This is a genomic window from Myroides sp. C15-4, assembly GCF_050522745.1.
GTDB lineage: Bacteria > Bacteroidota > Bacteroidia > Flavobacteriales > Flavobacteriaceae > Flavobacterium.
Map to the genome: position 1 here is coordinate 1 of NZ_JBMVQX010000016.1, position 57671 is coordinate 57671.

At 37.4% G+C, this 57671-nt stretch carries 50 protein-coding genes (1 of these 50 running past the window's edge); 35 read left to right on the forward strand and 15 right to left on the reverse strand.

The features are described from left to right. The 3 genes from ACPDHL_RS08780 to ACPDHL_RS08790 all read right to left on the reverse strand — a co-directional run. Positions 1–469: MauE/DoxX family redox-associated membrane protein (locus tag ACPDHL_RS08780; protein ID WP_430532396.1), on the reverse strand; the 469-nt coding region annotated here is incomplete at its 3' end. Then, on the reverse strand, positions 456–1400 hold the full coding sequence (locus ACPDHL_RS08785) for a hypothetical protein (RefSeq protein WP_430532397.1): 945 nt from the start codon (positions 1398–1400) through the stop codon (positions 456–458). The genes ACPDHL_RS08780 and ACPDHL_RS08785, both read right to left, overlap by 14 nt. Before the next feature lie 133 nt (positions 1401–1533). Then, complete coding sequence (locus tag ACPDHL_RS08790) at positions 1534–1725, reverse strand: hypothetical protein (protein WP_430532398.1); 192 nt, start codon at positions 1723–1725, stop codon at positions 1534–1536. Between the two features lie 324 nt (positions 1726–2049). On the opposite strand from ACPDHL_RS08790, the gene ACPDHL_RS08795 reads away from it, so the two are divergent. The 3 genes from ACPDHL_RS08795 to ACPDHL_RS08805 are packed head-to-tail and all read left to right on the forward strand — an operon-like array spanning position 2050 to position 5743. Beyond that, positions 2050–3813, forward strand: a complete 1764-nt coding sequence (locus ACPDHL_RS08795) for a 1-deoxy-D-xylulose-5-phosphate synthase (RefSeq protein ID WP_430532399.1) — start codon at positions 2050–2052, stop codon at positions 3811–3813. Further along, on the forward strand, positions 3810–5027 hold the full coding sequence (locus ACPDHL_RS08800; protein ID WP_430532400.1) for a DUF3078 domain-containing protein: 1218 nt from the start codon (positions 3810–3812) through the stop codon (positions 5025–5027). The genes ACPDHL_RS08795 and ACPDHL_RS08800 overlap by 4 nt, the downstream gene beginning before the upstream one ends. Positions 5028–5044: 17 nt before the next feature. Next, the gene (locus tag ACPDHL_RS08805) at positions 5045–5743 is read left to right on the forward strand and encodes a porin family protein (protein WP_430532401.1); all 699 of its coding nucleotides are present in this window, start codon (positions 5045–5047) and stop codon (positions 5741–5743) included. Between the two features lie 25 nt (positions 5744–5768). On the opposite strand, the gene ACPDHL_RS08810 is transcribed toward ACPDHL_RS08805, so the two are convergent. The 6 genes from ACPDHL_RS08810 to ACPDHL_RS08835 form a co-directional block, all read right to left on the reverse strand. Then, on the reverse strand, positions 5769–6380 hold the full coding sequence (locus ACPDHL_RS08810; protein WP_430532402.1) for a hypothetical protein: 612 nt from the start codon (positions 6378–6380) through the stop codon (positions 5769–5771). 45 nt (positions 6381–6425) lie between these two features. Next, complete coding sequence (gene rpoN / locus ACPDHL_RS08815) at positions 6426–7880, reverse strand: RNA polymerase factor sigma-54 (protein WP_430532403.1); 1455 nt, start codon at positions 7878–7880, stop codon at positions 6426–6428. A gap of 112 nt (positions 7881–7992) precedes the next feature. Beyond that, entirely contained in the window at positions 7993–9426 is a 1434-nt protein-coding gene (gene asnS, locus ACPDHL_RS08820) for an asparagine--tRNA ligase (protein WP_430532404.1), read from the reverse strand. A 233-nt stretch (positions 9427–9659) separates the two neighbouring features. Beyond that, the gene (gene frr, locus ACPDHL_RS08825; protein ID WP_430532405.1) at positions 9660–10223 is read right to left on the reverse strand and encodes a ribosome recycling factor; all 564 of its coding nucleotides are present in this window, start codon (positions 10221–10223) and stop codon (positions 9660–9662) included. An 8-nt stretch (positions 10224–10231) separates the two neighbouring features. Further along, on the reverse strand, positions 10232–10951 hold the full coding sequence (gene pyrH / locus ACPDHL_RS08830) for a UMP kinase (protein ID WP_182625529.1): 720 nt from the start codon (positions 10949–10951) through the stop codon (positions 10232–10234). A 46-nt stretch (positions 10952–10997) separates the two neighbouring features. Beyond that, positions 10998–11792: a patatin-like phospholipase family protein gene (locus tag ACPDHL_RS08835; protein WP_430532406.1), complete on the reverse strand. Its 795-nt coding sequence runs from the start codon at positions 11790–11792 to the stop codon at positions 10998–11000. A gap of 70 nt (positions 11793–11862) precedes the next feature. Here ACPDHL_RS08835 and ACPDHL_RS08840 point away from each other — a divergent pair, with 70 nt between their 5' ends. Continuing rightward, the gene (locus ACPDHL_RS08840; RefSeq protein WP_430532407.1) at positions 11863–12465 is read left to right on the forward strand and encodes a thioredoxin family protein; all 603 of its coding nucleotides are present in this window, start codon (positions 11863–11865) and stop codon (positions 12463–12465) included. A gap of 16 nt (positions 12466–12481) precedes the next feature. Here ACPDHL_RS08840 and ACPDHL_RS08845 read toward each other — a convergent pair whose 3' ends face one another. Further along, positions 12482–13117: a YiiX/YebB-like N1pC/P60 family cysteine hydrolase gene (locus ACPDHL_RS08845; protein WP_430532408.1), complete on the reverse strand. Its 636-nt coding sequence runs from the start codon at positions 13115–13117 to the stop codon at positions 12482–12484. A 189-nt stretch (positions 13118–13306) separates the two neighbouring features. Here ACPDHL_RS08845 and ACPDHL_RS08850 point away from each other — a divergent pair, with 189 nt between their 5' ends. Both ACPDHL_RS08850 and ACPDHL_RS08855 read left to right on the forward strand, forming a co-directional pair. Further along, positions 13307–14812, forward strand: a complete 1506-nt coding sequence (locus ACPDHL_RS08850; RefSeq protein WP_430532409.1) for an aldehyde dehydrogenase family protein — start codon at positions 13307–13309, stop codon at positions 14810–14812. A gap of 12 nt (positions 14813–14824) precedes the next feature. Further along, entirely contained in the window at positions 14825–15205 is a 381-nt protein-coding gene (locus ACPDHL_RS08855; protein ID WP_430532410.1) for a DUF779 domain-containing protein, read from the forward strand. A 763-nt stretch (positions 15206–15968) separates the two neighbouring features. On the opposite strand, the gene truB is transcribed toward ACPDHL_RS08855, so the two are convergent. The 4 genes from truB to ACPDHL_RS08875 are packed head-to-tail and all read right to left on the reverse strand — an operon-like array spanning position 15969 to position 18657. Beyond that, positions 15969–16703: a tRNA pseudouridine(55) synthase TruB gene (truB, locus tag ACPDHL_RS08860; protein ID WP_430532411.1), complete on the reverse strand. Its 735-nt coding sequence runs from the start codon at positions 16701–16703 to the stop codon at positions 15969–15971. A gap of 2 nt (positions 16704–16705) precedes the next feature. After that, positions 16706–17515, reverse strand: a complete 810-nt coding sequence (locus ACPDHL_RS08865) for an undecaprenyl-diphosphate phosphatase (protein ID WP_430532412.1) — start codon at positions 17513–17515, stop codon at positions 16706–16708. Between the two features lie 12 nt (positions 17516–17527). Continuing rightward, on the reverse strand, positions 17528–17773 hold the full coding sequence (locus ACPDHL_RS08870) for a DUF3098 domain-containing protein (RefSeq protein WP_430532413.1): 246 nt from the start codon (positions 17771–17773) through the stop codon (positions 17528–17530). Positions 17774–17775: 2 nt separating this feature from the next. Further along, complete coding sequence (locus ACPDHL_RS08875) at positions 17776–18657, reverse strand: cell division protein FtsX (protein WP_430532414.1); 882 nt, start codon at positions 18655–18657, stop codon at positions 17776–17778. 258 nt (positions 18658–18915) lie between these two features. Between ACPDHL_RS08875 and ACPDHL_RS08880 the strand changes: the two genes are divergently transcribed. From ACPDHL_RS08880 to leuS, 3 genes are all read left to right on the forward strand, one after another. Next, on the forward strand, positions 18916–19773 hold the full coding sequence (locus tag ACPDHL_RS08880; RefSeq protein ID WP_430532415.1) for a LytTR family transcriptional regulator DNA-binding domain-containing protein: 858 nt from the start codon (positions 18916–18918) through the stop codon (positions 19771–19773). A gap of 153 nt (positions 19774–19926) precedes the next feature. Continuing rightward, positions 19927–21342, forward strand: coding sequence for a S41 family peptidase (locus tag ACPDHL_RS08885; RefSeq protein ID WP_430532416.1), 1416 nt, complete (start codon positions 19927–19929; stop codon positions 21340–21342). 130 nt (positions 21343–21472) lie between these two features. Further along, positions 21473–24286, forward strand: coding sequence for a leucine--tRNA ligase (leuS, locus tag ACPDHL_RS08890; RefSeq protein WP_430532417.1), 2814 nt, complete (start codon positions 21473–21475; stop codon positions 24284–24286). Positions 24287–24351: 65 nt separating this feature from the next. Here leuS and ACPDHL_RS08895 read toward each other — a convergent pair whose 3' ends face one another. Continuing rightward, entirely contained in the window at positions 24352–24687 is a 336-nt protein-coding gene (locus ACPDHL_RS08895; protein ID WP_430532418.1) for an SPOR domain-containing protein, read from the reverse strand. Between the two features lie 264 nt (positions 24688–24951). On the opposite strand from ACPDHL_RS08895, the gene ACPDHL_RS08900 reads away from it, so the two are divergent. The 26 genes from ACPDHL_RS08900 to ACPDHL_RS09025 form a co-directional block, all read left to right on the forward strand. Then, entirely contained in the window at positions 24952–26232 is a 1281-nt protein-coding gene (locus tag ACPDHL_RS08900; protein WP_430532419.1) for a c-type cytochrome, read from the forward strand. Between the two features lie 37 nt (positions 26233–26269). Then, positions 26270–29320: a TAT-variant-translocated molybdopterin oxidoreductase gene (locus tag ACPDHL_RS08905; RefSeq protein WP_430532420.1), complete on the forward strand. Its 3051-nt coding sequence runs from the start codon at positions 26270–26272 to the stop codon at positions 29318–29320. 40 nt (positions 29321–29360) lie between these two features. After that, positions 29361–30770: an NrfD/PsrC family molybdoenzyme membrane anchor subunit gene (gene nrfD / locus ACPDHL_RS08910; protein WP_182625544.1), complete on the forward strand. Its 1410-nt coding sequence runs from the start codon at positions 29361–29363 to the stop codon at positions 30768–30770. Positions 30771–30776: 6 nt separating this feature from the next. Beyond that, complete coding sequence (locus ACPDHL_RS08915) at positions 30777–31298, forward strand: DUF3341 domain-containing protein (protein WP_182646878.1); 522 nt, start codon at positions 30777–30779, stop codon at positions 31296–31298. 7 nt (positions 31299–31305) lie between these two features. Beyond that, the gene (locus ACPDHL_RS08920) at positions 31306–31854 is read left to right on the forward strand and encodes a c-type cytochrome (protein WP_182625545.1); all 549 of its coding nucleotides are present in this window, start codon (positions 31306–31308) and stop codon (positions 31852–31854) included. Between the two features lie 31 nt (positions 31855–31885). Further along, positions 31886–33190, forward strand: coding sequence for a quinol:cytochrome C oxidoreductase (locus tag ACPDHL_RS08925; protein ID WP_430532421.1), 1305 nt, complete (start codon positions 31886–31888; stop codon positions 33188–33190). 17 nt (positions 33191–33207) lie between these two features. Continuing rightward, entirely contained in the window at positions 33208–34380 is a 1173-nt protein-coding gene (locus tag ACPDHL_RS08930; protein ID WP_430532422.1) for a cytochrome c oxidase subunit II, read from the forward strand. Between the two features lie 27 nt (positions 34381–34407). Next, positions 34408–36204, forward strand: a complete 1797-nt coding sequence (locus ACPDHL_RS08935) for a cytochrome c oxidase subunit I (RefSeq protein ID WP_430532423.1) — start codon at positions 34408–34410, stop codon at positions 36202–36204. 84 nt (positions 36205–36288) lie between these two features. Next, positions 36289–37311 (forward strand): Holliday junction branch migration DNA helicase RuvB, encoded by a 1023-nt coding sequence (gene ruvB, locus ACPDHL_RS08940; RefSeq protein ID WP_430532424.1) that lies wholly within the window; start codon positions 36289–36291, stop codon positions 37309–37311. Positions 37312–37317: 6 nt separating this feature from the next. Then, positions 37318–38241, forward strand: coding sequence for a tRNA epoxyqueuosine(34) reductase QueG (queG, locus tag ACPDHL_RS08945; RefSeq protein ID WP_430532425.1), 924 nt, complete (start codon positions 37318–37320; stop codon positions 38239–38241). A 63-nt stretch (positions 38242–38304) separates the two neighbouring features. Further along, positions 38305–40584 carry an NADP-dependent malic enzyme gene (locus tag ACPDHL_RS08950; RefSeq protein WP_430532426.1) on the forward strand — a complete coding sequence of 760 codons (2280 nt, stop codon included), beginning with the start codon at positions 38305–38307 and terminating at the stop codon, positions 40582–40584. A 92-nt stretch (positions 40585–40676) separates the two neighbouring features. Continuing rightward, positions 40677–41258, forward strand: a complete 582-nt coding sequence (gene ruvA / locus ACPDHL_RS08955) for a Holliday junction branch migration protein RuvA (protein ID WP_430532427.1) — start codon at positions 40677–40679, stop codon at positions 41256–41258. Positions 41259–41261: 3 nt separating this feature from the next. Continuing rightward, entirely contained in the window at positions 41262–48626 is a 7365-nt protein-coding gene (gene sprA, locus ACPDHL_RS08960) for a cell surface protein SprA (protein ID WP_430532428.1), read from the forward strand. Between the two features lie 57 nt (positions 48627–48683). Next, positions 48684–49064, forward strand: coding sequence for a glycine cleavage system protein GcvH (gene gcvH, locus ACPDHL_RS08965; protein ID WP_430532429.1), 381 nt, complete (start codon positions 48684–48686; stop codon positions 49062–49064). Beyond that, the gene (locus tag ACPDHL_RS08970) at positions 49054–49440 is read left to right on the forward strand and encodes a VanZ family protein (protein ID WP_430532430.1); all 387 of its coding nucleotides are present in this window, start codon (positions 49054–49056) and stop codon (positions 49438–49440) included. Before gcvH ends, ACPDHL_RS08970 begins: the two co-directional genes overlap by 11 nt. A 46-nt stretch (positions 49441–49486) precedes the next feature. Further along, a complete protein-coding gene (gene deoC, locus ACPDHL_RS08975) occupies positions 49487–50233 on the forward strand; it encodes a 2-deoxyribose-5-phosphate aldolase (RefSeq protein ID WP_430532431.1) in 747 nt (248 codons plus the stop codon). Positions 50234–50337: 104 nt separating this feature from the next. Beyond that, positions 50338–51240 (forward strand): heme o synthase, encoded by a 903-nt coding sequence (gene cyoE / locus ACPDHL_RS08980; RefSeq protein ID WP_430532448.1) that lies wholly within the window; start codon positions 50338–50340, stop codon positions 51238–51240. A gap of 16 nt (positions 51241–51256) precedes the next feature. Beyond that, on the forward strand, positions 51257–51841 hold the full coding sequence (locus tag ACPDHL_RS08985; RefSeq protein WP_430532432.1) for a cytochrome c oxidase subunit 3: 585 nt from the start codon (positions 51257–51259) through the stop codon (positions 51839–51841). A gap of 44 nt (positions 51842–51885) precedes the next feature. Beyond that, positions 51886–52860 (forward strand): cytochrome c oxidase subunit 3, encoded by a 975-nt coding sequence (locus tag ACPDHL_RS08990; protein ID WP_430532433.1) that lies wholly within the window; start codon positions 51886–51888, stop codon positions 52858–52860. 21 nt (positions 52861–52881) lie between these two features. Beyond that, the gene (locus tag ACPDHL_RS08995; protein WP_430532434.1) at positions 52882–53241 is read left to right on the forward strand and encodes a cytochrome C oxidase subunit IV family protein; all 360 of its coding nucleotides are present in this window, start codon (positions 52882–52884) and stop codon (positions 53239–53241) included. Between the two features lie 112 nt (positions 53242–53353). After that, positions 53354–53974 carry a hypothetical protein gene (locus tag ACPDHL_RS09000; protein ID WP_430532449.1) on the forward strand — a complete coding sequence of 207 codons (621 nt, stop codon included), beginning with the start codon at positions 53354–53356 and terminating at the stop codon, positions 53972–53974. A gap of 2 nt (positions 53975–53976) precedes the next feature. Continuing rightward, positions 53977–54600, forward strand: coding sequence for an SCO family protein (locus ACPDHL_RS09005; RefSeq protein ID WP_430532435.1), 624 nt, complete (start codon positions 53977–53979; stop codon positions 54598–54600). A 3-nt stretch (positions 54601–54603) separates the two neighbouring features. Then, positions 54604–55149, forward strand: coding sequence for a DUF420 domain-containing protein (locus tag ACPDHL_RS09010; RefSeq protein WP_430532436.1), 546 nt, complete (start codon positions 54604–54606; stop codon positions 55147–55149). Between the two features lie 5 nt (positions 55150–55154). Further along, positions 55155–55379 (forward strand): hypothetical protein, encoded by a 225-nt coding sequence (locus tag ACPDHL_RS09015; protein WP_430532437.1) that lies wholly within the window; start codon positions 55155–55157, stop codon positions 55377–55379. A gap of 101 nt (positions 55380–55480) precedes the next feature. Further along, the gene (locus tag ACPDHL_RS09020) at positions 55481–56914 is read left to right on the forward strand and encodes a TolC family protein (RefSeq protein ID WP_430532438.1); all 1434 of its coding nucleotides are present in this window, start codon (positions 55481–55483) and stop codon (positions 56912–56914) included. Between the two features lie 3 nt (positions 56915–56917). Further along, positions 56918–57671 carry the 5' portion of an efflux RND transporter periplasmic adaptor subunit gene (locus ACPDHL_RS09025; protein WP_430532439.1) on the forward strand. The gene runs 497 nt beyond the window's last position, so the window shows 754 of its 1251 coding nt (coding positions 1–754); the start codon lies at positions 56918–56920; the stop codon falls past the right edge of the window.

Consider the following 57671-nt stretch of genomic DNA (forward strand, 5'->3'; position numbering starts at 1 on the left):
TTTTTGTATTATTGTATAACTTTTTAAAGTGGCACCATTTGACCGAAATAGGTGGCACGGTCTGACCGAAATACCCATATATAATTATAGAAATTAAGTTTAACACTATAAATGCAATATTTACAAAGACATGTGTTTGATAATCCATTTCATTAAAAATACCACCACATGAACACCCCTCAAAGAATGAAAAATTATTGAGAGCGATTAGATAAAAAGTAAATGACAAAAGTAATAATAATGAGAAATATAATCCCTTCAAAGCTAACTTATTAACTACGAGTAAAATAATCACTATAATTTCAATGGCAGGAAGTATATATTTAACAATTGGAGCATAATCCGTTAATAAAGAAGATTTTCTTAAATTTTCTTCAAGAAAACCTAAATCCATAAGCTTATGAATTAAAGTATAAAAATATAAAATAACCAATCCATACCTAATAGAATTAAAACTAATTTTTCTCATATAGGTATAAAGTCTTATTCGTTAATAGATATATTTTATTTTCCAGTATTTTAATTTCTTTTGGTGTTTCTCCAGTTAAAAATTTAAACTTATAGCTTTTTACATATTTATCTGTACCCAAATCATAAATATCTATATAATAGTCGCCCTCTTCTAAAAGACCTGTATTATTAGTTAAAACATACAGATGATTTTTATATAGATCGGCATGTATATTAGGATATATATTGTTAGGGTTAATAACAGGGCCTCTACCTGAAATCTCATTGAATTTGAATTCTGGATTTACAATATTTAAATTCATACTTCGAATAAATGTGAAATTACTATCGAATATTAATACTACATTTTGTGCATAAGAGGTAATTGTTATGTAATTTTCATCAGAACTAACAATTCCGTCGAGTAATATTGCAGCGTAACTTAATTGATTAGAATAGTTAAAGGGAATAGGTTTTGTAATTCTATCTTGTAAATTACTTTTAAAATACTGAGGATTAATAGTTGAATCCCACGTTGTAGTAAATACTCCTTCTTTTCTAAAATTTATTCTTTGTATAGCATGATTAGTCGAGTATTTTTCGATAATTTTATTTTTCGAAATTATAAATATATTCTTTGAATCTAAGATATTTACAAAATATAAAACATCATCTCCATTCTGTTTAAAGAATTGATAATCAGCTAATGAAATATTTTTATCTACTATTTCTTTTAAATTTATTAGGCTTTTAAATTTGTTATGCTTCATGTCAAGTTTAAAAATTACACCTCTATTATCTCCTTCCCAACTTGTCACAAAAATATCGTCATTGTAAATTTTTAAAAGCGAGTAAGTATTATCTAATTGTGTTTTACTACTAATTGTAGGAGTGTTTTCAAAAGATCGTTCACCAATAAACTTTATTTTTTGTTTTTCTTTGGTTGACATTAATAGCAATAAAAGTATAAATGATAAAGAACAAAATAATAGAAGTAAAATGTTAAGTATTTTTTTTTTCATGAGTATGAGAATAGTAAGGAGGCTTTAGTAAGCCTCCTTCTTTAATTGATTAATTTAATGATCAAGAATGTTTCTGACTAACTGCGACACAACAAGTACGTGCTCCACCCTGACATGTTGGAGCATTAGAATCCATAGTGCTAGTGTCATTATCATCGTTACAAGCTTCTAAACGATTATGATTTAAAGCATCACTGAAGCTAAATAAACCAATGGATAAAAACAGCCCTGTAAGTAAAATTATTTTTCTCATATTAATGATTGTTTTGGTTAATGAAGTCTAATTTATGATGTTTTTTTTAGTGATAAAAGCAGTGTTCTTTGTATTGTTTTAATTAATCGTTAGTTGGTTTGAAGGTTTAATGAAAAAATGAACTGCATAAAAAATTTTAGCAAATTGTTCGCTTATTATTAGTCTATGTTGGACTTCCTAATTTAGCTTGAGTATTATGCTGCTTTTGTTTTTTTATCCGTGGACTTATGGATAGAAAAAATTAAGCTTTGATTATAGGGAAACATCTAATACTAAAAACAAAGTTGTAATTTTGTTCTTCACCAAAGAAGAGTAGTAAGGCTTATGTTACTAGAACAAATCAAAGATCCTTCCGATATCAGACAGCTAAGTTTGCCACAATTGGAAGAATTGGCGGCTCAAATCCGACGATTTATCATTGATATAGTTGCAACTAAGGAAGGTCATTTAGGAGCGAGCTTGGGCGTTGTCGAATTGACAATTGCCTTGCATTATGTTTTTGATACCCCGAATGATTTACTAGTTTGGGATGTTGGACACCAAGCCTACGGGCATAAGTTGCTAACAGGGCGCCAGGATGTGTTTCATACCAATCGACAAAAAGGGGGAATTAGCGGTTTTCCCAATAGAGAGGAAAGTGAATACGACGTTTTTGGCGTTGGGCATTCTTCTACTTCTATTTCTGCTGTTTTAGGAATGGCTATTGCCTCTAAGCTAAAAGGACAACCGAATAAACAACATATAGCTGTGATTGGCGATGCTTCTATCGCCGCCGGAATGGCTTTTGAAGGATTGAATCACGCAGGAGTTAGCGATGCTAATATGTTAGTGGTTTTAAATGATAATGCCATTGGAATCGATCCCAGTGTTGGGGCGTTAAAAGATTATTTAACGGCTGTAAAAGAAGGAAAAAATCACAAGCGAAACAACATGATTAAATCCTTGCATTTTGATTATCGCGGTCCGATAGATGGACACGATTTAAAACAATTGATCAAGGAGTTAACCAAATTGAAAAAGCACAAAGGGCCTAAGTTTTTACACGTCATTACCACGAAAGGTAAGGGATTGAAACAAGCGGAAGAGAATCAGGTGAAATATCATGCGCCAGGTAAGTTTGACAGTGCAACAGGTGAATTGATTTCCAAAGAAGAAAGTGCTTATCCTGCAAAATACCAAGATGTCTTTGGACATACTTTGGTTGAATTAGCCGAACAAAATCCCTTGATTGTTGGGATTACACCTGCCATGCCTACGGGGAGTTCAATGAAGTATATGATGGAAGCTTTTCCTGAGCGTGCTTTGGATGTAGGCATTGCCGAACAACATGCTGTTACTTTAGCGGCAGGTATGGCTACCCAAGGGTTAATCCCTTATTGCGCCATTTATTCTACATTTTTACAACGCGCTTATGATCAGTTAATTCACGATGTCGCTCTACAAAAGTTACCCGTAGTTTTTTGTTTGGATCGCGCGGGATTAGTTGGAGAGGATGGAGCAACGCATCAAGGTGTATTTGATTTGGCCTACCTCAATTGCATTCCCAATATGGTGATTGCAGCTCCATTGGATGAAATTGAATTGCGAAATCTATTATATACTGTTCAAATGGGGATTGACATGCCTTGGGCTATTCGCTATCCTAGAGGAAAGGGAGTGAAGCAAACCGATTGGCGTGTGGATTTTGAAAAAGTTAACGTATCAATAACTAAAAACTTAAGAAAAGGCGATAAATTTGCGATAATTTCCACTGGAGTTATTGGGAATAACGTTATAGCAGCTTTTGAGCAATGTGAAACGGATGCTTGGACACACGAACATTTTCTGTTCGTTAAGCCATTGAATGAGCAGCGATTACATGAGATTTGCAGCACGCATGAGCATATTGTTACCATTGAAGATGGCGCTGTAAAAGGAGGTTTTGGAAGTAGTATAGCACAATTTGTATCACAGCATTACCCTAAACGCTCTGTAGAAAACTTAGGGGTTCCCGATGTTTTTATTGAGCATGGTACCGTAAGGGAACAACAGCAAATTTGTGGTATAGATATAGATTCAATTGTAAAATTAATTAGAGATAAGTTTTGAATAATTTAGGAAAGATTGCTTTTTTTTCTTTAGTAATAGGTTTTCATGGAGGAACAAGTTGGGCACAAGAAGGATCAACTGCTGTGGCAACTCCACAACCTAAACCCGAAACACCTGTTGTTCAGGATACGGTAAAAGTACAAGAAAACCCATTCAACCCATTGATGAATTTTTTGCCGCGTAAAAATTATGCGGAAGAAGATTTATTAATGAGTTATATGAACCTTGGAAGTAGAGAGGATTTGGCTTTTTTTAAACCCGAAGTTTTCGTTGAACGAAGTAAACCAAAGTACAGCGCGATAAAAACAAAATTTAATCCGCAAATTGAGCTATCCGCTATCCCTGTGAACAATGAGATTATTGGATACTGGGAGAAGAAAAATAAAGTGGGGTTGGATTTTAACCAAATTGCTTTTGTCAATTGGAGTGCTGGGGGAGATAATTCTATTTCAGGTCTGTTGAAAGGAGATTTTAGTAGAAAGTACATCAAAGGTCGTATGATTTGGGATAATACGTTAAACGTGCGCTATGGGGTAAATAAACAGTCTGATCGAGAGTTGCGTAAAACCGATGATGTCTTAGAACTCAATTCAACCTTTGGGTATAAATCATCTGCTGCTTCGGATTGGTACTATGTGTCAAAGTTGAATTTTAAAACCCAGTTTACCGATGGATTTAATTATCCCAATACGGATGATCCTGTATCAAAATGGTTAGCACCTGCTTACCTATATGTCGGGGTCGGGGGTGAATATATGGATTCCAAAACTGGGATAAAGTACTATATTTCACCACTTACGTATAAGGCGACCTTTGTCAATGATCAAACGTTGGCAGATCAAGGTGCTTTTGGTGTAGATCCCGCTATTAAAGATGAGAATGGTACTATACTTAGACATGGTAAACGCTCCAAGGCAGAGGTAGGTCTGTTGGTGAGTACCGAATGGAAAAAAGAAATTTTCACCAATATATTTATTGATACAAAATTGACGTTATATAGTGATTATATCGATCAATTTGGTAATATTGATGTGATGTGGGATTTGAAGCTGGATCTGAAAGTAAACGACTTTGTTCGCGCCAATGTTGGGATAAATTTGATTTACGATGACAATGTGAAAAATAAAGTTGAACGCGGAGGAGTCCAAGTGATTGAAGGGCCAAAAGTTCAATTTAAACAAACGTTAGGAGTAGGCTTAGTCTATTCGTTTTAATTTAATAAATTAGCGCTATGAAGCATATCTATTTTCTTTGTTTTTTCTGTTTATGCAGTTCTTTTTCTTTTGCACAAGAAGAAGTATTGGATGAATTAACACGTAAACAAGATAGCATAGCGGCTTTAGATTTTAAATACAGAGAAGATCAGTTTTACTTTGGAATTTCTCATACACTAATGCAAGCTAAACCCGCTGATTTTAAGGGGAATTCAGTTTCTTTGGGGATAGATATTGGTTTTCTACGTGATTTTCCCATTAATAAAAGTAGAACCATTGCCCTTGCGCCTGGTTTTGGTTTTTCCTATCAAAATTTGCGCAATAATTTTGGGCTAACAGAAGAAGGAGACTATACGTTATTATCACCGTATAAAAGAAATAGCCTTTCCCTTCATATGTTGGATTTTCCACTGGAGTTAAGATGGCGAAATTCAACCCCAGCAAGTCATAAGTTTTGGCGTGCTTATTTAGGAATTAAAGCGAGTTATGTTATGGGGAGTCGATTGAAAACATCAACAGATGAATATTCGACAACACTACGTGGCGATGCTAACATTAACAAATGGCTGTTTGGAATGTACGTAGGTGCTGGATTTAATACGTGGAATTTCTACGCCTATTACGGGTTGAATCCAATTTATAAAGAAGCTCCAATTAAAGGAGATAGCGAGAAGTTGCGCTTGTTTAAAGTTGGCGTAATATTTTATATTTTATAAACGAAGAGCTGTAAAAGCTCTTTTTTTATGGAGTTAAGAGTACCCAACAAACAAGTTGAGGGACAGCGCCAATAAGTCCTCCTAAAAGAACCTCATAGGAGGTATGAGCTCGTAAATACAAACGAGCGCTTGCTGTTAATCCTGTGATCAGGATGCAGACGATTAGAAGAATTAAGGCGGGTGTTTTTTGGTGAATGAGCAAGAGCGTAAAAAACGTTAAGCCAGCTGTCAACAAGGCTGTGTGTACGCTGTATTTCTGTCTGAATATAGCGCCTAATAGTAAAAGAGAATAAGTGACAATTAGCCCCCAAAAATAATGTTTTAATTCATACGCACTGTTGTTGTATAAAACAAGCGATTTAAGCGTATATAGTAGAGCGATATTAATAGCGAATGGGAAAATCCGCTCTCTAGTATCACTGACCATGACACTTGACTTTAGGATACGTAAGGAACGCATCAAATAGTAAATGGAAATGGGAATAAAGAAAGTGACGATAGCAACTTGACTGAGAATAATGGATAGTTCTATTGGAGTAAAGTAGTAATACTCAATAAGAAAATACAACCCAACCGTCTGTAAAGGCAATAAAATGGGATGAAAAAGATAGGAAACAAGTTGAGCTAATTTTTTCATAATTGCCGACCTATTTTTTAAAGGTATCGTCTGTCTTTCAGTTTATTAAATTCTCTTTCTCATACGAGCAACGGGAATATCTAGTTGTTCGCGGTATTTGGCAATCGTTCGCCTTGCAATACGATATCCTTTTTCTTTAAGTATTTCGACTATTTTATCATCTGGATAAGGTCTTTTCTTGTCTTCTTCTAAGATGATGGTCTCCAATATTTTTTTGATTTCAATCGTTGATACTTCTTCTCCTTGGTCGTTCATCATGGCTTCTGAAAAGAAATTCTTGATCAATTTCGTTCCATAAGGTGTTTCCACGTATTTGCTGTTGGCAACACGAGAAATGGTAGAAATATCCAGTCCAACTAAATCGGCAATATCTTTAAGAATCATCGGTTTAAGTTTGGTTTCATCCCCTGTTAAGAAGTATTCCTCTTGGTAGTGTACAATAGCGCTCATCGTTACATATAGCGTTTCTTGACGCTGTTTGATGGCATCGATGAACCATTTAGCCCCATCTAACTTTTGTTTAATAAACTGTACGGCATCTTTTTGAGAAGCACTAGCTTGCGTAGAGTCTTTATACGTTTGCAACATCTCTTGGTAATCGCGAGAGATGTGTAGTTCAGGTGCATTTCGGTTGTTTAAGGTCAATTCGATTTCGCCATCGACGATTTTGATCGTAAAATCGGGAATTACTTGTTCAATAAAGCGATTCGATCCAGTAAAAGCTCCTCCAGGTTTGGGGTTGAGTTTTTCAATTTCGTCAATCGCTTTTCGCAATTGATCTTTGGTAATATTGTAGCGTGATAATAGCTTGTCATAATGCTTTTTCGTAAAGGCATCGAATTGATTTTCAATGATGTCTTTGGCTACGGTAATGGCATCAGTAGGTGTTTTGTGTTTGAGTTGAAGCAACAAACATTCTTGTAGGCTACGTGCACCTACGCCAATGGGTTCTAGTTCGTGTACAAGAGCCAAAATTTGTTCTACTGTTTCTACATCAGTATAAACACCTTGGGTGAAAGCGAGATCATCGACAATATCCTGAACCTCCCTGCGGAGATACCCCATTTCGTCTACACTTCCTACTAAAAACTCCGCAATAGTGCGTGCTTCCTCAGAAAGAATAAAGGTGTTTAATTGATTGATAAGGTTTTGGTGAAAAGACTCTGTAGCGATAATTGGCGCTTCATAATCATCGTCATCCGAACTGTAATTGTTGGCTTGTAATTTATAATCGGGAATTTCATCATCACTTAAATAGTCATCAATATTGATGTCTTCTGCGTCGATGCGCTCGCTATCAAAGTCGTCAAACTCATTGTCCACGCTATCAAAATCGTCAGTAGATTCTTCTTTGCCTGTTTCTAAAGCAGGATTTTCAATGAGCTCTTCTTTTAGCCTTTGTTCGAAGGCTAAAGTAGGCAATTGAATGAGCTTCATCAACTGGATTTGCTGAGGAGATAGTTTTTGGGATAATTTAAGTTGTAAACTTTGTTTTAGCATGCTAAATAAAATTAACGAAATAGAAAATGTTTACTTTTAATCGATGTTCTTCCTAATTTACAGAAAAATACGATAAAAAGTAAACATTTATAGGGTTTCTTTTTATGAATAATTAAAACGCTGCATTTTGAGGAGTTCTAGGGAATGGAATTACATCTCTGATGTTCGTCATTCCTGTTACGAATAGTACTAGACGCTCAAATCCAAGTCCAAATCCACTGTGTGGAGCTGTACCGAATTTACGCGTATCAAGGTACCACCATAGTTCTTCCTTATCGATGCCCATTTTTTCGATTTTGTCCAATAAAACGTCATAGCGTTCTTCTCTTTCAGAACCACCGACAATTTCTCCAATACCAGGGAATAAGATATCCATGGCGCGAACGGTTTTTCCATCTTCATTCATACGCATGTAAAATGCTTTGATATCTGCTGGATAATCAAATAAAATTACGGGGCATTTGAAGTGTTTTTCCACTAAATAACGCTCGTGCTCACTTTGCAAATCAGCACCCCATTCTTCAATAATATAATTGAATTTCTTATTTTTATTTGGTTTAGAAGCTTTTAAAATATCAATAGCTTCAGTATAGCTTACGCGTTTAAAATTGTTTTCTGTGATAAAACGAAGTTTTTCAAGTAAAGCCATTTCGCTGCGTTCTGCTTGTGGTTTACTCTTTTCTTCTTCTAGCAAACGACTTTCTAAGAAAGCTAAATCATCGTGACATTTTTCTAGCGTATAGTTGATTACATATTTGATGAAATCTTCTGCTAGATCCATGTTATCCGCCAATTTATTGAAGGCAACCTCAGGCTCAATCATCCAGAATTCAGCTAAGTGACGTGATGTATTTGAGTTCTCTGCACGGAAAGTCGGTCCAAAGGTGTAAACCGAACCTAAAGCCATAGCATAGGTTTCTGCTTCTAACTGTCCAGAAACAGTTAGGTTTGTTGCTTTTCCAAAGAAATCCTCTGAGAAATCAACGGTTCCGTCTTCTGTTTTAGGAAGTTTATTTAGATTGAAATTTGTTACTTTAAACATTTCTCCAGCCCCTTCTGCATCCGAACCTGTGATGATTGGCGCATTGAAGTAGAAGAAACCATTGTCTTGGAAATATTTGTGTACAGCGTACGATAGCGTACTTCTTACACGCATAATAGCACCAAAAATATTTGTTCTAATTCGCAAGTGCGCATTTTCACGTAAAAACTCTAAAGAGTGTTTTTTCGGTTGAATTGGATATTCCTCTGGATTCGATTCACCATAAACTTTTAAGTTTTCAACTTGGATTTCTACATTTTGTCCAGCTCCTCTACTTTCAACTAAGGTACCTCTTACAGAAATAGCTGCTCCTGTGTGAATCTTTTTAAGTAATTCAGCAGGAAACTTATCTAAGTCAACAACACATTGGATGTTATTGATTGTCGATCCGTCATTTAAAGCAATAAATTGGTTATTTCTAAATGTTTTTACCCAGCCTTTTGCTTTTACTTCATGCAAAAGTGCCTTTCCGGTAAGCAGATCGATAATTTTGGTGTGTTTCATTTTTGAATATATTTTTGTTACCTGGTAAATCAAATCGACGAATTGAAATACGAACAAATGTACTAAAAAAACAATAGATATTGGTGTAAATAAACGGGTTATTAATCAAACATTCCGTATAAAAACCTGCTTTTTACCTAGAATTGAATTTAGGTGTATTTGAAAAGTATAGGAGGTTGTTCAAAATGTTTGAAGAGTAAATAAAATAAAAAACCCGCTACTGCGGGCTTTCCTTATACTTTAAGAATTTCTTCTTCTTTTCTTACTAAGATTTCATCAATCTTTTTCACAAAAGCATCTGTTAACTTTTGTACTTGCTCTTCAGCTTCTTTACAAACGTCTTCAGAAACGCCGTTTTTTTCTTCTTTTTTGATATCGTTATTGGCGTCTTTACGCGCATTTCGAATACCAATTTTAGCGTCCTCTGTTTCTACTTTAGCTTGTTTCACTAACTCTTTACGTCTTTCTTCTGTCAACGCTGGGATATTAATGATAATGTTCTCTCCATTATTCATCGGATTCAACCCTAGATTGGCAATCATAATTGCTTTTTCAATGGGCTGTAACATGCTTTTTTCCCAAGGTGTAACAGTTAACGTACGCGCATCTGGAACGTTTACACTCGCTACTTGTGATAGGGGAGTTTGAGAACCGTAGTAATCCACAAAAACACTACCAAGCATTTGCGGTGATGCTTTTCCTGCACGAATATTTAATAACGATTTTTCTAAGTGAGCAATAGAACCGTCCATTGCCTCTTTTGCACTCGCAATAATTAAATCTATTTCTTCTGTCATAACGTTTATTAATTAAGGTTTACGGAAACAGTAGTTCCTACTGTATCATCTCCTTTGCAAACTTTTAGTAAATTATTTTCTTTGTTCATATCGAATACCACAATAGGTAATTCGTTTTCTCTACTCAAAGTAAATGCAGTGGTATCCATCACATTCAATCCTTTGGTAAGTACGTCGCTAAAGGTGATTTTTTCAAATTTAACAGCCGTGGGATCTTTTTCTGGATCTGCATTGTAAACTCCATCAACACGTGTTCCTTTTAAGATAACATCGGCATTGATTTCAACTCCGCGCAATACTGCAGCAGTATCTGTTGTGAAGTACGGGTTTCCAGTTCCTGCACCAAAAATAACAATACGCCCTTTTTCTAAGTGACGAACGGCTCTACGCTTGATGTAGGGTTCAGCAACTGCTTCGATTTTTAAAGCTGTCTGTAGACGAGTAAGCATACCTGCATCTTCCAATGCGCCTTGCAATGCCATCCCGTTGATGATTGTCGCAAGCATTCCCATATAATCGCCTTGAACGCGATCCATCCCAACACTTGCACCAGCTACTCCTCTAAAAATATTACCACCACCAATAACAATAGCTATTTCAACACCCAAATCATGTACTTTTTTTACTTCAGCTGCGTACTCAGCTAATCTCTTAGGGTCAATTCCATATTGATTCTCTCCCATTAAAGCTTCTCCACTTAATTTAAGCAGAATTCTTTTATATTTCATGGATATGATATTTTTAAAGTTTTGCAAATATAAAGATTATATACTACTATAAAATAGCTTTTGCGAATTTATCCTGATGATTTTTAAAGGTTCTTGCTGCCGCTTGGTATCCCAAGTCAAATATTTCATCCATTCGCTGCTTATTGCGCTCAAAGGTTGAATATTGTGAAATATGGTGGGATTCAATTAACCAATCACACAAAGCTGATTGGGATCGATTGTGATTAGCCGCCATCAAATCATAGGCGCGAATGGCAACCGAACGCAACGAATTCAGGTTTTTCTTTTCGAGTTGTTCGATCGGACAGACGTTGCTGCCAATTAATACATCACAGTCTTTGCGGATTAGGTCTGTAGCGAAGTTATTGAGAATTCCACCATCGCTGAACAGTTGATCGTTAATAATGTGTGGTGAAAATATAGCTGGAAACGCACTAGAGGCCAAGATGGCATCGATTACTCGCGTATTGGCATCAAAGACGTGTATTTCTCCTTTGGCAATGTCCGTTGAATTAATTAATACTTTGATCGGCAAGTCATCCAGGGTGCGATTTTCGAAAATAGAAAATAAATACTTTTCAAACGCATTTGAATCGATAAGTCCAGCCTTCTTAAACGTAAAAAAATGCCAATTTAAAATATTGACAGATTTAAAAAAATCCAAGATTTCATGAGGAGTTAAACCAAAGGCATATAAACAAGAAACAATAGAACCAGCACTTGTTCCTGCTAAGATTTTAGGATGAATGTCTTGTTCGAGTAAAAATGAAAGAACACCAGCATGAGCAATCCCTTTATAGCCTCCTCCGGACAAAGCCAAACCTATTTTAGGTGTTATCATAAATGAAAGTATTGAAAGATTTGTGATTAAAAGATTAACTTTGAATTCGAACTAATAAAATTACACAAAAATGAACAAAATAGACCTAAAAGAATTGAATAATAGTTTTACGTATGCAACGTTCCGTGCTTATGTGACAGAAGCATTGCAAAATAATCCAGAAAAATTACAGCTATCAGCAGATTATTTGCCTTATGCAGAATTAAATGAGGCGCGTTTACATCGCTTGGATAAAACGTTAAGTGTAGCATCAGAAGTAGCGTTAGTTTTGGAGAACTTAAATAAAGATTACATCTGGTTAGTTATTTCTGAAAGTTGGTGTGGGGATGCGGCTCAATCGGTGCCTATGTTGAATAAAATGGCAGCCATTACGGATAAGATAGACCTGCGCATTGTATTTCGCGATCAAAATTTAGATTTAATGGATCAATATTTGACTAATGGAGGAAGAGCTATTCCGAAGTTGCTCATCGTGGAGAAAGAAACCTTGAATGTTGTAGGCGATTGGGGACCACGTCCTGCTGATGCAGTTCAACTGGTGAATGACTACAAAGCGGAACATGGTAAGTTTGATGAAGATGGAATAATCGCACTAAATAAATGGTACACAAAAAATAAAGGTCAACAAGTACAACAGGAAGTTGCTGCCTTGATGACCGCTATTGATCAATAATAAAATTAACCCCTTACTATTGTACGATAGGTCCTACAATCGTGAGGTTTTTGGATAAAGACATCCCTGCAGGATTGCATCCCAATGCGCCTTCAGGGATAATTTGATCTAATTTCTCAAAGTATTCCACCCAAACAGGGAAAGCTTCTCCTGTATATTTCGAACGGTATGTCATCGGATAGAGGTGAAAAAATTCCTTGTTTTTATTGGCTGATTTAAAGGCGTCGTATAGTAATTCTGAACAATAGTACTTGCCATTGGCATAGAGATAATTGTCGTCATAGGGAACTCCTAGTTGTTTTAATGCAAAGGTTTTTGCAGCGGGAATTAATTTCTCGAATCGCGGTAAAAGTCGTCCCAAATACATGGTTTCAGGAGTTTTGGTTAAAAACTGATCCAGAGGAGTTAGACAAACTTCGGGCCAAGTGGCTTCGATCACTTGTAGGGATCCTTCGTGTTCAACGACCATTCCGATGTGATTAAAATTTAATCCGTTATATCCATAGGTTACTTCGTTAATCGCGTCGCATAAAGGTCCACATTTCAGGTTTTGAAAGATTAAATCTCCTTCTTTAAAGGTCGTTTTTTGGGCATAGCTCTGTGCATAATTCAGCGTACAAAGCAGTCCAAATAAAGCGATAATTTTTTTCATATTCATTTGTCGTTTGGACAAAAATAGAACTATCTCCCTAGATAAACAATGGAAAAAATAAAAGGTTTGAGTCATTGGAAAACAGTCTTTTTTTGGGTGTTAAAGTTTGTATAATGCTATTGAATGGAATGTTTTTAAATTATAAATAGTTGTATATTAGGAGGATTAACCATAAAAAACACGAATACTATGTCACAACAATTTCCATTTCCAGCATTTAAAGAAAAATATGGAAACTATATTGGCGGTACATTTGTAGCGCCTGTCAAAGGGAGATATCTCAACTCCATTACCCCAATTAACGGAACGGTATTTACGCAAGCTGCACACTCTACAGAAGAGGATTTGATCTTGGCCATTGATGCCGCAGACAAAGCCTTTGAAACGTGGAGCAAGACTTCTGCAACGGAACGCAGTAATATCTTGTTTCGCATTGCTGATCGCATGGAGCAAAATCTGGAGTATATCGCAAAAGTGGAAACCATTGACAATGGAAAAGCGTTACGCGAAACACTAAATGCCGATATTCCTTTGGCAATTGATCACTTCCGTTATTTTGCAGGTGTGATCCGTGCAGAAGAGGGGTCTGTAGTAGAGCTAGACGAGCATACGGTATCGATGATTGTTCACGAACCACTGGGTGTTGTCGCTCAAATTATTCCATGGAACTTCCCTATTTTAATGGCCGTATGGAAACTAGCACCTGCTTTGGCAGCTGGAAACTGTGTGGTACTGAAACCTGCAGAAAATACGCCAATCTCTATTCTGATCTTACTGGAACTAATCGGTGATTTATTGCCTGCAGGAGTAGTCAATGTAGTCAATGGATCAGGGGCTGAATTAGGACAAAAATTAGTAACCAATCCCAAAATTAGTAAAGCAGCTTTTACGGGATCCACGGCAACAGGACGTTTGGTTATGCAATATGCAACAGAAAATATCATTCCTGTAACCTTAGAGTTGGGTGGAAAATCGCCTAACGTATTCTTTGAGTCAATCATGGATCACGATGATGATTACCTAGATAAAGCCATTGAGGGCGCAGTATTGTTTGCCTTTAACCAAGGAGAGGTTTGTACATGTCCATCGCGTTTGTTGATTCAAGAAAGTATTTACGACAAGTTCATCGCTCGTGTGATCGAACGTGTAAAAGCGATTAAAGTCGGGAATCCACTAGATCCAACGACTATGATGGGAGCACAAGCGTCGAAAATGCAGTATGACAAGATTAGTTCATACCTTAAACTTGGAAAAGAAGAGGGTGCAGAGGTACTAGTTGGTGGAGATGTAAATCACTTAGGTGGGGACTTGGAGAATGGATATTATATCCAACCAACCTTGCTAAAAGGGCACAATAAGATGCGCGTGTTCCAAGAGGAAATTTTTGGACCTGTATTGGCTGTAACGACCTTTAAAGATGAAAAAGAAGCAATTGAAATTGCCAATGATACGCTTTATGGATTAGGAGCAGGTGTGTGGACGCGTGATGCGCATCAGCTATACCAAATTCCACGCGCGATTAAAGCGGGACGTGTTTGGGTCAATAATTACCACAATTATCCTGCTGGAGCACCATTTGGAGGTTATAAACAATCGGGTATTGGACGTGAAAATCACAAAATGATGCTGGGACATTACCGTCAAACAAAAAATATGTTGATTTCCTACAACAAGAAAAAAATGGGATTCTTCTAAAATATAAACAGGATGTCGAAAATAAGCCGCATTGACGTAACAGACAAAGCAAAAGCTTTGATTGAAGAATTACAAGCAGAACACGGAGATCTGATGTTTTATCAATCCGGAGGATGCTGTGAAGGTACACAACCGATGTGTTTTGTTAAGGGAGGCTTTTACTTAAGACGTCGCGATGTAAAAATAGGAGAGGTTTGCGGTTTTGACTTTTGGGTAGATCGCGATTTATTTGAGTACTGGAAACACGCTCATTTTACTTTAGATGTAGCAGATGGATTCGGAACAGGCGGTTTCTCTCTGGAAATTCCCAAACAAAAAACGTTTCAAATACAGTATCGTATGTTTACACCTGAAGAGCTGCCAAAGCTTGAGGAGGTAATTTTAAATGAATAAATGCTTTAACACGATGAATGTGAAGAGGCTACACGAAAGTGTAGCCTCTTGTTTTTTGTTTACAGTTAATCGTTTACGCTTCACAGTTGAACCAATTATTTTTTAATGATAAAATCGTCTATTCAGTGAATTCACTCTTCTCTCATTTATCTCACTGATTTTATATTGGTTTTGGTGTTCGATGAATCTACGCTACGATTTCCTGATCGCGCGGATTTGCAATCAGTGCCATCGGACAAAGAGTTTTGTTTCTTGCAGTACAACGGAAAAGGAATGGGTTTTGTTCGGGTCTTGTTCGAGTCATGTTCGAGTCAGCTTCGGTAAATGGGGGTTAAACCCCCGTAAATACGAAGGTTTGTCGAAGAAGACCCGAACAAGAGTAAAAGCAAACCAAATAAAAGACTGCATAACAGTTATTTGTATTGTTTGTTGATGGAAAAACAAACCCATTTGTGCTATTGCTTTCCAAATAGTGGAAAAACACAGAAGATATTCAGGTTAATTTCGTCTGATGTTGGTTTGTCGTGTATTCGTGCAGCTTGTGAATAGCAAAGAACGATTCTAAAAGAATAGTAACCAGTAAACCAGGTAAATTAGGGCAGATATTAAAAGAGGAATTTTAGGTGGCCTAAGTGGGAAGGTAGGTGCAGTAGGTGCAAATCCGCCTCATCGGAGTTTTATACAATACATAAGAGGGTGTCCTTTTGGGACACCCTCCTTGTTATTTTAGTTTACCTCAATGATTTTTTAGTCGTATAAACATCTATTGAGGGAGTTGTTCCTTCTCCTTTTTCCCATCTCCACTTTCTATTACACGGTCTTCAAATTCCTCTATACTCAATGCGTTTTTCACGTCATATTCCCCTATTTTAGTACGACGCAAGGCTGTTAGATGCCCTCCACTGTTCAATTTTTCTCCAAAGTCAAATGCAATAGATCGGATATAGGTACCCTTTGAACAAGCGATTCTAAAGTCGATCTCAGGTAATTCCACACGCGTCAGTTCAAAGTCAGAAATACTAATTGGACGGCTACTAATTTCTACTTCTTCTCCTTTGCGAGCGTGTTCGTACAATCGCTTGCCATCTTTTTTAAGGGCGGAGAAAATAGGGGGGCGTTGTAGGGTTGTACCCAGAAAACTCCCGCGGGTTTGTTCGATCATCTCCTCCGTAATATGCGCGGTTGGAAAGGTTTGATTGATTTCAGTTTCCAAATCATAGGATGGCGTAGTGGCACCCAGCTGAAAAGTACCAGTATATTCTTTTTCTTGTCCTTGTAAGTCAGTAATAGTTTTGGTGGCTTTTCCCGTACAGATTAACAATAATCCAGTAGCCAGTGGATCTAGGGTTCCAGCATGACCGACTTTGATTTTTTTTAGCCCGTATTCTTTTTTCAGTAACCATTTAATTTTGTTTACTGCTTGAAAGGATGACCAATGTAAAGGCTTGTCAATGAGTAATACTTGACCTTCTTGAAATGCTTCTGCTGAAAATTGCATGTTTAATTTTTTATGTATCCGAAGTAAACAAGTAGGAGAACTCCTGCAATGATGCGGTAGTAACCCCAGGGTTTAAATCCGTATTTTTTGATAATTCCAATGAAAAATTTAATAGCAACGATGGAAACGATAAACGCCAAAACGTTGCCTAAAAGGAATAACTTTAAGTTGTCGCTGTTTTCGAAAAGTAATTCATACCCCATTTTTCCAGATTCATATTTTTTTAAGACGATCGAATAAACGGTTACGGCAGCCATAGTTGGTACTGCTAAAAAGAAGGAGAATTCAGCGGCTACTTGACGCGATAAGCCCTGTTGCATTCCACCGATGATAGAGGCTGCGGAACGGCTTGTGCCAGGCATCATAGCTAAACACTGCCAAAATCCAATACTTACAGCTTGTTTAACTGTAATATCTTCTTCGCGTGTTGTTTTTGGGTTTTTAAAGAATTTGTCAATAAAAATTAATACAACACCTCCTACAATTAACATGATAGCGATATAGATGGTTTCTCCTAATACGGCATCAATCTTTTCGTCAAATAGTTTACCTAAAACCAAAGCGGGAATAACGGCAAAAACTAATTTTTTATAGAATGAAATACGGCTGAAATCGAAAAACTTACGCCAGTAAAGTACAACAACGGCTAAAATAGCACCAAATTGAATTGCAGTTTGAAAAAGTTTTACAAAATCATCTTCCTGAATGCCGTAGTACGAGCTCAAAAAAACCATGTGAGCGGTTGATGAAACAGGTAAATATTCAGTAAGTCCTTCTACAATAGCTAGAAGGATGGCTTGTATTAAATCCATAAAATTAATTTGTTATGATTGTTTTTTGTCTTTTTTGATAATGGAATATACGGCTACACCAATACCGATAAAAAATACAGCAGGTGCTAAGTGAATTCTTCTAAAGCTATAGATAGCTTCATTGAATTGTGTTGGATCATCATTCGAAGCCCCTCCCATAAGGATGAAACTCAAGGCTATAATAGCGAAACTCGCTAATAGCAACGTGTAGTTTTGTTTGGAAAACAAAAATTCAGAAGGGTTGTTGTCTTTTTTCATATTTAATAGAGTTCGTCTGATTTAAGGTTTAAGAATCGCTGCGTAGCGAAAAATGTACTAATTGTAGTGATAATAATTCCCGCCAAAATCAGACCCGATCCAACAATAACTAAAGGCATATAGTTTGTCGTAGGAGAAAGTTCTAAATCAGGGAATTTTTTATCGAGATAGAAAGTTAAGGCCACTAGAGCAATAACAGCTAAAATCGAGCCAATGAGACCTAAACGCATGCTATGCCAAATAAATGGACGGCGAATAAAGCGCTTTGTGGCACCAACCATCTGCATGGTTTTAATGGTAAAGCGGCTAGAAAAAATCAATAATCGCAGGGAACTGTTGATTAATAACATTGAAATAACCGTCAGTATACCTGCAATAATCAATACCCAATTCGTAATGCGTTTGATGTTGTCGTTGACTAGTTCTACGAGTTGTTTATCATAGGCTATTTCGTTAATATTCGGAGTTTTTAGTAATTCGGCCTCGATTTTCGTTAAGCTATCCGTGACTACATACTCTCCATTGATGTAAATGTCATACGAGTTTTGAAGAGGATTGTAACCTAAGAATTCAAGAAAATCCTCACCTAAATCTTCTTTTTGTGTTTCGGCGGCTTCTTCTTTAGAAACAAATTTGAATGACTTCACGTAAGGAGCTTCCCCTAATTTTTTTGAAAATTGGTCAAACTCTTTTTGTGTAGCATTGTCAGTAAAAAAAAGGTTAATCGGAATATTTTCGCGGAAATTATTCGAAATTCTCTCTGAATTAATGACAAATAAGCTCAAGGCCCCCAATAAAGAGAGAACCAAAAAAATACTTAGTATCACAGAAAAATAAGACGAAATTAGTTTTCGCTTTTGGTATTTTTCATACGTAGACGTCATAGTGCAATTTTTAAAGCTGTAAAATTATAAAACTAAAGTGTTTTTAAAAGATAATAACGATTAAACTTTTCTAATTGTTATAAATATAGTTTATTTCTTTGTATTTTGTATGGGATTGGGTAAAGAATACGTTGATGTTTTTGCTACTATTGTCTTTTATGTCTACTACATGCGCAATGGATGTGCTTTTTGAGCCCGTACTGTCAATGTTAATCAAAAAACGAATCTGGAGTAGAGGGAATTACAGAATAAAAAAATATGGAATACGCTAAAAAAAGTAAATTTATTAAACACACACTGCTTTCTTCTTTGTTTTTAGGAGGGATGTGTTACTTTTTTATTGCCGTTTTTCAACCTTTTGGCACTTATACCTATACCCATAGCAATAAATATTTACTCTTGTTACCCTATGGTTTTTTTGTCTTTTTTAGTTTTTTGTGTACGGCTGTGATTATTGGTCAATATTCAGCCAATTGGAGCTGGAAACTAGAGGTGAAAAAAGGACTTGTACTGCTTTTTTTTTGTTCTATCTTGAGCTATTTGTACAATATGCTTGTTATTAGCCATCATGCTCTTTCGTTCAAAGGGTGGTTGGAAATGTTGGTGTATACCTTGCTAATTGGTCTGCCTATTTGTGTTCTACACAGCTTGCTTTATTATGTGTGGTATCGTGAGTACTCAATGCTAAATCAGGAACCCTACAATCGCAATGTAGAGGCATGGCGAGCAAAAGAAGTAGAAGAGAAGGAAATAGAGGAAATGAAGGATGGAGTTGTATCAATCAAAACCGATATTTTACAAGAGACATTTACTTTAAAGGAGAGTGATTTTATCTATGCTCAATCTGAGGGGAATTATTGCACGGTTTGCTATTTGGTCGAAGGACAACTACACCAACAATTGATGCGCTTGCCATTAAAAAAACTAAAGGAACAACTGAGCTGCGTTTCAATTCAATACTGTCATCGTTCCTATTTGATTAATACCATATATCTTCAAGAGGTAAAGGGAAATGCGCAAGGAGGAAAGGCTCGTCTTATTTACATCGAACAACCACTTCCTGTTTCTAGAACGTACATCCAAGAATTAAAAGCAAACAGAACGTTTGTAAGCTAGTTTTTTTCGGTATTTAGCAATATTTGCTTTTTTTGAAAGAAGATTGCATTTGTGTTTGCTGTTTATCCCAAAGGGTTGTTGTTCATCCCATTTTTTTATTTGTTGCTGTTTTATTCTGCAGTTTTGTGGGAATATGTATTTAAAAACACACCGATGAAAAAAATGGTAGTACTGGCGTTTAGTTGCCTATTTAGTTTATTTAGTTGTCAGCTGAGAGCGGAAGACCAAGATCGTGAACTCAGTGGGGATTGGAAGATGACGCTGACGCATCCAGATCTTGGCGTAGTAGATCTTATTTTGACTTTTGATGCAACAGCAGATGCATTTAACGCTTATACGCGAAAAGGAGCAGATAAAATTATTGTTGGCGGTTGGACTTCTTTTTTAGGTCGCACGTTTACTTCCTCATTCAGAGACGGAAAATTAATCACCCTTGATGAGGGAAAACTTATACAAAAGGATGGTAAGAAAGAACTTAGTGGTATTTTTCGTTCTCCGATCGGCAATTATTACTTTAAGGGGGAGTTGATTGGAGAAACGTTGCAAGCGGAGTTAAAAACAAAAGATCAGTACCTCAAAGGAACAATGGTTGGAACCAAGCTCAACCAATCTTTGCCCTTGGTAAATTACGTGGATTTATTTGAGGAGGTTGTTGTGTTATCGGAACAAAATATCTACAACAAAGCAAGGATTGAGAGTAAGGAATGGAAAGGATTTAAAAAGAAAATGACCCAAGTGTTGCCTCAAATACACGACGATCTCGAATTGGTATTTGCCTTTTACTATTACGCTCAAAAATTGCCTTTTTCTCACTACGCTTTGTTGCGATTGAATGAAAGTGGAAATAATGCATCAGGAGGAGCAGTAGAGGAAGAAAGAAAAGAAGTTGAATTAACAGTACTAGAAGATGGGATAGGTTTGCTTTCCATTCGCGATTTTGGTGGTACAGCGGAAGCGATGCAACGTGTTTTCGTTGAGATTAAACAGCAGCATATTAAACATTTAATAGTCGATTTACGCAATAACCCTGGAGGCGGGATAGAGGCAGGGTTGACTTTTGTTAATCAAGTGGCTACAAATTCTTATTATGGGGGGATTTTTCTCACGCGAAAGTGGTTTGATCAGCAGCAAAAACTTCCAACTGAAGCACAGCAATCTAGTTTTATTTCTTTTACTGATGCAAATGCAACGGCTTTGTTGAGCCATATTCACCGTTACCCCGGTATTGCGTTGTCTGTTCAACCCGCAAAAGAAGCGCGATATGACGGACAGCTGTATTTGTTAGTTAACAGGCGTACTGCGAGTACCTGTGAGCCTATTGTTTATGGTTTGCAATTAGAAGGACGTGCCGTGGTAGTTGGAGAACAAACCGCAGGAGCTATGTTGAATAGTGAACGCTTTGCTGTGGCTCATGGGTTTACGTTACTCTTGCCTACTGCTGATTATTACACTGCAGATGCAAAGCGATTGGATCAGGTCGGTGTGCGGCCAACGGTGGCTGTTTCAAATGAAGAAGTCTTAGATTATGTGGTCAATCAATTGATTAAAAAAAGAGTAAACCCGAAGTAGCTGTCGTTTTGTTGTTAGGAAGTGTATGAAAGTTTTCACTTTCTTATAAATATAGTTTATTTTTGCGTCAAGATGGCGTTTTTTTCGAGCTCCTCGAAGAAGAACAGGTGTAATAAATGATATTTGTACTATGAAATACAATCCAAGCGAAATTGAAGCAAAATGGCAAAAGTTTTGGAAAGACAATCAAACTTTTAAAACCTCAAATCAATCAGATAAACCCAAGTATTATGTACTGGACATGTTCCCTTATCCTTCTGGGGCAGGACTGCATGTTGGACATCCTCTAGGGTATATTGCCTCGGATATTTTTGCAAGATATAAAAGACACAAAGGATTTAATGTATTACATCCTCAAGGATATGACAGTTTTGGACTACCTGCAGAGCAGTATGCCATTCAAACAGGTCAACATCCTGCAATTACAACAGAAGTAAATATTGCGCGTTATAGAGAGCAGTTGGATCAAATTGGATTCTCTTTCGACTGGTCTCGTGAGATTCGCACTTCAAATGCGGATTACTACAAACACACGCAGTGGATTTTTATTCAGCTGTTTAATTCATGGTATAATAAGGAGTCAGACAAAGCAGAGTCTATCGATACCCTGGTTGCATTATTTGAGCAAAAGGGGAATGCAATGGTTCAAGCTGTTTGCGATGATGCGATTGCGGAGTTCACTGCACAAGAATGGGCTTCTTTCTCTCAAGAGGAAAAAGAACGTGTTTTATTGCAATACCGTTTGACGTATTTGGCAGAAACAGAAGTGAACTGGTGTCCGGCTTTGGGGACCGTATTGGCAAATGACGAAATCAAAGACGGTTTGTCAGAGCGTGGTGGTCATCCTGTTGTGCGTAAAAAAATGAAACAATGGAGTATGCGTATTTCTGCTTATGCAGAACGCTTACTTGAAGGATTAAATACAATTGACTGGACAGAAAGTTTAAAAGAAAGTCAACGCAACTGGATTGGAAAATCGGTGGGTGCTGCTGTAGTATTCCATGTGAAGGATTCGAATGAAACGATTGAAGTGTTTACGACACGTCCTGATACTATTTTTGGTGTAAGTTTTATGACTTTAGCACCAGAACACGATTTAGTACGAAAAATTACAACACCAGAGAAAAGTGGTGCAGTTGAAGCTTATATCGATGCAACGTCTAAACGAAGTGAGCGCGACCGTATGGCTGATGTGAAAAAGATCTCAGGTGTATTTACGGGAGCCTATGCAGAACACCCTTTCACCAAAGAACCAATTGAAATTTGGATTGGAGATTATGTATTGGCTGGGTATGGAACAGGAGCTGTAATGGCTGTTCCTGCTGGAGATACGCGTGATTATGCTTTTGCAAAACACTTTGGTATTGAAATCAAAAATATTTTCAATCAAGATATCAGCGAAGAAGCTTTCGCGGAAAAAGAAGGATTTGTTTTAGAAAATTCTGATTTCTTGAATGGGTTAGGATATAAAGAGGCTTCGGCTAAAGCGATTGAAGCGATTGAAGCTTTGGGACAAGGAAAGGGAAAAACAAATTATCGCTTGCGCGATGCTGTTTTCTCTCGTCAACGTTATTGGGGCGAACCATTTCCAGTATACTATGTGAATGGATTACCTAAGATGATTGATAAGGCGTATTTACCTATTGTGTTGCCAGAAGTTGAAAAATACTTGCCAACAGAAGATGGACAACCTCCTTTAGGAAATGCACATACCTGGGCTTGGGATACTGTAAATAATAAAATCGTATCCAATGAGCTAGTTGATGAAAAGACAGTATTCGCATTAGAATTAAATACAATGCCTGGATGGGCGGGATCTTCATGGTACTGGATGCGTTATATGGATCCTACAAATGAAGAATTTATTGCGTCAGAAAAAGCGCTGGATTATTGGCAAAATGTAGATTTATATATAGGAGGAAGTGAGCACGCAACAGGTCACTTGCTATACAGCCGTTTCTGGAATAAATTTTTAAAGGATATTGGTGTTGCCCCGACAGAAGAACCTTTCGCAAAATTGATCAATCAAGGGATGATTTTGGGGACTTCTGCTTTTGTTTATCGCGTGGAGGGAACGAATACGTTTATTTCAAAAGATATGATTAAAGACGAAAAAGTACAACAGTTGTATGCTTATGTTGGACTAGTAAATAGTTCGTCTGAATTGGATATGGAAGGGTTCAAAGCATGGAGACCTGATTATGCAGAGGCAACGTTTATTTGCAATGCCAACGGAAAGTACATCGTCGGACACGAAGTGGAGAAAATGTCTAAATCGTATTTCAACGTGGTGAATCCCGATGATATTTGCCAAGAATACGGAGCAGATACCTTGCGTTTGTACGAAATGTTCTTAGGACCATTGGAGCAAGCGAAGCCTTGGAATACAGCAGGTATTTCGGGTGTATTTGGTTTCTTGAAAAAACTGTGGAGATTATATGCTGATGAAACAGCAGTTGTTGTGGTAAACGATGAGCCGACAAAAGAGATGTACAAATCCTTGCACAAGACCATTAAAAAGGTAGAAGAAGATATTGAAGGATTCTCTTTTAATACTTCCGTATCTCAATTTATGATTTGTGTGAATGAGTTAGGACAACAAAAATGTCATCACCGAGCGATCCTAGAGCCATTGGCTATTTTGGTAGCACCTTACGCACCTCATATTGCTGAAGAGCTTTGGAGTATGTTGGGACATCAAGAGACGATTGCTGATCAACCGTTTCCGGAGTTTGTCGCTTCATACTTAGTGGAAGATGCTAAAGAATATCCTGTTTCCTTTAATGGGAAAATGCGTTTCAAAATTGAGTTGCCTTTAGACTTGAGTGTGGAAGAAATTGAAAAATTGATTTTAGCAGATGAAAGAACACAAGCGCAATTACAAGGACGTGAACCGAAGAAGTTAATCGTTGTGCCAGGAAAAATTATCAACATTGTTGGTTAGTTCTACTGAAATAAAAAAACAGCATAAAAAATCCCGTTGTAGCGATACAACGGGATTTTTTATTTTTATTTTCCTGGACGGAGTAGTAGTGAGTTTTCGAAATCTTTTTTGATGGATTTGAGGTATCGTTCTGCTTCCAAACGCGTCTTGAAATTACCTGCCATTACTTTATATGAGGGGTTGGAATAAATGACTGTTGCTTCCATGTCAGGGTACAGTCTTTTGAATCGATTTAGTGCTTCTTTTGCTGGCTGATTTTTTCCGTAAAAAATCTGAATATTGTATTTATCCGTATTCAAGGAAGATGTTGTTGAAGATCTTTTAGCATCAACGAGTTTTTTTATGGCTAAAGGCTCTTGAATCGTAGTGTTTTTCTCTTGAGCGTAACTTATTGTATGCATAAAAAACAAGCAAAAAAGGACCGGAAATATTCTTAAAATTCTCATAATGAAATGTATTTGAAGCAAATTTACAATTATTCTTGAAAATTGCGTGAGATAGCTTTATTTAGAACGCGTATAAATTAAAGATTAAGGTCGTTAAAGGTTTTAAGAGTTATCCATAAATTGTATTTTTGTCGGAGTTTGTAAATAAGGTGTATTGAATAATAGTTGATTATCACTGTTATTAAAAGACCAAGTTTAGTTGAAAATCAATTTATAACTATGAAAAAAGTGGGTAACCATAATTCGTTTTCAAAGATTTTATTCTTTTGTTTAGCATTAATGCTATCGTTTTCTACAATTTCGTTTGCTCAGGATGCAGCAAAAGGTAAGGAATTGTTTAATTCTAACTGTGCGGCATGTCACAAGTTAGACGGGGCTTCTACTGGACCTGCACTGCGTGGAGTTGTTGAACGTCACGATGGAGATGTAGAATGGCTACACAAGTGGATCAAAAGTAGTTCGTCTTTGATTAAGTCTGGCGACGCTCGTGCAGTAAAACTGTTCAATGAGTGGAACAAAGTTGTGATGAACGACTTCCCAGGTTTATCTGACCAAGATGTAGATGATATCTTGGCGTATGTATCTGAACCAAAAGCTGAAGCTCCAGCTGCTACTGCAAGTGCTGGTGGTGCTCAAGGACAAGGTGGTGGAGATGCAGTTTCTAATATGATTGTGTTAGGAGCATTAGTAGTTGTGTTGTTATTATTGGTAACGATGCTTTTCCTTGTTAAAAAAGTATTGAATAAAGTTGTTGAGGCTAATGGTTTGACAGAAGAAGTTCGCAAAACAGTTCCAATGTGGAAGGCGTTTGTGAAAAACCAATTCTTGGTAATTTGTTCTACAATTGTATTTGTTCTAATCGGATCGTACTTCGCTTATGGCTTTATGATGCAGATTGGAGTAGATAAAGGGTATGAGCCAGTTCAGCCAATTCACTTCTCACACAAAATTCACGCAGGAGATAACGGTATCGATTGTAAATACTGTCACTCATCTGCTAGATCAAGTAAAACTTCTGGAATTCCTTCATTAAACGTTTGTATGAACTGTCATAAAAACATCAGTGAGTTCACTGGAGATGAGGGTGCTGACTACGGTAAGTATACACCAGATTTTTATACTGCTGAGATTCAAAAGTTATATGATGCTGTTGGATGGGATCCTGCTGCTCAAAAATATACTGGTAAAGAGAAGCCTGTTAAATGGGTTCGTATTCATAATTTACCTGATTTCGTTTACTACAACCACTCACAACACGTAAATGTTGCTGGTTTAGAATGTCAAACTTGTCACGGACCAGTGGAAGAAATGGAAATCATGAGACAACACTCTCCATTGACAATGGGATGGTGTATTGACTGTCACAGAACGACTGATGTTAAGTTACAGGATAATGCATACTATGCAAAAATCCACGAAGAACTTGCAAACAAGTACGGCGTTGAGAAATTGACAGTTGCTCAAATGGGAGGACTTGAGTGTGGTAAATGTCACTATTAAGAATTATTTAAGAATAAGAAGCTAATATTTATATACAATGGCATCAAACAAAAAATACTGGAAAAGTGTTGAGGAGCTGAATGATAATAGTTCTATTGTTGAGACGCTAAGAAACAATGAGTTTGTTGAGGAAATTCCTACAGATGAATTTCTTGGAGACAAAAACAAATTGTCTTCTTCTTCAACAACTCGTCGAGACTTTTTGAAATATGTTGGTTTTTCAACAGCGGCAGCAACATTAGCTGCTTGTGAAGGACCAGTTATAAAATCAATTCCTTACGTAGTTCAACCAGAGGAGATTATTCCTGGAATTGCAGACTACTATGCAACGACGATTGCAGATGGTTTTGATTTTGTAAATGTTTTGGTTAAGACTCGTGAGGGTCGTCCAATCAAAATTGATAATAATAAACTTGCAGACGCATATTCAGGTGCGAATGCGCGTGTACATGCATCTGTACTTTCAATGTATGATAGCATGCGTTTGAAAGCACCGAAAATCGAAGGGAAAAATGCTTCTTGGGATGAGGTAGATGCTAAAGTAAGAGCAAGTTTACAAGATGCTAAATCAACAGGAGGAAATGTAGTTGTATTAACTAATACAATGGCGAGTCCTTCTACAGATAAATTGATCGGAGAGTTTATTGAAACTTATCCAAACGCGAAACACGTAGTGTATGACGCAGTTTCATCATCTGCTGCTGCAGATGCTTATGAACAAGCATACGGAAAACGTGGATTAGCAGATTACGATTTTGGAAAAGCAAGCGTTATCGTTTCAGTTGGTGCTGATTTCTTAGGAGATTGGCAAGGTGGAGGATACGATTCAGCTTATGCTCAAAAACGTATTCCTAAAAATGGTGTAATGTCGAAGCATATTCAGATTGAAGCTAATATGAGTCTTTCTGGAGCGAATGCAGACGTTCGTATGCCATTGACTGTTGCAGAACAAAAAGCAGCTTTGGTTAAATTGTATAATGTAATTGTTGGAGGATCAGTTTCTTCTGTCAATACAGCTTATGATGAGGCAATCAATAAAGCAGCAAAACAAGTTAAAGCAGCAGGTTCTAAAGGAGTTGTTGTTACAGGTTTAGAGGATGTAAATGCACAGTTAGTTGTATTGGCAATTAACGAAGCTTTACAGTCAGAAGCTTTCTTGCCAGAACAAACAAAATATGTAAGATTAGGTAATGCTGCGAAAGTTGCTGAATTAATTAAAGAGATGAACGCTGGTAAAGTTCATACTTTAATTATGTCGGGAATCAATCCAGTATATACTTTAGCAAATAGTGCAGCTTTCGTTGAAGGATTGAAAAAAGTAAAAACTTCAGTGAGTTTTGCATTAAAAGAAGATGAGACAGCTTTAGAGACTACAATCGCTGCTGCTGCTCCTCATTATTTAGAGTCTTGGGGTGATGTAATGATCAAAAAGGGTCACTACTCAATTACGCAACCTACAATCAGACCTTTATTTGATACAAGACAGTTTCAAGAGGCTTTATTGTTGTGGAATGGAAATAATACAGCGTATTATGACTACATCAAAGCAACTAGCGCTTCTCAGGTTTCTGGTTTAACTTGGAATCAATTGGTTCACGATGGTTTTGCTGTAACAGGTGAACTTGCAAAAGTATCAGCTTCTGCTGATTTCTCTTCTGCAGTTTCTGCTTTAAGCAAAGCGAAAAAAGGAGAAGGTCTTGAGTTAGTATTATATACTAAAACAGGAATGGGAGATGGACAACAAGCAAACAACCCTTGGTTGCAAGAGTTTCCAGATCCAATTACGCGTGTATCATGGGATAACTATTTAACAATCTCACGCGCTGATGCTGAAGCTTTAGGTATTGTAAACTTTCATGTAGCTAACGGTGGATTAGACGGAAGTTATGTTACTATTCAAGCTAACGGCGTTACTTTAGAAAATGTACCTGCATTAATTCAACCTGGACAAGCAGCTGGAACAGTTGGTTTAGCTTTCGGTTACGGAAGAAAAGCAAGCTTAAAAGAAGACATGCAAGTAGGGGTGAATGCTTATACTCTATATCACAATTTCGATAACGTTCAAAATGTTACGGTAACAAAAGCATCAGGAAACCATGAGTTTGCTTGTGTTCAGTTACAAAACACGTTGATGAGTAGAGGTGATATCGTAAAAGATACAACATTAGAAATTTTCAATACAAAAGACGCTGAGGAGTGGAATATCTTCCCAATGGTTTCTTACGATCACCAAGAAGTAAGAGCGGCATCTGTTGATATTTGGGAGTCTTTCGATCGTACTGTAGGTCATCACTTTAATTTATCAATCGACTTGAACGCTTGTACAGGATGTGGAGCATGTGTTATCGCATGTCACGCTGAAAACAACGTACCAGTAGTTGGTAAGTCTGAGGTAAGAAGAAGTAGAGATATGCACTGGTTGCGTATTGATAGATACTATTCATCAGAAGATACATTTGCTGCGGATGTGGATAAAAAAGTTACAGCAAAAGGATTCTCAGAAGCTCGTTCTGCTTATATGGAATTAGAGCACCCTGCAGATAACCCACAAGTTGTATTCCAACCGGTAATGTGTCAGCATTGTAATCATGCACCTTGTGAGACTGTATGTCCAGTAGCGGCTACATCACACGGACGCCAAGGTCAAAACCACATGGCTTATAACCGTTGTGTTGGAACGAGATACTGTGCGAACAACTGTCCTTATAAGGTAAGACGTTTCAACTGGTTCTTATATGCTCAAAATGATGAGTTCGATTTCCACATGAACGACGATTTAGGACGTATGGTATTAAACCCAGACGTAGTAGTTCGTTCAAGAGGGGTAATGGAAAAATGTTCATTGTGTATCCAAATGACACAAGCAACAATCTTGAAAGCGAAGAATGAAGGTAGAGCGGTTCGTCCAAACGAATTCGAAACTGCTTGTTCTGCAGCATGTTCAAGTGGAGCTATGGTATTTGGAGATGTTAATGAAAAAGAATCAGAAATTACTAAATTAGCTGAATCAGATAGAACTTACCACTTATTAGAGCACATTGGTACAAAACCAAATGTATTCTATCATGTTAAGGTTAGAAATATCTAGTTTAAAAAGAATTATTAATTAAAGAAACATATAAAGGATTATGTCGTCACATTACGAAGCACCCATTAGAAAACCTTTAGTTATCGGTAAGAAATCTTACCACGATATAACTGTGGATGTGGCTAGACCTGTTGAAGGACGAGCAAATAAATTATGGTGGAGAGTATTCGCTATAGCTTTGTTAGCTTTCTTATGGGGAGTAGGCTGTATGGCTTACACTGTAGGAACAGGTATAGGTACTTGGGGATTAAATAAAACCATTGGATGGGCTTGGGATATTACCAATTTCGTTTGGTGGGTTGGTATCGGTCACGCTGGTACATTAATTTCTGCCGTATTATTATTATTTAGACAAAAATGGAGAATGGCTATTAACCGTTCTGCTGAGGCTATGACAATCTTCTCAGTAGTTCAGGCTGGTTTATTCCCGATTATACATATGGGGCGCCCTTGGTTAGCGTACTGGGTATTACCTATTCCAAACCAGTTCGGTTCGTTATGGGTAAACTTTAACTCACCGCTATTATGGGACGTATTCGCGATTTCTACGTATTTATCAGTATCATTGGTTTTCTGGTGGACTGGTTTACTTCCTGACTTCGCTATGTTACGTGATAGAGCTATCACTCCATTTACAAAAAGAGTATATTCAATCTTATCTTTCGGTTGGTCTGGAAGAGCAAAAGATTGGCAACGTTTTGAGGAAGTTCACTTAGTGTTAGCTGGTTTAGCTACTCCACTTGTACTTTCTGTACACACGATTGTATCTTTTGACTTTGCTACGTCAGTTATTCCTGGATGGCATACCACGATCTTACCTCCGTACTTCGTTGCGGGTGCAATTTTCTCTGGATTCGCGATGGTAAATACCTTGTTGATTATCATGAGAAAGGTATCAAACTTGGAAGATTATATTACCGTTCAACACATTGAGTTGATGAACATCATCGTTATGATTACAGGATCTGTAGTTGGGGTAGCCTATATTACAGAGTTGTGGGTAGCTTGGTATTCAGGAGTAGAGTATGAACAATACGCTTTCTTGAACCGTGCTTCAGGTCCATACTGGTGGTCGTACTGGTTGATGATGACATGTAACGTAATTTCTCCACAAGTAATGTGGGTAAAGAAAATTAGAACAAACATTATGGCTTCGTTTATTATTTCAATCGTTGTAAACGTAGGGATGTGGTTCGAACGTTTCGTAATTATCGTAACGTCATTACACAGAGATTACTTGCCGTCATCTTGGACAATGTTCCAACCAACATTTGTTGATGCTGGTATTTATATTGGAACAATCGGTTTCTTCTTCGTATTATTCTTGTTGTACTCAAGAAGTTTCCCTGTAATTGCGCAAGCAGAGGTGAAAACAATCTTGAAATCATCAGGTGAATACTACAAGAAAGAGAGAGATAGTAAAGAAGGTCATCAATCATTAAATCACTAATTCGTTATGAGTAATAAGTTTATTCACGCAATATACAATGATGATGATGTGTTGTTAGATGCAGTTAAAGAAACAAGATCTGCTCACCATCACATTGAAGAGATATATACGCCTTTCCCAGTTCACGGACTAGATAAGGCGATGGGATTAAAACCAACTAGATTAGCTATTTGTGCATTCTTATACGGTTTAGTAGGTTTAGCATTTGGAACAAGTATGATGTATTTTATCATGATTGTTGATTGGCCACAAGATATTGGAGGAAAGCCTAGTTTTAGTTTTATCCAAAATATGCCAGCTTTTGTGCCTATTATGTTTGAGATGACTGTATTGTTTTCTGCCCACTTAATGGTGTTAACCTTCTTCTTTAGAAGTAAGTTATGGCCATTCAAATCGGCTGAAAATCCTGATGTAAGAACAACTGATGACCATTTCTTAATGGAGGTTGCTTTAAAAGGAGACGAGGATACTGCAATTGAATTCTTCAAAGGAACAGGAGCAGTTGAAGTTAAAGTAATTGAAAAGTAATAGTAGCATGAAATCGATATATAAAATAGTAACTTTAGCGGGTGTAGCTGTTTTGACTACGTCTTGTTTTAACAAGGAGCGTCCTAACTATCAGTTTATGCCTAATATGTACGAATCTGTAGCATATGAAACATATGCAGAGGTTCCTACTACAGTTTTCAAAAATGGAAAGGAAGGACAACTTCCTGCAGAAGGATCAGTGCCTCGTGGATTTCAACCAGAAGAGTATGCAGATACGCCAGAAGGTTTAGCTGAAGCGAGATTACATTTGAAATCACCCTTAACTGCAGAAGAGAAAGATCTAGAGAAAGGTAAAGCGTTGTATGCAATTTACTGCTCAGTTTGTCACGGTGCAAAAGGAGATGGAAAAGGTAATTTGGTAAAAAGAGAAAAATTCTTAGGGGTTCCTAACTATCACGATAGAGAACTTACTGAAGGAGGTGTTTACCACGTTATTACTTATGGTTTGAATTCAATGGGAGCGCATAAAAACCAATTAACGCAACATGAGCGTTGGTTAGTTACTGATTATGTGCTTAAATTGAAATCAGAATAATAAATTGTAAAACTTAGTTGAAAGTTTAGATATGTACACATTATCAAAAAATTTGAAAACCTTTGCGTTAGTCCTAATGGTTCTAGGATTAGTAGGGATTGCGTATGGGTTTTTCAGTGCACCAAAGACAACTGCTGATGTAGAGCAGATTTTAAATGAGCAAGCGCACCATGATGGTGGACACCATGCAGATCATAGTGAAGTTTCGGATGCAGATCACGACGCTCACCAAAAACATTTAGAGCATGTGTTAACGCAGATGCAAAATAAACCTTGGACAGCTGTATATGTTGCTTGTATTTTTGTAATGCTTGTTTCTCTTGGGATTTTAGCTTTTTACGGAATCAATTACGCAGCAGCTGCAGGATGGTCGCCAGTTCTTTTCCGCGTTATGGAAGGGTTAACGGCTTACCTATTGCCAGGGTCAATCATTTTCTTTTTATTATTGATCGCAAGTGCTGCGGGAGGTAACCACCTATTTATTTGGATGGATCCTGCCATAGTAGAACACGATGCTTTAATTGCTGGAAAAACAGGATATTTGAATATTCCTTTCTTCTTTATAAGAGCAATCATCTTCTTAGGTGGATGGAACTTATATCGAGTGTATATGAGAAAGCAATCATTAAAATTAGATGAAACAGGTGACTTAGCATTCCATAAAAAAATGTTCAAAGCATCTGCTGGTTTCTTAGCTTTCTTTATTGTTACTGAATCAATGGCTTCTTGGGACTGGATCATGTCCATCGATACACACTGGTATAGTACATTATTCGGATGGTATGTATTCGCTAGTTTCTTTGTAACTGGTATTACTACAATCGCATTCGTTACTTTGTATTTGAAAAGCAAAGGGTATCTGGAATTTGTGAATACAAGTCATATTCACGATTTAGCTAAATTTATGTTTGGTTTAAGTATTTTCTGGACTTACCTTTGGTTCTCACAGTTTATGTTACAGTGGTACTCTAACATTCCTGAGGAGGTTACCTACTTTATCTTCAGAATTCAAGAATATAACTTACCATTCTTCGGAATGTTAGTGTTGAACTTTGTGTTGCCTTTATTATTATTGATCAACACTGATTTCAAACGTTTATCTTGGATCGTTGTTATGGCTGGTACTTCAATTATTGTAGGTCACTATTTAGACTTCTTTATTATGATCAGTCCGGGTACAGTTGGTGGATCTTGGTTTATCGGAATTCCTGAAATTGCTTCGTTAATGTTCTTCATTGGATTATTTATCTATGTTGGATTTACAGCAATCTCTAAAGCTCCGTTATTAGCTAAGAACAACCCGCTAATTGAAGAAAGTAAACATTTTCATTATTAATAATTAAAAATAAACCAATGACTAGTTTATTAATAGTAGCGATAGTTGTATTATTGGGAATTGCAATTTGGCAATTGACGAAGATATTTGATTTAACACAAGTAGGATCAGGTCCTGATGACTATGCATCTCAAGTAGCGAATCCAAAAGATAACAACGTACAAGGTTATGTAGTTTTCGGATTCCTAGCTTTCATTTATGTATTCACTATCTATTGTTTAGTAGAATACGGAAGCTTTCCATTAATGAGTGATTCAGCTTCAGAACACGGAAAAACAGTTGATAATCTAATGTGGATTTCAATGGGATTGATTTTCTTCGTTCAGATTGTTACACAATTCTTATTACACTACTTCGCATTTAAAGCTCGTGGTATTAAAGGAAGAAAAGCAAGATACTTTTCTGATAATGATAAATTAGAAGCTGCTTGGACAATTATTCCAACAATCACGTTAACAGGATTAATTCTTTACGGTTTGTTTGCTTGGAATGATATCATGTTTGTAAATGAGGAAGAGGAAGTAATCAACATCGAAGTATACGCAAAACAATTTGCGTGGGATGTTCGCTACTCTGGTTCAGACAATACATTAGGAAAAGCAAACGTACGTTTTATTAAAGGAATAAACGTAGTAGGGGTGGATATGACTGACCCTAACGCTCAAGATGATAAAATGGCAAAAGAACTTCACTTACCAGTTGGAAAGAAAGTCGTTTTAAAATTTAGATCACAAGACGTGTTACACTCGGCTTATTTGCCGCACTTTAGAGCGCAAATGAACTGTGTGCCTGGAATGGTTACTCAATTTGCTTTTGTACCTAGCGTTACAACAGAAGAAATGAGAACTCGTGAATCAGTTGTTAGTAAAGTGAATAATATTAATAATATTAGAGCTGATAGAAGTCAAGAGCTTATCGCTGAAGGTCATGAGCCTTTAGATCCATATACATTTGATTACTTATTATTGTGTAACAAAATTTGTGGAGCTTCTCACTATAACATGCAACTTAAAGTTGTTGTGTCTACAGAAGACGAATTTAAAGCTTGGTTAAAAGAGTTACCTACTTTAGCAGAACAAGTGGCTGCTGAAAATGGGGCTAAAGAGGAAGAAGTAGCTGCACCTGCTGAAGAAACAGAAGTTGTTTCAGAAGTTGTAGAAACGGAAGCTATCGCTCAAGTAGTAAAATAATTCACGTATTAAATTAAAACTTATACTATGTCAGCAATAGGACACGAAATAATTAATGATCACGATCACGATCATCACGATAAAGGAAATTTCTTCACTAAATACGTATTTAGTTTAGATCACAAGATGATTGCAAAACAATATCTGATTACAGGTATTATTATGGGAATCATCGGGATTGTAATGTCCCTTTTATTTAGAATGCAAATCGCGTGGCCTGAAGAATCTTTTCAGGTATTCAAATGGTTATTAGGAGAAAAAATGGCTCCAGATGGAGTAATGCGAAATGATATTTACCTTGCATTGGTTACCATGCACGGAACAATCATGGTTTTCTTCGTATTAACTGCTGGTTTAAGTGGAACGTTCTCGAACTTACTTATTCCTTTGCAAATTGGAGCACGTGATATGGCTTCAGGATTCATGAACATGTTATCTTACTGGTTCTTCTTTGTATCTGCGGTATTAATGGTTATTTCAATCTTCGCAGAAGGTGGACCTGCTTCTTCAGGATGGACAATTTATCCTCCTTTAAGTGCACTTCCACAAGCAATTCCAGGATCAGGTATGGGAATGACTTTATGGTTAATCTCTATGGCTATCTTCATCGTTTCTTCTACAATGGGATCGTTGAACTACGTAGCTACTGTAGTTAACCTTAGAACAAAAGGAATGACAATGACAAGAATGCCATTAACAGTTTGGGCGTTATTCGTTACAGCTATCATTGGTATCGTATCTTTCCCTGTTCTTTTATCTGCTGCATTATTATTGATTTTCGATAGAAGTTTCGGAACTTCATTCTTCTTATCAGATATTTATTTAGCTGGAGAAGTTTTACACTACCAAGGAGGATCACCAGTATTGTTTGAACACTTATTCTGGTTCTTAGGTCACCCTGAGGTGTACATCGTAATCTTACCTGCAATGGGTATTACATCAGAAATTATTGCAACTTCTGCACGTAAACCAATCTTTGGATACCGTGCGATGATTGCTTCGATTTTAGGTATTGCTTTCTTATCAACAATCGTTTGGGGTCACCACATGTTCGTATCGGGAATGAACCCGTTCTTAGGATCTGTGTTTACTTTTACAACGTTATTGATCGCAATTCCATCCGCTGTAAAAGCATTCAACTACATTACGACAATTTGGAGTGGTAATATCCAAATGAACCCTGCCATGTTATTCTGTATTGGTTTCGTATCTACGTTCATTACAGGAGGTTTAACAGGGATTATCTTAGGAGACTCTACGTTGGATATCAACGTACACGATACGTATTTCGTTATTGCTCACTTCCACTTAGTAATGGGTATTTCTGCACTTTACGGAATGTTCGCTGGTATCTACCACTGGTTCCCTAAAATGTTCGGAAGAATGATGAATAAAAACTTAGGTTATATTCACTTCTGGGTAACTGCAGTTTGTGCGTACGGAGTATTCTTCCCAATGCACTTTATCGGATTAGCAGGTTTACCTCGTCGTTATTACTCAAATACAGCATTCCCATTATTCGATGAATTCTATGATGTGAACGTATTAATTACAGTATTCGCTTTAGTAGGTTCTGCTTTCCAATTAGTTTTCTTATGGAACTTCTTCGTTAGTATTTTCTACGGGAAAAAAGCTCCTCAAAACCCTTGGAAATCAAACAGTTTAGAGTGGACTACACCAGTAGAACACATCCACGGAAACTGGCCTGGGGAATTACCAGTTGTTTACAGATGGCCTTATGACTACAGTAAACCTGGATTACCAGAAGACTATGCGCCTCAAACTATGCCTTATATGGAAGGTGAGGAGCAATTACACCACTAAAATTATTTAGTTTAGATATAAAAACGCCATTCAATTTTGAATGGCGTTTTTTTGTATCCCTTTTTTTGATTTATCTTTGTTTCTATGAATGAGCATTTAGATCCTACAACTCGACATTTCAACCAAGAAGAATTTGACGTTGAGAAAAAACTTAGACCCCTGTCTTTTGATGATTTCGCAGGTCAAGATAGTGTGTTGGAAAATTTGAAAATATTCGTGGCTGCCGCTAATCAAAGAGGAGAAGCACTCGATCATGCTTTGTTTCACGGGCCTCCAGGACTTGGAAAAACAACCTTAGCCAATATCTTAGCCAATGAATTAAATGTAGGAATCAAAATTACCTCCGGTCCCGTTTTGGATAAACCTGGTGATTTAGCAGGCCTATTGACCAATCTGGAGGAAAGAGATGTCTTGTTTATCGATGAAATTCACCGGTTAAGCCCCATTGTAGAAGAGTATTTGTATTCTGCGATGGAAGACTTTAAAATTGATATCATGATTGAATCTGGACCCAATGCACGCTCCGTTCAAATTCACCTTAATCCCTTTACATTAGTTGGAGCAACAACGCGTTCAGGCTTATTAACAGCACCAATGCGTGCACGTTTTGGTATTCAAAGCCGCTTACAGTATTATTCTAAAGAATTATTGGCGACGATTATTGAACGCAGTGCCTCTATTCTTCAAGTACCTATTGATCTTGAAGCTGCTATAGAAATTGCAGGTCGCAGTCGCGGAACACCTCGTATTGCCAACGCATTGCTGCGTAGGGTGCGCGATTTTGCACAAATTAAAGGAAATGGTAGCATTGATATAGAAATCTCAAAATACGCCTTAAATGCGCTGCATGTTGATGCACGCGGATTGGATGAAATGGATAATAAGATTCTATCGACTATTATTGATAAATTTAAAGGTGGTCCTGTGGGACTGTCTACTTTAGCTACTGCGGTATCTGAAAATGCAGAAACGCTTGAAGAAGTATATGAGCCCTATTTGATTCAAGAGGGATTCATTATCCGTACACCTCGTGGCCGAGAGGCAACGGAATTAGCCTTTAAGCACCTTGGCCGTTCGAAATCAGTAGGAGGATTATTTGATTTGTAAGGGCTTATGGATAAACGCGCCCATTATGCTAACTTGATTAAAACCGAAGCAAAACGTTTGGGGTTCTTGTCTTGTGGTATTTCTGAAGCTGGTTTTTTAGAAGAGGAAGCACCGCGTTTGGAACAATGGCTGAATGCCAACATGCATGGCAGTATGCAATACATGGAAAATCACTTTGATAAGCGACTCAATCCTACGTTGTTAGTTGAAGGTGCAAAAAGCGTAGTGTCCCTTTTATTTAACTATTATCCCGAACAAGAACAAACCGAAGGTGCCTATAAGATTTCTAAATACGCTTATGGTGAAGATTATCACTATGTGGTTAAGGATAAACTGAAAGAGTTGATCCACTTTATCGAAGAGCACATTGGCGCTGTAGAAGGGCGTGCTTTTGTTGATTCTGCTCCTATATTGGATAAAGCATGGGCAGCAAAAAGCGGGTTGGGCTGGATAGGTAAAAACAGCAATCTTATTTCCAAACAAGTCGGGTCTTTTTTCTTTATCGCCGAATTGATTATTGACCTAGAACTTGAATCTGACGGAGCAACAACGGATCACTGTGGTAAATGCACCCGCTGTATTGATGCCTGTCCAACAGGAGCTATTGAGCGTGCTTATATTGTAAATGGATCCAAGTGTATTTCTTATTTTACCATCGAACTAAAAGACGATATTCCCAAAGAATTTTCAGGTATGTTTGACAATTGGATGTATGGTTGTGATGTCTGTCAAGACGTTTGTCCATGGAATCGCTTTTCAACCCCACATAAAGAACCTCGATTTACTCCTAAGGAGGAGTTAATGAACTTTTCCAATCGGGAGTGGGAAGAACTTACAAATGAAGTTTTTAATGATATTTTTAAAAAATCCGCAGTAAAGAGGACGAAGTATACGGGTTTAGTGCGGAATATTAAATTTTTAAAGGAATAAAATTCTAACATTAAATTATCTTTAAAAAGAGGTAACTTTGTTTATTCGGTTAAAATTATTTTTATGAATAAAGAAAGCTTACGCAGGGAAGCGTTGTTATATCACGCGAAACCAACGCCTGGAAAAATACAAGTTTTACCTACAAAGAAATACTCTTCTCAAAGAGATTTAGCATTGGCTTACTCGCCTGGAGTAGCCGAGCCTTGTTTAGAAATTGCCAAAGATGTAAATAACGTTTATAAATATACAGCTAAAGGAAACTTGGTTGCTGTTATTTCCAACGGTACTGCTGTTTTAGGATTGGGAAATATCGGTCCGGAAGCATCTAAACCTGTAATGGAGGGAAAAGGTCTTTTATTTAAGATTTTTGCAGATATCGATGTTTTTGATATTGAAGTAGATACTACGGATATTGACAAATTTATTGAAACGGTAAAAAATATTGCACCTACATTTGGAGGAATCAATTTAGAAGATATTAAAGCACCAGAATCGTTTGAAATTGAAAGACGATTAAAAGAAGAATTGAATATTCCCGTGATGCACGATGATCAACACGGAACAGCAATTATTTCAGCGGCTGCTTTATTGAATGCTTTAGAATTAGCAGGCAAAAAGATCGACGAAGTAAAAATGGTTGTTTCAGGTGCTGGATCTGCTGCTATTGCATGTGCGAATTTATACGTTGCCTTTGGTGTGAAACAGGAGAATATCCTTATGTTCAACAGTAAAGGGGTATTGAAGAAAGGCGATGATCGTATTTCGGATATGCAACGCGAGTTTGCTGTAGATTATGATATTTCGCTAAAAGACGCGATGAACGGAAGTGATGTATTCATCGGGCTTTCAACAGCAGATGTGGTAACACCCGACATGCTATTGGGTATGGCAGATAATCCGATCGTTTTTGCCATGGCTAATCCAAAGCCGGAAATCGATTATAACGTAGCAGTAGAAACGCGTAAAGACGTGATTATGGCTACAGGTAGATCAGATTACCCGAACCAAGTGAATAACGTGTTGGGATTCCCTTATATCTTTAGAGGGGCTCTAGACGTTCGTTCAACAAAAATCAACGAAGAGATGAAAATGGCAGCTGTAGTTGCTTTGGCTAAATTAGCGAAAGAACCCGTGCCTGAACAAGTAAATATCGCTTACGGAGAAACCAAATTGAGCTTCGGACGCGAGTATATCATTCCAAAACCATTTGATCCGCGTTTAATTGCTGTTGTTCCACCAGCTGTGGCGAAAGCAGCCATGGAGTCTGGATTAGCAGAAGCGCCAATTACGGATTGGGATAAGTACAAGCAAGAACTAGAAGAACGCATGGGATCTGATAATAAATTGGTCCGTATGTTGTTTAATCGCGCTAAAATCGATGCAAAACGCGTGGTATATGCAGAGGCAGACCACTTAGATGTGTTGAAAGCCGCTCAAATTGCTTACGAAGAAGGAATTGCAATTCCAATCTTACTCGGAGATAAAGAGACGATCTTAGAGCTGAAAAAAGAAATCGAGTTTCATGCTGATGTGGAAATTATTGATCCAAAAGCAGAGATTGAAAAGGAAAGAAGAGCTGAATTTGCTGATTTATATTGGAAAACAAGACAACGCAAAGGGATTACGCATTACGAAGCATCTAAATTGATGCGTGAGCGCAATTATTTTGCTGCCATGTTGGTCAATACAGGACAAGCAGACGTGTTAGTAACAGGGTACTCTCGCAGTTATCCAACAGTTGTAAAACCAATTCTAGAGCTAATTCCTCGTGCACAAGGGGTAGATAAGATTGCTACAGCAAACTTAATGTTGACCAAAAGAGGGCCTATGTTCCTGGCGGATACTGCAATTAATCCGAATCCGACAGCTGAAGAATTGGCGAAAATCGCTGTTATGGTTGAGAAAACAGTGAAATTGTTTGGACTAGATCCTGTGATTGCCATGTTGTCTTATACTAACTTTGGATCAGCACAACACGCCTCTCCTACAAAAGTAAAAGAAGCAGTGAAAATTTTACACGATCAATACCCAGATATGGCAGTTGATGGTGAAATTCAAATTGATTTTGCCTTGAATAATGAGATGTTGAAATCTAAATTCCCATTCTCTAAATTAGTCAATAAAAAAGTCAATACACTGGTGTTCCCTAACTTAGACTCAGCAAATATTACCTATAAAATGTTGAAAGAATTGAATAAAGCAACGTCAATTGGTCCAATTATTATGGGACTTGAAAAAGCGGTTCATATCTTTCAATTAGGGGCTAGTGTCGATGAGATGGTTAATATGACAGCACTAGCTGTGGTTGACGCTCAAGTAAGAGAGAGTCGCAAGAAAAAATAAAAAAATAAAATAAAAAATCTTCCTTGATCTGAGTATCATTATGTTAGTAAATAGTTAAAATTATTTACTATTTTTGATGAAAATTAGAGACTATGATTGCGCAGATCCAAGGAAGATTGATTGAAAAAACACCTACAGAAGTAATTGTGGATTGCCACGGTGTAGGGTATCAAATAAATATATCCCTTTATACGTATTCGCTTATTGGTAATTCTGAGAACCTTAAGCTGTACACATTTCTTCAAATTAAAGAGGATGCGCATACTTTATTTGGGTTTATTGACAAAGTAGAGCGTGAATTGTTTAAGCTTCTGATTTCCGTTTCTGGAGTGGGAGGGAATACAGCTCGTAATATTTTGTCTTCTACAGTACCCAAAGAATTACTGCAGATGATTGCCAATGCCGATGCTAAGGGCATTCAACGAATTAAAGGTATTGGTGCAAAAACGGCCCAACGAATCATATTAGACTTACAAGAAAAGGTATTGAAACTTTATAATATTGACGAAGTTTTACCTACAATTAACAATACAAATGCCGATGAAGCGTTATCTGCTTTAGAGGTGCTTGGTTTTGTTCGCAAAACGGCGGAAAAAGTAATCGATGCGATTTTAAAATCGGATCCTGAGGCCTCTGTTGAAGATATTATTAAACAAGCATTAAAAAAATTGTAAGTCTTGGGAGATTTCTTTGTTTTTCACCGAAAGCTGGCTTTCTGTATACTTTTTATTTTGTGTGGAGTCCTACCTGGACTTGCACAGCCTGGTGCATTGAATCAACCGAATGATTCGTTGCCACAACCCGCTTATGATTTTGGTGCTATTGAGTTGCCAGATCCAGAAATTATCAAGGAATCTTATCGCTATGATCCACTGACAGATCAATATTACTACTCTAAAGTAGTGAGTGATTTTAATTTAAGCTTGCCACTTATCCTTACTCGTGCCGAATACGAAAAGATATTGATGCGTGCTGAGATGCGTCGCTATTTTTCTTTAAAATTTAATGCAGTTAATGGAACCCTTGAAGACGAACAAGCTCAACGTGATATGTTGCCCCGCTACTATGTCAATTCGAAACTGTTCTCTGGTATCTTCGGATCCAATGAAATTGATGTAAGACCTTCGGGATCTGTCGAATTTGACATGGGGATTCGCCATACCAAACAAGAAAATCCGTTGATGTCTAGTCGAAATAGGAAGTCGACAACTTTTGACTTTGATCAACGCATTAGTATGGGATTACAGGGGATGGTGGGAACTCGTTTAGCAGTGAATGCCAATTATGATACACAAGCGAGTTTTGATTTTCAAAACATTATGAAACTGGAATATAGCCCAGATGAAGATGATATTGTACAAAAAGTAGAGGTAGGTAACGTTAGTATGCCCATAAGTGGTTCTCTTGTTCGTGGAGCACAAAGCTTGTTTGGAGTGAAAACGGAATTGAAATTTGGTAAAACAACCATTACGGGGGTGTTCTCAGAACAAAAATCCCAAACGACTTCGGTAAATGCTGAAGGAGGGGGAATGTTAGAAGATTTTGAATTGTATGCATTAGACTATGATGAAGACCGACACTTTTTCTTATCTCAGTATTTTAGAAGTAAGTATGACGAGGCATTAAAAAATTATCCTTATATCAGTTCTAGAGTCCGTATTACCCGCGTTGAAGTTTGGGTGACTAATCGCTACAACCGCGTGAGTCAGACCAACAATAATTTGAGAAATATCGTGGCGATTCAAGATTTAGGAGAGGGATTTCTGCGCAACGTAAAACCTGAGAATATCTTTTCACCTCGCGTAGACCCTGCCGCATTCGTATTGAATAAAACAATAGATGCTCCCGTAGATAATAAGAATAACCAATATGACCCAGGTAAAATAGGTAGTAACTATTTAACCCAGTCAATCCGAACACCAGGGATTGGTGGAAGTGGGTTTACAAATAACGTACAGGAAGGATTAGATTATGCTCGTTTAGAAAGTGCGAGAAAATTGAGTCCCAATGAATTTACCTTTCATCCACAATTGGGGTATATCTCCTTGCAACAGCGTTTGTCAAACGATGAGATTTTAGCAGTAGCCTTTCAGTATACCATAGGCGATAAGGTGTACCAAGTAGGGGAATTTGGTACCGATGGAGGAAGTTCTAACGTCGAAACAAATATCCCAGGACAAACAGACCCAGATGCACAAGTGCCTTTATCACAAGCCTTGGTGGTGAAAATGTTGAAGAGTTCCCTGACGTTAACGAGTGCACCCGTTTGGAATTTGATGATGAAAAATATCTACCAGATTCCCAATGCTATGAATATCTCACAAGATAAGTTTCGCTTTAACTTATTATATACAGACCCAAGTCCATTAAACTATATCAGTCAGGCTGGAGATCTTCCCTTACCAGAAGGAGTAGAACGCACCCCATTACTGAAAGTGTTTAACTTAGACCGTTTGGATTCATCCAACAATCCACAAAATGGAGGAGATGGATTTTTCGATTACTTGCCACAGGGAAGTGCAACAAATGGATTAGATCCGAACACCGGTAGTTTTGGAAATAACAACAATGGATATGGGGGAAATAATTCCTATGGCGGAGGCTATGGAAATAATTCCAATCAAAATCAGTACAACAGTAACTCATTTGATGGGATTACAATTGATGCTGTAAATGGACGAATTATCTTTACCACAGTTGAGCCATTTGGATCACACTTGTTTGAGAAATTGGGTAATAAGGCGGATGAGGATTATGAGGTATCTGCATCCTACAACGTCAATCAAAAAAAATACGTGTTCCGCGAATTGTATTCCAATACGAAATCGTCAGCAATACGAAATCAAAGTAGCAAAAATAAGTTTCAATTAAAAGGAAAATACTCTAGCGTAAGTGGGCAGGGTATTCCAATTGGAGCATTTAATATAGCTCCAGGATCTGTTGTGGTTAATGCAGGAGGACGAATTTTGTCTGAAGGGGTTGATTATACCGTTGATTATACTGGTGGACGTGTAATGATTTTAGATGAAGCCTTGTTGGCTTCCAATACGCCCATTAATATTTCGGTAGAAAATAACACCATGTTTGGTCAACAAACGAAACGCTTTTTCGGATTAAATGTCGATCACCAATTCAACAGAGATTTTAAAATTGGCGGTACGTTTTTGCGTTTATCAGAAAAACCAATGACGCACAAATCGATGTATGGTCAGGAATCAGTAAACAATACGATTTGGGGGTTCAATGCACAGTATTCGACAGAAGTTCCTTTCTTAACGCGATTAGTTAATAAATTACCGAATATCGATACCGATGTCGAATCAAGAGTGTCTTTGAGAGGGGAATTTGCCTATTTGCAACCTGGAACCTCGAAAAATGATCAAATGAATGGAGAATCAACGGTGTATATTGACGATTTTGAAGGGGCTCAATCGCGTATCGATATCCGCTCTCCTTTGGCGTGGAAATTATCGAGTACACCCGTAGGCTTCTTTAAAAAAGACAATAATACATACGAAGATCCCAATCAATTGCCCCAATCACTAGAAGATGGATACCGCCGTGGAAAATTATCGTGGTATACGATTGACCCAACATTTTACGTTGGTGCAAAACCGTCAGGTGTGGGAGAACGCGATATGTCATCCAATAGAACGCGAAGAATCTATAGCGAAGAGTTATTTGCAACGAAAGATATAGCCTATGGGGAGAGTAGAGTAATCACGACATTGGATATGACCTATTACCCAGCAGAACGTGGTCCCTACAACTTTAACCCTGAGTTCGTAAAGAGCAATAAATCGACAACCCCACGTAAAAACTGGGGCGGTGTGATGCGCGGATTAGCGACTACGAACTTTGAACAAGCTAATATTGAATTTGTAGAGTTTTGGGTATTGGATCCTTATGTAGGTAGAGCGAATGACGTCATGCCAGATCGAAATGATGGAGAATTGCGCTTAAACTTTGGATTTATTTCAGAAGATATTCTACGTGATGGATATAAGCAGTATGAGAATGGTTTACCTGCAGCAGGAAGCACAGTAGCAACTATTGAAACGATTTGGGGGAAAGTTCCTGCCGCTCCTTCGTTAATCTATGCGTTTGATGTCAATTCAGAAAGTAGACGGATGCAAGATGTCGGATTAGACGGATTGAATGACGAAGAAGAAAAAATAAAATTCAAAGATTTTGCGGGATTTCCTGATCCAGCAGCAGATAACTTTGTACACTATTTGGATGCAGAAGGGGGAATCCTAGAACGCTATAAAGATTACAACGGATTAGAAGGAAATTCACCTACCTCAGGAACAAGAGGAGGAAACAACCAGCCCGATGCGGAAGATATTGATGGGGATAACACCATGAATACCATCGATGCTTATTTTGAATACGCCGTAAAAATTAAAGCCAATCCACAAGTTGGTGAAAACTATGTAACCGATATTCGAAACACAACAGCTCAATTAGCAGACGGATCAGTAACACCTGTTCGCTGGGTACAATATAAAGTGCCTATTGACGAAAATGGAAAAAAGATAGGAATGATTGATGATTTCCGTTCCATGCGTTTTATGCGAATGTATTTAACAGGATTTGAAAGCGATATTACCCTGCGTTTTGGAAGCTTGGATTTAGTGCGTTCAGATTGGAGAAGATACAATGCGAGTTTACAAAACGATAAAGACAATAACCCACTTCCTTTACGACCTAATACAGGATTTGATGTGACGTCTGTTGGTATTCAAGACAACTACGACAGAAAGCCAATTCCGTATGTAGTTCCACCAGGAGTGAAGCGCGAACAGTATTATGTCAATAATACCATTGTGGCGCAAAATGAGCAATCACTATCGTTAAAAGTATATCCTGTTGAGCCAGGAAAAACACCAGATGGATTAGCACCTGGTGATTCAAGAGGGGTGTATAAAAACTTTAGCTTAGACCTTCGTCGTTACAATAAGTTGCGTATGTTCATTCACGCAGAAGCACTTGAAAACAGTGCAGTGCGTTTAAGAGATGATGAGATGGTGGCTTTTATTCGTTTGGGAACGGATATGACGGATAACTTCTATCAAGTAGAAATTCCGTTAAAAGTAACGAATTTAGGAGAGGCAAATCCAGACTTGATTTGGCCAGAAGCCAATGAATTGGAGTTGCGTTTAGAGCTCTTAACCAAGTTGAAAATCCTTTTCATGAACGAAGTAGGTCAACAAGAACGCTTAACGGATATCTTCTTTAAAGAGGAAGAAGAACTGACTAGCGGCGCTTCACGTCCGAATAAATTGCGCTACGGAATTAAGGGGAATCCAAACTTCGGAAATGTACGCGTCATCATGATTGGTTTGAGAAATGACCTAGATCGCTATGGAGCAACAGGAGATTTGGCAGGAGAATTTTGGTTTGATGAGTTGCGAATGTCTGATATGGATAATAAAGGAGGTTGGGCAGCCGTGTTAAGTATGGATGCTAACTTGGCCGACTTTGCCAATATTTCCGCTACAGGAACCAAACGCACCATTGGATTCGGTGGATTAGAACAAGGACCTAACCAACGAAGTAAAGAAGATTTTAAGTCGTATAGTATTGTAACCAATATGAATCTAGGACAGTTACTTCCGAAAGATTGGAGAATCAACTTGCCGTTTAATTATGCGATTAGTGAGGAATTTATTACACCAGAGTTTGATCCAGCTAATCCCGATATTAAACTCAAAACGATGAAGTCAGTTTCGCCATCTTCAGCCATGGCAGAAGAAATAGAAAAACGCGCAACAGACTATACAAAACGAAGAAGTATCAACTTTATTGGGGTCAATAAACAGAAAAACCCAGAAAGTAAAAAACGAGTGTATGATATTGAAAATATCACCCTATCACACTCGTATAATGAAGTGATTCACCACGATTTTGAAGTGGAATCCATGATTGATCAACAAACGAGATCCTCCCTGGAGTATGCATATAATTTTGAAACAAAACCAATTGAACCATTCAAAAAAGTAAACTTTATGAAAGGTAGATATTGGCAAGTTTTGAAGGATTTTAACTTCAATTATATGCCTTCTAACATCATGTTTAGCAGTAATATTATGCGTCAGTATAATAAACAACAATACCGCTTAATTGACGTCGAAGGAATTGGATTGGATCCGTTGTATAGACGCAATTATTACTTCAATTACAACTATGGATTTAATTTTGATTTGACCAAATCACTGCGTTTAAATTATGTGGGAGGAAGTAATAATATTGTTCGAAATTATTACGATAGCCAGTATAATATCATTGAAAGTAGCACCATTTGGGACGATTATTTTAATACAGGTGAACCCAATCAGTTTACGCAACAATTGACGTTGAACTACGATTTGCCATTAAATAAAATTCCATTCCTTTCGTTTGTTCGCTCTACCTATGCGTATACGGGAACTTACAATTGGCAACGTGCTTCGGATGCCTTTAGTCAAATCGAATTTGATGGCATAGAATACAGCTTAGGTAATACGATTCAAAACTCGCGTAATCAACAGTTGAATACAACCTTTAGTATGGAAACCCTATACCGCTATATTGGTCTAGTGAAAAGCCCGAAGCCGAATCGTTCATCTGCGAAGAAAGCAGCGATCGTGCCAGGACAAAAAGTAGTACAAAATAAAGGCGAGGAAAAAGAAGGAGCTGGAAAGGCATGGAAAGATTTCGCAATCGGCTTGTTGACTTCAGTAAAAACGATTCAGATTAATTATTCTGAAAATAGCAGTACGGTTTTACCTGGGTATATGCCAAGTGTTGGTTTTTTTGGTACCGCAAAACCAACGATGGGATTTGTTTTTGGAGATCAGGCTGACGTCCGATACCGTGCAGCAAGTAGTGGGTACCTAACCGATTTTCCTGAGTTCAACCAAGAATTTACTCAGGTGACAAATAAAATGTTGAACTTCACAGCAAGTGTAAGCCCTATTCCAGATCTAACGATCGATGTGACAGGTAGAAGAATGAAATCCGAAAATTACGCGGAACAATTCCAAGTCATTGACAAGGAATATCAATCACAATCACCATACAATTATGGAAACTTCAGTATTTCCACTATTATGTTGGGTAGCGCTTTCTCAAGTAATTCACTGGAATACTCGGCTGCATTTGAACAAATGAAAGACAATCGTTTAATTATCGCTAATCGCTTAGCAACAGCTAGGGGAATTGATATTAACGATCCGAATAACTTAGATCAAGATGGTTTCCCAATTGGATACAGTAAAGGAAATCAGGAGGTGTTGTTGCCTGCGTTCTTAGCTGCGTATACAGGACAAGGTGCAGGTAAAGTCTCGACGAGCATGTTTAGGGATATTCCGTTGCCTAACTGGAATATGCGCTACACAGGATTGATGCGCATTCCTTGGATTAAAGACAAATTTAGAAGATTTTCGTTGCATCATGGCTATACCGCTACCTATGCATTGGGATCTTTTACGTCTAATTTTGAATATCAGGCTAATCCAAATGAGGTTAACCAATATGGAAATTATCCTGCTCAAACAGTAGTTAATAATGCAATATTAACCGAGCAATTTAATCCGTTAATTCGCTTTGATTTAGAAACAAAATCGGCTATTAAAATCCTAGCTGAGATTCGAAAAGACCGTACCTTAGCCTTGAGTTTTGACAATAACTTATTGACGGAAACAACAGGACATGATTATGTAATCGGATTGGGATACCGCATCAAAAATGTTGGATTCAATTCGATGTATGCTAATAATGGAATGGGCGGACGCATTGAAAGTGATATCAATATCAAGGTCGATTTAACCCTCAGTCAACGAGAAACTATCGTACGCTATTTAGATTATAACAACAACCAAGTAGGAGGAGGACAAGATATGTGGAAGCTTTTGATTACAGCAGATTATATGTTGAGCAAAAATTTAACCGCTATTTTCTTCTATGACCATTCGTTTTCTAAAGCAGTTATTTCAACGATGTATCCAATTACCAATATCCGAACAGGACTTACTATGCGATATAGTTTTGGAAATTAGTTGAATTTGTTTCGAAATCTATAAGATTATTATACATTTGCTAAAAAATATTACAAAATGAATTTACCAGCTAATTTAAAGTACACAAAAGACCACGAGTGGGTAGCTATCGAAGGTGATATTGCTACTGTAGGTATTACAGATTTCGCTCAAAGAGAGTTAGGCGATATCGTATATGTTGAAGTAGAAACGTTAGACCAAACGTTAGATAAAGATGAAGTGTTTGGTACAGTTGAGGCTGTAAAAACAGTATCTGATTTATTTTTGCCTTTATCAGGAGAAGTAATTGAGTTCAATGAAGGGTTAGAGACAGAACCAGAATTAGTTAACCAAGATCCTTATGGAGCTGGATGGATGATTAAAATTAAAATTTCTGATTCAAGCGAAGTTGATGCTTTGTTGTCAGATGCTGAATATAAAGAATTAATTGGCGCGTAAGGTTTATCTCCTTGCTGGACTGTTTTGGACATGCTTTATTGTATATGCGTGTTTAGCAGAGGCAAGTACTATCCCAAAAACGAGCTTTTTCAATATTCCAAATAGAGATAAAGTAGCGCATTTTACCTTTTATTTTGTTTTCTCGCTGATTTGGTTTTTGTTTAGTACTAAAAAAAATACAGACAGAAAGACAAAAAGAAGAACAGGAATAGTTATCTTTACTATAGCAACGTTCTTTGGTGGAGGCATTGAGTTATGTCAATATTACTTCACAAGTTCAAGGAGTGCTGAATGGGCAGATTTTATTGCGAATTCTTTAGGAAGTGCATTAGGAATTATATTTGGTTTATTTATAACAACGCATAAAAAAAAATAGAGCCCCAGTGATGGGGCTTTTTTTATTAATATAAAGTACTTACAAAATGAAAGATTTGAGAGAATTTATGGATTCTACGTATTTGAAAACTGCAGAACAAGCTGGTTTGTCTGAAGTAGAAAATAAAAAAGTAGTAACCGAACTGATTCAAGAAGCCATCGACGAGCATTTTAAGTTGGCAATGATTCGACCAGAAGAAGTGAAAGCGGGTAGAGCTTTAGTGGATCAGCACAAAGCGAAAGTTTTACTAGGTACAGTGATCGATTTTCCAGCAGGAGATGGAGGGTTAGAAGCGAAGTTGAAGGAGGCAAAACAAGCCGTTGAAGATGGAGTAGACGAATTAGACTACGTCGTGGATTATAAAGCGTTCCAGAAAGGTTTAATCGATCAAGTGAAGGAGGAGGTTAAAGCGTGTACGCTGTATGGTTTACAAGCAGGAAAAGCAGTAAAATGGATTATTGAAGTTGCTGCTTTATCTCATACCGATATTATCAAATTGACGACACTAATCAAAAATGTAGTGTTGAGTAATTGCAAAGAGACAGATTATGACAAAGTATTTGTTAAATCTTCTACTGGTTTTTATAAAACGGAAGGTGGAAAACCCAACGGAGCAACTATAGAAACCTTAGTGTTGATGATTGAAAACGCTGGTCCACTACCAGTAAAAGCTGCTGGAGGAATTAGAGACCGTCAAACGGCTATCGAAATGATCACCTTAGGCGTTAAAAGATTGGGAACTTCTTCTGCAAAAGTTATTGTTGAGGGGACGGGAAGTACTGAAAATTACTAAAAGATTAAAATAAGTGAATATTCAAAGCTCTAACAGATGTTTATAGGTGTAGTTCTAAAAATTGGATTATATTTGCAACTCATTAAAAACAAATGAAAACAGCTTTGAATATTTCTTCTGAAAATAAACAATCGGTTTCTATCCTTAAGGAATTTAAAGAAATGACTAAGATGGGACTTGCCCTGAGCGTAGTGTTTTCCACTTTGGCAGGTTATGTTTTAGCAGTTCCGGATATTAGAAGCATCAATTATATGACCATTCTCGCTCTCGCAATAGGAGGATATTGTATGGTCGGAGCATCAAATGTGTACAATCAAATCATTGAACGCGATTTAGATGCGAAAATGAACCGCACAGCGAATCGACCAATCGCTTCTGGTCGTGTTAAGCCAACACCCGCTTTTATTCTAGCTGTGGTGTTAACGCTTTTAGGGATCGGAATCTTATATGCCATCAACCCTAAAACAGCAATGTTTGGTGCAATCTCTATCTTTTTATATACAAGTGTTTATACACCACTGAAAACCATCACACCTTTATCGGTCTTTGTCGGTGCTTTTCCTGGTGCAATTCCTTTTATGTTGGGATGGGTAGCCGAAACAAATAATTTTGGTATCGAAGCAGGAACGCTATTCTTAATCCAATTCTTCTGGCAATTTCCACATTTCTGGGCGATCGGATGGTTCTTGTATGACGATTATAACCGAGGAGGATTCTCGATGTTGCCAACAGGTAAAAAAGACAATAAAACGCTTACGCAAATTATCTTATATACCATTTGGTTAATCATCGTTTCTATTTTTCCTGTATTTAACGTGACAGGACGCCTGTACTTAACGCCAATTGCAGCAGGACTTGTTCTGCTTGCGGGAATATGGATGCTTACAGCAGCAGTAAAACTGTATAAGCAACGTACGGATAAAGCCGCTCGTGCCTTGATGTTGGTGAGTGTGACCTATATCTCGTTAATTCAGATTATTTACGTGTTAGATAAAATTTTACGATAGTTTATACAAATAGAATATGGAAAATATTGTAGCGCAAGAGCAGTATGAGAAAAAAGGCAAAGCATTAAAAGTAATGCTGTTGTTTGCCATTGGAAGTATTGCCATGGTGTTTGCTGGATTGACAAGTGCTTACGTAGTAAGTAAATCCAGACCCGATTGGTTGGCAGACTTCGTTTTGCCTATTGATTTTACAATTAGTACCGTTGCAATTGTAATTAGTAGCGTAACAATGCACTTCGCATTGAAAGCAACGAAAGATGGAGAAACGAAAAAAAGTACGATTTATTTAATTTCTACTTTGATTTTAGGTCTGTTATTCGTTTTTTTGCAATTCAAAGGATTTGGACAGGTAATTAACGAAGGCTATTTCTTTACAGGAAGTGAGAGTACAATTACAACATCATTTTTATATGTCATTGTAATTGTGCATATTGCACACTTGTTTGGAGGGATGATTTCTTTACTGGTAGTAATTTATAATCATTTTAAACAAAAGTATAATGCTGAGCAATTCGTTGGAATACAGCTATGTGCGTGGTTCTGGCATTTCTTAGATCTACTTTGGGTTTATTTGTTTTTGTTTTTTACATTCTTTAAATAGAAAATTTAAATTAAATTTGGGAACTTTATAACTAATAACTTTTTATGGGAGCGACAGTTACTACAGAAGCTACTGAAGTAAGAGGCGATGCAAGAGGGCCTCTAAACGTAAGCTACGGTAAAATGATGATGTGGTACTTCATATTATCAGATTCATTAACATTTTGTGGATTCCTTGTAGGATACGGTTTTACAAGATACAAGTTTGTGGATACTTGGCCGATTGCAGACGAGGTGTTTAATCACTTTCCTTTCTTACATGGTGTAGATGCACCAATGTACTATGTGGCCTTAATGACCTTCATTCTTATTTTCTCATCAGTAACTATGGTATTAGCCGTTGATGCTGGTCACCAAATGAAGAGAAAAAAGGTGGCAACGTATATGTTTTTAACAATCTTAGGTGGTTTAGTGTTCGTTGGATCACAAGCTTGGGAGTGGAAAAACTTTATCACAGGAACATATGGAGCTGTAGAAACTAGAGGAGGATCAATCTTACAATTCGTAGGAGAAGACGGAAAACAAATTGCATTAGCTGATTTTGCAGTAGTAGATCCAAATAGAGGAGAAGCTACCTTAACAAGAGCAAAAGCAACATGGTTCGTAAATGGACCTAGTCAATCAACGTATTCGTTAGCTGAAGTTCAAGCTGGTTTTGATGCAAATCCAAATATTAGAATCCGTACACAAAAAACAACAGATGCGAAACACAAAGAGATTCTTACAAGAGAAGCTTCTGTTGAGCGTTTGAAAGATGCAGTATTAGTTGTTGAAGGAGCAAACTTGATCCGCAACGAATACGGACATAAAACATTCGCAGATTTCTTCTTCTTTATTACTGGTTTCCACGGATTCCACGTATGTACAGGTATCTTAATCAATATCATTATTTTCTTTAATGTATTATTGGGAACGTATGACAGAAGAGGATCATACGAAATGGTTGAAAAAGGAGGATTATATTGGCACTTCGTAGATTTAGTATGGGTGTTCGTATTTACATTCTTCTATTTAGTTTAATGTTATAAAATAATATTTGATATGGCAGCAGAAGCAACAGCACATCACTCAAACGCAAAGAGAATCTGGACAGTATTCTTTATTTTGTCCGCTATCACAATCGTAGAGGTTGTTCTAGGGATTTTTAAACCAGAAAGCGTTCACCACGTTCACATCTTTGGATTGAGTTTGTTAAATTATATCTTCATTATTTTAACAATTTGGAAAGCGTACTACATTATGTGGGCATTTATGCACTTAGAAGGTGAGAAAAAAGCATTTAGATGGACCGTAGCAGGAGTTTTAAGCTTCTTATGTGTTTATTTAATTACGTTGGTTTTAATTGAAGGAGATTACGTATACGAAGTATTCCACAACGCACAATATAAGTGGATATTTTAATAAGTTATTATAATTTAAAAGGCGGTTTATTAACCGCCTTTTTTTATTTTTGTCTAGCTATTTAATTTATTGTAAAGTGAAAAAATATATCATACTCGTTTTGCTCTTTGTCATGCCGATCTGTGCATACCTTTTTTTCGCTACTGGTGTTAATCAATTTCAACGATTGCCAATCATCAGCGAAAATGTAAACGAATTGCCTATAGGTGAAACTTCACTAGGTAAGCAACCCGTTTTAAAAGGGCGAATTACTGTGTTGGGATTCCCTGGCGGACATCTCTACCGTGACCGTGGAGACGCCTTCAATCTCAATCAAAAAATCTACAACCGCTATAAAGATTTTGACGATTTTCAATTGGTGATGGTGCTGCCCAAAGGATCAGAAGCCGAAGCCAAAAAAGTCGTAGATGATTTAAGTCCTATCTCAGATATGTCCAACTGGAATTATCTATTCTTGGAACCCAAAGAAATTCAAGCTTTCTACAATAGTTTAGGCGTTGTAGGTAAACTCGATGATGATTTGGCGAGTATTAATGTTTATATCATCGATAAAGACAGAAACCTGCGCGGTCGAAAAGGGAAAAATAAAGCCGGTGAAATAGAGTACAAAGAAGGGTATTCGACGATTTCAGCGGCAGAATTGCACAATGATATGATGGATGATGTCAAGGTGGTGCTAGCAGAATACCGCTTAGCATTAAAACAGTATAAACGCATTAATAATGAGAAGTAGAGATGAAAGATAAATCGTATATATGGATTTCTTTAGTTGTCCTCGTTTTCGGGATATGGGCGGTGCCTAAAATCATTCAAAAATTTGAAAAATCTGATTTAGTCGTGATTGGACAAGCACCTAGTTTTGAGCTGGTCAATCAAGATAATAAAACGATTAACAATGCTAGTTATAAGGGGAAAGTGTATGTGGTAGAGTTTTTCTTTGCCAATTGCCCAACGATCTGCCCAATCATGAATCAGAATATGTTGAAGTTGCAAGATGCTTTCCGCCCACATATGGATTTTGGAATCGCTTCTATCACCATTGATCCTAAGAACGATACTGTTGAAGCGTTAAAAGCGCATGGAGCGGAATTAGGTGTGAAAATTCCCCACTGGAATATGCTGACAGGCGATGCTAAATACATTTATGATTTAGCAGCTAAATTCAACCTGTACACGGGAGTTAATCCCGAAGCACCAGGAGGGTTTGAACATTCTGGACTATTTGCCTTAATCGATAAAGAAGGAAATATTCGCTGTAGAGCCGATCAATATGGTAACCCAATTTTGTACTACGATGGAACAACAGATGAGGGAGTACAGTGGATTAAAGAAGATATAAAATTATTGTTAGCAGAGTAAGACATGGAAAATTACAAAGAATTAGAGCAGAAGTACACGAAGTGGATTTGGATCTTATCCATTGCAATCCCCATTGTAGTTGCCATTTTGTTTGGAGTTAATTTGCAAAAGTTAGGCTATGATGTTAAGCCATTGAGTTTTTTACCCCCTATTTATGCCACAATTAATGGAATTACAGCTGTTTTGTTGGTTTGGGCGGTAGCAGCTATCAAAAAAGGAAATAAAGCGTTACACGAGCGTTTAATTAAATTGTGTATCGCGTGTTCTATTGCCTTCTTAGCGATGTACGTTGCCTACCACATGACATCTATCGAAACTAAATATGGTGGAGAAGGATTTATGCGCTATGCATATTTCTTTATCTTGATCAGCCACATCTTGTTGTCAATTATTATTATTCCCTTTGTGCTTGTTACGTTTGTACGTGGTATATCCGGGTCATACCAACGCCATAAAAAATTGGCGCGTATTACGTACCCTATGTGGTTGTATGTAGCGGTAACAGGCGTGATTGTGTATTTGATGATTTCTCCTTACTATGTAAATTAATGGCTATGAAAAAGATTGGATTAGTACTCGCATTTTTTATGCTTTTTTCCGTTCCAACTGCAACAGCACAATGTGCCATGTGTAGGGCGGTCCTTGAAACAGAGGATGGCGGAGTAAAAGCCGAAGCCGTGAATAACGGTATCGTATACTTGATGATTTTCCCCTATTTACTCGTTGGATTCGCCTTGTATTTTAGTTATAAAATTTACAAAAAGAAAAAGAGCGAATAGGATTCGAGATAGTAAACCGCCTAAACAGGCGGTTTTTTTATTACCTTTAATGTAACAATACAATCAACTACACGTCTTATTGTTTAGATAATTAAGTTGCAATGAATTCAATACAAATTTACGGCTCGTTTTTGGTTTTTATGCTGACCCTGTCTGTTGGGGCACAGGATAAAAAATGGACGTTAGATGCCTGTATTCAACACGCTATTGAACACAATATTAGCGTAAAGCAAATCGAAATTAACGAACAAAACAAAAGCGTTAATTTGGACTTGGCGAAATACGATTTTCTTCCTGTAGTCAGTGTAAATGGAAATCACTCATGGACATTGATTGATCAACCCGATGTACAAACTGGGATTATAGGACAACGCACCCTTCAAGAATCTACTGTAGGGCTTAGTGTTGGTATTGATATTATTGACGGTTTACAAAAGCAAAAGAAACTCGCCAAAGCTCGATTAGAACACCTAGCATCTATTTACAGCATCCAAAAAGTCAAAGAAGATATTGCACTATCTGTAATTAATTCCTACTTGCAGATTATCTTCAATAAAGAGTTGGTCCATACCAATGAAGTTCAATTAGCTTATGATAAATCCGAAGAAACCCGCGTACAAGTCTTAGTTACCGCAGGAGTAGTACCAGCAGGTGATTTGTTGGATGTTAAAGCAACTGTAGCTTCTTCTACTCAACGTTTGATTAGTGCCGAAAATGAACTAATCATTGCTAAACTCAATCTAGCACAATTGCTGCAAATTCGCGAGTATGAAAGATTTGATGTAGTGGATTCGGACTATCAGATCACGGAATCAGAACTGATGATGTATGCACCAGAAGATATTGCCTTGCGTGCTTTTGAATCGTTGACCAATATCAAAACAGCAGAAGTTAATGTGGCTTTAGCCGAAAAAAATGTGCAAATCAGCAAAGGAGCCTACTATCCTACGTTGACTGGTTTTTACAATTTTGGTTCGAATGTGCGATATCAAGATCGAATTGTAGGTAGTACAGCAACGGGACAACTGGATCAAGTGGGGTTTGTAGAAGGATCGGGACAACGTGTGCTACGCGAAGGACAAATGAGTGTGTATGGAGGTCCTGAGTCATTTTTCACCCAATTGGATCACAACAAAAATTCAACCTTTGGTTTGAGTTTAACGATCCCAATTTTCAATGGAATGAAAGCGAGAAAAACGGTAAAACTGAATCAGTTAGCTTTAGAACAAGTACAGTACGAAAAAGAAGCCGAAGAACTCAAATTAGAACAGCTGGTTTTCAAAGCTTATACAGATACGAAGAGCTCTTTTCAATCCTATGAAGCCAGTGTGGTAACCTTGGAGTCGAGAGAGAAATCCTTGGAATACGCGAGAGAGCGTTATGCCGTGGGACTGATCAATATCTTTGAATTAAATCAGAATCAGAATTTATATGTAACGGCACAATCTAATTTGCTCAAAGCAAAATACGATTACATTTTTAAAAATAGAATTTTAGAATACTACTTTGGCGTACCGTTGTTTAAAAGTAATTAAGTTATGAAAAAGAAATACATATTTATCGTTTTAGCTCTTGTTGTTGTGCTCTTGCTTGTGCTGAAATTTTTTTCAGGTAAGGAGGAAGCTACCGTAGTTGAATTGGCAACTGTTGGTCAACTTAACTTGGTTGAAACCGTTTCGGGTACGGGAAAAATTCAACCTGAAATTGAGATTAAAATAACACCAGAAGTATCTGGAGAAATTATAAATTTGCCAGTCAAAGAAGGACAGGTAGTCAACAAGGGAGATTTACTCGTGGTGATTAATCCCAATTTGTACGAGTCTAATTTGGATCGCATGGTGGCGATGTTGTCTACGAGTAAAGCTGGTTTAGAACAAGCAGAAGCTCAGCTGAGAGAAACGAAAGCTTCGTATGCGCGAAATAAAACTCTTTTTGATAAAGGTGTTATTTCAGGGTCTGAATGGGATCAAGTCGTGCGTTCTTATGAAGTGGCAAAAGCCAATAAGAATTCGGCTTATTACAACGTAGAAAGCTCTCGAGCAGCGGTGGAAGAAGCAAAAGTAAACTTGCTAAAAACCACTATTTATGCCCCAAGTTCGGGAACAATTTCTCGTGTTGATGTCGAACTTGGAGAACGCGTACTCGGAACGCAACAAATGGCGGGAACCGAATTGTTGCGCGTGGCGAATTTGAACAGCATGGAGGTGGAAGTAAATATAAACGAAAATGATATTGTTAAAGTTAAAGTAGGGGATCAAACGAATATCAATGTCGATGCGTTTTTGAAAAAAG

Coding starts and splice junctions, on each gene's coding strand:
- ACPDHL_RS08785 (WP_430532397.1), bottom strand. CDS start 1,400: ATGTCAACCAAAGAAAAACAAAAAATAAAGTTTATTGGTGAACGATCT.
- ACPDHL_RS08790 (WP_430532398.1), bottom strand. CDS start 1,725: ATGAGAAAAATAATTTTACTTACAGGGCTGTTTTTATCCATTGGTTTA.
- ACPDHL_RS08795 (WP_430532399.1), top strand. CDS start 2,050: ATGTTACTAGAACAAATCAAAGATCCTTCCGATATCAGACAGCTAAGT.
- ACPDHL_RS08805 (WP_430532401.1), top strand. CDS start 5,045: ATGAAGCATATCTATTTTCTTTGTTTTTTCTGTTTATGCAGTTCTTTT.
- ACPDHL_RS08810 (WP_430532402.1), bottom strand. CDS start 6,380: ATGAAAAAATTAGCTCAACTTGTTTCCTATCTTTTTCATCCCATTTTA.
- rpoN (WP_430532403.1), bottom strand. CDS start 7,880: ATGCTAAAACAAAGTTTACAACTTAAATTATCCCAAAAACTATCTCCT.
- asnS (WP_430532404.1), bottom strand. CDS start 9,426: ATGAAACACACCAAAATTATCGATCTGCTTACCGGAAAGGCACTTTTG.
- frr (WP_430532405.1), bottom strand. CDS start 10,223: ATGACAGAAGAAATAGATTTAATTATTGCGAGTGCAAAAGAGGCAATG.
- pyrH (WP_182625529.1), bottom strand. CDS start 10,951: ATGAAATATAAAAGAATTCTGCTTAAATTAAGTGGAGAAGCTTTAATG.
- ACPDHL_RS08835 (WP_430532406.1), bottom strand. CDS start 11,792: ATGATAACACCTAAAATAGGTTTGGCTTTGTCCGGAGGAGGCTATAAA.
- ACPDHL_RS08840 (WP_430532407.1), top strand. CDS start 11,863: ATGAACAAAATAGACCTAAAAGAATTGAATAATAGTTTTACGTATGCA.
- ACPDHL_RS08845 (WP_430532408.1), bottom strand. CDS start 13,117: ATGAAAAAAATTATCGCTTTATTTGGACTGCTTTGTACGCTGAATTAT.
- ACPDHL_RS08850 (WP_430532409.1), top strand. CDS start 13,307: ATGTCACAACAATTTCCATTTCCAGCATTTAAAGAAAAATATGGAAAC.
- ACPDHL_RS08855 (WP_430532410.1), top strand. CDS start 14,825: ATGTCGAAAATAAGCCGCATTGACGTAACAGACAAAGCAAAAGCTTTG.
- truB (WP_430532411.1), bottom strand. CDS start 16,703: ATGCAATTTTCAGCAGAAGCATTTCAAGAAGGTCAAGTATTACTCATT.
- ACPDHL_RS08865 (WP_430532412.1), bottom strand. CDS start 17,515: ATGGATTTAATACAAGCCATCCTTCTAGCTATTGTAGAAGGACTTACT.
- ACPDHL_RS08870 (WP_430532413.1), bottom strand. CDS start 17,773: ATGAAAAAAGACAACAACCCTTCTGAATTTTTGTTTTCCAAACAAAAC.
- ACPDHL_RS08875 (WP_430532414.1), bottom strand. CDS start 18,657: ATGACGTCTACGTATGAAAAATACCAAAAGCGAAAACTAATTTCGTCT.
- ACPDHL_RS08880 (WP_430532415.1), top strand. CDS start 18,916: ATGGAATACGCTAAAAAAAGTAAATTTATTAAACACACACTGCTTTCT.
- ACPDHL_RS08885 (WP_430532416.1), top strand. CDS start 19,927: ATGAAAAAAATGGTAGTACTGGCGTTTAGTTGCCTATTTAGTTTATTT.
- leuS (WP_430532417.1), top strand. CDS start 21,473: ATGAAATACAATCCAAGCGAAATTGAAGCAAAATGGCAAAAGTTTTGG.
- ACPDHL_RS08895 (WP_430532418.1), bottom strand. CDS start 24,687: ATGCATACAATAAGTTACGCTCAAGAGAAAAACACTACGATTCAAGAG.
- ACPDHL_RS08900 (WP_430532419.1), top strand. CDS start 24,952: ATGAAAAAAGTGGGTAACCATAATTCGTTTTCAAAGATTTTATTCTTT.
- ACPDHL_RS08905 (WP_430532420.1), top strand. CDS start 26,270: ATGGCATCAAACAAAAAATACTGGAAAAGTGTTGAGGAGCTGAATGAT.
- nrfD (WP_182625544.1), top strand. CDS start 29,361: ATGTCGTCACATTACGAAGCACCCATTAGAAAACCTTTAGTTATCGGT.
- ACPDHL_RS08915 (WP_182646878.1), top strand. CDS start 30,777: ATGAGTAATAAGTTTATTCACGCAATATACAATGATGATGATGTGTTG.
- ACPDHL_RS08920 (WP_182625545.1), top strand. CDS start 31,306: ATGAAATCGATATATAAAATAGTAACTTTAGCGGGTGTAGCTGTTTTG.
- ACPDHL_RS08925 (WP_430532421.1), top strand. CDS start 31,886: ATGTACACATTATCAAAAAATTTGAAAACCTTTGCGTTAGTCCTAATG.
- ACPDHL_RS08930 (WP_430532422.1), top strand. CDS start 33,208: ATGACTAGTTTATTAATAGTAGCGATAGTTGTATTATTGGGAATTGCA.
- ACPDHL_RS08935 (WP_430532423.1), top strand. CDS start 34,408: ATGTCAGCAATAGGACACGAAATAATTAATGATCACGATCACGATCAT.
- ruvB (WP_430532424.1), top strand. CDS start 36,289: ATGAATGAGCATTTAGATCCTACAACTCGACATTTCAACCAAGAAGAA.
- queG (WP_430532425.1), top strand. CDS start 37,318: ATGGATAAACGCGCCCATTATGCTAACTTGATTAAAACCGAAGCAAAA.
- ACPDHL_RS08950 (WP_430532426.1), top strand. CDS start 38,305: ATGAATAAAGAAAGCTTACGCAGGGAAGCGTTGTTATATCACGCGAAA.
- ruvA (WP_430532427.1), top strand. CDS start 40,677: ATGATTGCGCAGATCCAAGGAAGATTGATTGAAAAAACACCTACAGAA.
- gcvH (WP_430532429.1), top strand. CDS start 48,684: ATGAATTTACCAGCTAATTTAAAGTACACAAAAGACCACGAGTGGGTA.
- deoC (WP_430532431.1), top strand. CDS start 49,487: ATGAAAGATTTGAGAGAATTTATGGATTCTACGTATTTGAAAACTGCA.
- ACPDHL_RS08985 (WP_430532432.1), top strand. CDS start 51,257: ATGGAAAATATTGTAGCGCAAGAGCAGTATGAGAAAAAAGGCAAAGCA.
- ACPDHL_RS08990 (WP_430532433.1), top strand. CDS start 51,886: ATGGGAGCGACAGTTACTACAGAAGCTACTGAAGTAAGAGGCGATGCA.
- ACPDHL_RS08995 (WP_430532434.1), top strand. CDS start 52,882: ATGGCAGCAGAAGCAACAGCACATCACTCAAACGCAAAGAGAATCTGG.
- ACPDHL_RS09000 (WP_430532449.1), top strand. CDS start 53,354: ATGCCGATCTGTGCATACCTTTTTTTCGCTACTGGTGTTAATCAATTT.
- ACPDHL_RS09005 (WP_430532435.1), top strand. CDS start 53,977: ATGAAAGATAAATCGTATATATGGATTTCTTTAGTTGTCCTCGTTTTC.
- ACPDHL_RS09010 (WP_430532436.1), top strand. CDS start 54,604: ATGGAAAATTACAAAGAATTAGAGCAGAAGTACACGAAGTGGATTTGG.
- ACPDHL_RS09015 (WP_430532437.1), top strand. CDS start 55,155: ATGAAAAAGATTGGATTAGTACTCGCATTTTTTATGCTTTTTTCCGTT.
- ACPDHL_RS09020 (WP_430532438.1), top strand. CDS start 55,481: ATGAATTCAATACAAATTTACGGCTCGTTTTTGGTTTTTATGCTGACC.